General features: G+C 71.0%; 43 protein-coding genes and 2 tRNA genes (1 of these 45 running past the window's edge). 12 read left to right on the top strand and 33 right to left on the bottom strand.

All coding sequences use genetic code 11. The features are described 5' to 3' along the window. Positions 1–381: 381 nt before the first annotated feature. Both AC0VYD_RS19850 and AC0VYD_RS19855 read right to left on the bottom strand, forming a co-directional pair. Complete coding sequence (locus tag AC0VYD_RS19850) at positions 382–1,218, bottom strand: helix-turn-helix domain-containing protein (protein ID WP_191274983.1); 837 nt, start codon at positions 1,216–1,218, stop codon at positions 382–384. 269 nt (positions 1,219–1,487) lie between these two features. Beyond that, on the bottom strand, positions 1,488–1,985 hold the full coding sequence (locus AC0VYD_RS19855) for an ATP-binding protein (RefSeq protein ID WP_191275230.1): 498 nt from the start codon (positions 1,983–1,985) through the stop codon (positions 1,488–1,490). A 319-nt stretch (positions 1,986–2,304) separates the two neighbouring features. On the opposite strand from AC0VYD_RS19855, the gene fabG reads away from it, so the two are divergent. Beyond that, on the top strand, positions 2,305–3,063 hold the full coding sequence (gene fabG / locus AC0VYD_RS19860) for a 3-oxoacyl-ACP reductase FabG (protein ID WP_475476968.1): 759 nt from the start codon (positions 2,305–2,307) through the stop codon (positions 3,061–3,063). Between the two features lie 206 nt (positions 3,064–3,269). On the opposite strand, the gene AC0VYD_RS19865 is transcribed toward fabG, so the two are convergent. From AC0VYD_RS19865 to AC0VYD_RS19890, 6 genes are all read right to left on the bottom strand, one after another. Next, positions 3,270–4,253 (bottom strand): serine hydrolase, encoded by a 984-nt coding sequence (locus AC0VYD_RS19865; protein WP_475476969.1) that lies wholly within the window; start codon positions 4,251–4,253, stop codon positions 3,270–3,272. Positions 4,254–4,365: 112 nt separating this feature from the next. Beyond that, on the bottom strand, positions 4,366–4,983 hold the full coding sequence (locus AC0VYD_RS19870; protein ID WP_475476970.1) for an energy-coupling factor transporter transmembrane component T family protein: 618 nt from the start codon (positions 4,981–4,983) through the stop codon (positions 4,366–4,368). Continuing rightward, the gene (locus AC0VYD_RS19875) at positions 4,980–5,738 is read right to left on the bottom strand and encodes an energy-coupling factor ABC transporter ATP-binding protein (RefSeq protein WP_475476971.1); all 759 of its coding nucleotides are present in this window, start codon (positions 5,736–5,738) and stop codon (positions 4,980–4,982) included. The genes AC0VYD_RS19870 and AC0VYD_RS19875 overlap by 4 nt, the downstream gene beginning before the upstream one ends. Further along, complete coding sequence (locus AC0VYD_RS19880; protein WP_191274973.1) at positions 5,738–6,379, bottom strand: biotin transporter BioY; 642 nt, start codon at positions 6,377–6,379, stop codon at positions 5,738–5,740. Before AC0VYD_RS19880 ends, AC0VYD_RS19875 begins: the two co-directional genes overlap by 1 nt. A gap of 313 nt (positions 6,380–6,692) precedes the next feature. Then, the gene (locus AC0VYD_RS19885) at positions 6,693–6,896 is read right to left on the bottom strand and encodes a DUF397 domain-containing protein (protein ID WP_475476972.1); all 204 of its coding nucleotides are present in this window, start codon (positions 6,894–6,896) and stop codon (positions 6,693–6,695) included. Further along, the gene (locus tag AC0VYD_RS19890; protein ID WP_475476973.1) at positions 6,877–7,713 is read right to left on the bottom strand and encodes a helix-turn-helix domain-containing protein; all 837 of its coding nucleotides are present in this window, start codon (positions 7,711–7,713) and stop codon (positions 6,877–6,879) included. Before AC0VYD_RS19890 ends, AC0VYD_RS19885 begins: the two co-directional genes overlap by 20 nt. Positions 7,714–7,924: 211 nt before the next feature. On the opposite strand from AC0VYD_RS19890, the gene AC0VYD_RS19895 reads away from it, so the two are divergent. From AC0VYD_RS19895 to AC0VYD_RS19915, 5 genes are all read left to right on the top strand, one after another. Next, on the top strand, positions 7,925–8,422 hold the full coding sequence (locus AC0VYD_RS19895) for an ATP-binding protein (RefSeq protein WP_475476974.1): 498 nt from the start codon (positions 7,925–7,927) through the stop codon (positions 8,420–8,422). Further along, on the top strand, positions 8,419–8,646 hold the full coding sequence (locus AC0VYD_RS19900; protein ID WP_475476975.1) for a hypothetical protein: 228 nt from the start codon (positions 8,419–8,421) through the stop codon (positions 8,644–8,646). Before AC0VYD_RS19895 ends, AC0VYD_RS19900 begins: the two co-directional genes overlap by 4 nt. Beyond that, entirely contained in the window at positions 8,643–8,981 is a 339-nt protein-coding gene (locus AC0VYD_RS19905) for a hypothetical protein (protein ID WP_475476976.1), read from the top strand. Before AC0VYD_RS19900 ends, AC0VYD_RS19905 begins: the two co-directional genes overlap by 4 nt. Before the next feature lie 289 nt (positions 8,982–9,270). Next, positions 9,271–9,552, top strand: a complete 282-nt coding sequence (locus AC0VYD_RS19910; protein ID WP_475476977.1) for a type II toxin -antitoxin system TacA 1-like antitoxin — start codon at positions 9,271–9,273, stop codon at positions 9,550–9,552. A 7-nt stretch (positions 9,553–9,559) separates the two neighbouring features. Further along, entirely contained in the window at positions 9,560–10,051 is a 492-nt protein-coding gene (locus AC0VYD_RS19915; RefSeq protein ID WP_475476978.1) for a GNAT family N-acetyltransferase, read from the top strand. Between the two features lie 56 nt (positions 10,052–10,107). On the opposite strand, the gene AC0VYD_RS19920 is transcribed toward AC0VYD_RS19915, so the two are convergent. Next, complete coding sequence (locus AC0VYD_RS19920; RefSeq protein ID WP_475476979.1) at positions 10,108–11,313, bottom strand: lactonase family protein; 1,206 nt, start codon at positions 11,311–11,313, stop codon at positions 10,108–10,110. Between the two features lie 445 nt (positions 11,314–11,758). Here AC0VYD_RS19920 and AC0VYD_RS19925 point away from each other — a divergent pair, with 445 nt between their 5' ends. Further along, entirely contained in the window at positions 11,759–12,235 is a 477-nt protein-coding gene (locus AC0VYD_RS19925) for a globin domain-containing protein (protein WP_475476980.1), read from the top strand. 53 nt (positions 12,236–12,288) lie between these two features. Next, positions 12,289–12,939, top strand: a complete 651-nt coding sequence (locus AC0VYD_RS19930; protein ID WP_475476981.1) for a pyridoxamine 5'-phosphate oxidase family protein — start codon at positions 12,289–12,291, stop codon at positions 12,937–12,939. A gap of 36 nt (positions 12,940–12,975) precedes the next feature. Here the strand turns inward: AC0VYD_RS19930 and hrpA are convergent, their stop codons facing one another. The 21 genes from hrpA to AC0VYD_RS20035 all read right to left on the bottom strand — a co-directional run bounded on the left by hrpA (position 12,976) and on the right by AC0VYD_RS20035 (position 50,158). Beyond that, positions 12,976–16,977, bottom strand: a complete 4,002-nt coding sequence (gene hrpA / locus AC0VYD_RS19935; RefSeq protein WP_475476982.1) for an ATP-dependent RNA helicase HrpA — start codon at positions 16,975–16,977, stop codon at positions 12,976–12,978. Positions 16,978–17,204: 227 nt separating this feature from the next. Beyond that, positions 17,205–23,381, bottom strand: a complete 6,177-nt coding sequence (locus tag AC0VYD_RS19940) for a type I polyketide synthase (RefSeq protein ID WP_475476983.1) — start codon at positions 23,379–23,381, stop codon at positions 17,205–17,207. Between the two features lie 35 nt (positions 23,382–23,416). Then, on the bottom strand, positions 23,417–26,770 hold the full coding sequence (locus AC0VYD_RS19945) for a type I polyketide synthase (protein WP_475476984.1): 3,354 nt from the start codon (positions 26,768–26,770) through the stop codon (positions 23,417–23,419). Then, the gene (locus AC0VYD_RS19950; protein WP_475476985.1) at positions 26,757–33,224 is read right to left on the bottom strand and encodes a type I polyketide synthase; all 6,468 of its coding nucleotides are present in this window, start codon (positions 33,222–33,224) and stop codon (positions 26,757–26,759) included. The genes AC0VYD_RS19945 and AC0VYD_RS19950 overlap by 14 nt, the downstream gene beginning before the upstream one ends. Before the next feature lie 392 nt (positions 33,225–33,616). Continuing rightward, positions 33,617–34,873: a styrene monooxygenase/indole monooxygenase family protein gene (locus tag AC0VYD_RS19955; protein WP_475476986.1), complete on the bottom strand. Its 1,257-nt coding sequence runs from the start codon at positions 34,871–34,873 to the stop codon at positions 33,617–33,619. Between the two features lie 71 nt (positions 34,874–34,944). Further along, positions 34,945–35,502, bottom strand: a complete 558-nt coding sequence (locus tag AC0VYD_RS19960; protein ID WP_475476987.1) for a GTP-binding protein — start codon at positions 35,500–35,502, stop codon at positions 34,945–34,947. A gap of 22 nt (positions 35,503–35,524) precedes the next feature. After that, positions 35,525–35,884 carry a DUF742 domain-containing protein gene (locus tag AC0VYD_RS19965; RefSeq protein WP_191274940.1) on the bottom strand — a complete coding sequence of 120 codons (360 nt, stop codon included), beginning with the start codon at positions 35,882–35,884 and terminating at the stop codon, positions 35,525–35,527. Positions 35,885–35,930: 46 nt separating this feature from the next. Continuing rightward, the gene (locus tag AC0VYD_RS19970) at positions 35,931–36,356 is read right to left on the bottom strand and encodes a roadblock/LC7 domain-containing protein (protein ID WP_191274938.1); all 426 of its coding nucleotides are present in this window, start codon (positions 36,354–36,356) and stop codon (positions 35,931–35,933) included. Between the two features lie 96 nt (positions 36,357–36,452). Further along, positions 36,453–38,933, bottom strand: coding sequence for a sensor histidine kinase (locus AC0VYD_RS19975; RefSeq protein WP_475476988.1), 2,481 nt, complete (start codon positions 38,931–38,933; stop codon positions 36,453–36,455). 650 nt (positions 38,934–39,583) lie between these two features. Next, positions 39,584–40,828: a crotonyl-CoA carboxylase/reductase gene (gene ccrA / locus AC0VYD_RS19980; RefSeq protein ID WP_475476989.1), complete on the bottom strand. Its 1,245-nt coding sequence runs from the start codon at positions 40,826–40,828 to the stop codon at positions 39,584–39,586. 442 nt (positions 40,829–41,270) lie between these two features. Beyond that, positions 41,271–43,082, bottom strand: coding sequence for an ABC transporter substrate-binding protein (locus AC0VYD_RS19985; protein WP_475476990.1), 1,812 nt, complete (start codon positions 43,080–43,082; stop codon positions 41,271–41,273). Beyond that, positions 43,079–43,270 carry a hypothetical protein gene (locus AC0VYD_RS19990; protein WP_475480320.1) on the bottom strand — a complete coding sequence of 64 codons (192 nt, stop codon included), beginning with the start codon at positions 43,268–43,270 and terminating at the stop codon, positions 43,079–43,081. The genes AC0VYD_RS19985 and AC0VYD_RS19990 overlap by 4 nt, the downstream gene beginning before the upstream one ends. 6 nt (positions 43,271–43,276) lie before the next feature. Then, the gene (locus AC0VYD_RS19995; RefSeq protein WP_475476991.1) at positions 43,277–44,299 is read right to left on the bottom strand and encodes an ABC transporter ATP-binding protein; all 1,023 of its coding nucleotides are present in this window, start codon (positions 44,297–44,299) and stop codon (positions 43,277–43,279) included. Beyond that, complete coding sequence (locus AC0VYD_RS20000; protein WP_475476992.1) at positions 44,292–45,365, bottom strand: ABC transporter ATP-binding protein; 1,074 nt, start codon at positions 45,363–45,365, stop codon at positions 44,292–44,294. The genes AC0VYD_RS19995 and AC0VYD_RS20000 overlap by 8 nt, the downstream gene beginning before the upstream one ends. 5 nt (positions 45,366–45,370) lie before the next feature. Next, positions 45,371–46,252, bottom strand: a complete 882-nt coding sequence (locus AC0VYD_RS20005; RefSeq protein ID WP_475476993.1) for an ABC transporter permease — start codon at positions 46,250–46,252, stop codon at positions 45,371–45,373. Between the two features lie 12 nt (positions 46,253–46,264). Beyond that, a complete protein-coding gene (locus tag AC0VYD_RS20010) occupies positions 46,265–47,353 on the bottom strand; it encodes an ABC transporter permease (protein WP_475476994.1) in 1,089 nt (362 codons plus the stop codon). Positions 47,354–47,689: 336 nt separating this feature from the next. Then, positions 47,690–48,292, bottom strand: a complete 603-nt coding sequence (locus AC0VYD_RS20015) for a septum formation family protein (RefSeq protein WP_475476995.1) — start codon at positions 48,290–48,292, stop codon at positions 47,690–47,692. A 183-nt stretch (positions 48,293–48,475) separates the two neighbouring features. Next, positions 48,476–48,958, bottom strand: a complete 483-nt coding sequence (locus AC0VYD_RS20020) for a septum formation family protein (RefSeq protein ID WP_475476996.1) — start codon at positions 48,956–48,958, stop codon at positions 48,476–48,478. Between the two features lie 469 nt (positions 48,959–49,427). After that, a tRNA-Lys gene (locus tag AC0VYD_RS20025) sits at positions 49,428–49,501 on the bottom strand. A gap of 241 nt (positions 49,502–49,742) precedes the next feature. Further along, positions 49,743–49,816: transfer RNA gene (locus AC0VYD_RS20030), tRNA-Lys, on the bottom strand. 156 nt (positions 49,817–49,972) lie between these two features. Then, positions 49,973–50,158: a hypothetical protein gene (locus AC0VYD_RS20035; protein WP_475476997.1), complete on the bottom strand. Its 186-nt coding sequence runs from the start codon at positions 50,156–50,158 to the stop codon at positions 49,973–49,975. Positions 50,159–50,601: 443 nt separating this feature from the next. On the opposite strand from AC0VYD_RS20035, the gene AC0VYD_RS20040 reads away from it, so the two are divergent. Together AC0VYD_RS20040 and AC0VYD_RS20045 are read left to right on the top strand one after the other, a co-directional pair. After that, entirely contained in the window at positions 50,602–51,630 is a 1,029-nt protein-coding gene (locus AC0VYD_RS20040; protein ID WP_475476998.1) for a MurR/RpiR family transcriptional regulator, read from the top strand. Positions 51,631–51,706: 76 nt separating this feature from the next. After that, positions 51,707–52,720, top strand: a complete 1,014-nt coding sequence (locus AC0VYD_RS20045) for an N-acetylmuramic acid 6-phosphate etherase (protein ID WP_475476999.1) — start codon at positions 51,707–51,709, stop codon at positions 52,718–52,720. A gap of 25 nt (positions 52,721–52,745) precedes the next feature. On the opposite strand, the gene AC0VYD_RS20050 is transcribed toward AC0VYD_RS20045, so the two are convergent. Then, the gene (locus tag AC0VYD_RS20050) at positions 52,746–54,308 is read right to left on the bottom strand and encodes a DUF885 family protein (protein WP_475477000.1); all 1,563 of its coding nucleotides are present in this window, start codon (positions 54,306–54,308) and stop codon (positions 52,746–52,748) included. Positions 54,309–54,462: 154 nt separating this feature from the next. Here AC0VYD_RS20050 and AC0VYD_RS20055 point away from each other — a divergent pair, with 154 nt between their 5' ends. Then, the gene (locus AC0VYD_RS20055) at positions 54,463–55,257 is read left to right on the top strand and encodes a SanA/YdcF family protein (protein ID WP_475477001.1); all 795 of its coding nucleotides are present in this window, start codon (positions 54,463–54,465) and stop codon (positions 55,255–55,257) included. A gap of 48 nt (positions 55,258–55,305) precedes the next feature. Here the strand turns inward: AC0VYD_RS20055 and AC0VYD_RS20060 are convergent, their stop codons facing one another. After that, on the bottom strand, positions 55,306–56,748 hold the full coding sequence (locus AC0VYD_RS20060) for a hypothetical protein (protein ID WP_475477002.1): 1,443 nt from the start codon (positions 56,746–56,748) through the stop codon (positions 55,306–55,308). Positions 56,749–56,902: 154 nt separating this feature from the next. On the opposite strand from AC0VYD_RS20060, the gene AC0VYD_RS20065 reads away from it, so the two are divergent. After that, on the top strand, positions 56,903–57,406 hold the full coding sequence (locus AC0VYD_RS20065) for a macro domain-containing protein (protein WP_475477003.1): 504 nt from the start codon (positions 56,903–56,905) through the stop codon (positions 57,404–57,406). Between the two features lie 63 nt (positions 57,407–57,469). On the opposite strand, the gene AC0VYD_RS20070 is transcribed toward AC0VYD_RS20065, so the two are convergent. After that, positions 57,470–57,671, bottom strand: the final stretch of a protein-coding gene (locus tag AC0VYD_RS20070) for a SanA/YdcF family protein (protein ID WP_475477004.1). It continues 419 nt past the right edge of the window; the window shows 202 of its 621 coding nt (coding positions 420–621); its start codon lies off the right edge, out of view; its stop codon occupies positions 57,470–57,472.

Consider the following 57,671-nt stretch of genomic DNA (forward strand, 5'->3'; position numbering starts at 1 on the left):
GGGAGCCGCTCTCCGGAAAGCGGACCGTCCACGGCCTGGCAAGCCTTGTCCGTGCCCTCTCCCAGGCCGCGGGGGGGATCAGAACCGGAGGGCTCCGTCCACCGCCGACGGAGCCCTCCACGCCTACCCGGGCGGCCTCGACCCGGACCGGGTCGACCACGCGACCGACCACACGCGGCCGGGTCGACCACACGCGAAAACGGCGTCGGTCGGAACACACGACGCCGCCTCCGAGGTACCGCCACGACCTCGGGTCCTTCTACCGCTCCCGGAGCGCTGGGCACGCCCCCGCCGGGCCGGGGGGCGTTCGGCGGCCGCATACCCTGCCACGCGCGGCCCCAGCGGAACCGCACCGCGTTCCGGGCCGTCACCGACCGCCGCTCAGGACTCCTCGAGGTCCTTCAGCATGTCCTTGAGCATGGAGACGGTTTCGTCAGGGGTGGCAGCCGAAACGCTGAGCCTGGTCATGGCCTTGGTGTAAGCCTCGACGGTGGCGGGCTTGTCCACGATCTCGCCGTCGGTGAGCTGTTCGAGGTAGAGGATGTCGGACAGCTCGAAGTCGGAGTAGCGCAGCAGCGTGAAGGAACCGGCCTCCGCCGCGTGCGCGCCCACCTCGAAGGGGACGATCTGGAGGGTGATGTTCTCGTAGTTCTCGCAGAGGTTGATCAGGTGGCTCAGCTGACCGCGCATGATCTCCGCCCCGCGCTCCCTGCCTCCGATGGGGCGGCGCACGGCGGCCTCGTCGAGGATGATCCACATCCTCTTGCCGAGTTCGATGTGCTTCTGTCTCTGCAGTCTGGCCTTGATCCGCTGTTCGGTCACCAGGTCCGTCTCGACGCCGCCGCTGATGATCTCGCGGGCGTACTCCTCGGTCTGCAGCAGCCCGGGGACGAACTGGGACTCGTAGATGCGGATGTGGTCGGCGGCCTCCTCGAAGCCCACGTAGCGGATGAACCACTTGTGGAGGGCGTCGCCGTACTCCTTCCACCAACCGGGCTGGTTGGATTCGGCCGCGAGTTCCCGGAATTGCTTGAGGAGCTTGCGGTCCGTGACGCCGTACATCTTCAGCAGGTCCTCGATATCCCGGGTCTTGAAACCGACCCGGCCGAGTTCCATGCGGCTGATCTTGGAGGCGGAAGCGCGAATCTTCTCGCCCGCGGCCTCGCGCGTGATGCCGCAGCGCTCTCGGTGCTTCCTCAGCTGGTGTCCGAGGAGCATGCGACGCACGGTGGGGCCACTCCCCTGACGCAATTGAGCGATATCCACGTTCGCCGCCTCTCTGTCATTCTCCGGGCTAGGGTATCGGGTCGCCCGGTCCCCTTTGCCGTGCGCTCAGGACACTACACGTACACGATATAGCCAGTACACCGTTCCGATCACGGGCAGTCCCCCCACCCCCCCTGAGGCGCCCGGCCCCCTCTGGCACGTGCCGCTCCCCCGAGGTCCGACCGCGGTCGGCGCCCGGGAACGGGCCCGGTGTCATCGACTCACACGAATTGCGCCCAAACGAACTTTCCGCCGGACGGTGTGGGAATCACACCCCACTCTCGCGCGAAAGCACTCACCAGGGCAAGCCCTCGACCGCCCTCCATGGCGGGGTCGGCTTCCCTTCTCCTCGGCAAGTGATCTCCTCCGTCACGAACGGCACAGATGAATTCACTACCGCTACGCATCAGGGAGAGCTGAATACCGGCATCGCCCTGCCTGGTCAAGGCCAGTGGTCCGCCATGGCGCACGGCATTGGTGACCAATTCGGAAACAACCACCGCGACATCACCGGACAAGTACTCCATCTGCCATTCGAGGAGCAGAGCCGCGGAAATCTCACGGGCAGCGCCCACCGCCCCGGGGCGGGACCGGAAGGTCCACGTGACGGCGTCGTGCCGGTCACCGCAGACAGGGGTGTTCCAACGGCGTGACCCGTGCGTCAGGACCCTGAGCCACCAAGCACCGGCTGACTCCGCCACCGCCTCCGCACACTCCATGCCCTTCAACTCCTCACTGACGCGCCGCACCGGGCCGCCGACGAATGGCGGAAGGCTCGTGCTTGTGCACGGCCCGAATGCACGTGCATCTCGGTCTTGGTGGTAATCGTAGGCCACGGTCCGTCAAAGTGCAGGCAAACGCGGACACGGGTCCGGCGGGTTTGCCACGGCGCAGGTGAGGGAGTGCGAACCGGGCCGAGGAAGTTTTACCCGGGGGTTCGGGCGGGAACCGGCAACCGCACCCCGGATACGTACCGACCAGTAGGCATGCGGATAGGATTCGCACGCGCCCACCACGTGAATTGATGGAGGTAACACCATGTCCCCAACGCCTCGTGTGGCGATCGTGACCGGCGCGGCCCGCGGTATCGGTGCCGCCACGGCCGAACGGCTGGCCAGTGAGGGTCACGCCGTAGCCGTCGTGGACCTGAAGGAGGCCGACGCCCAGGAGGTCGTGGACCGCATCACGGCCGCCGGCGGCAAGGCCGTCGCGGTGGGCTGCGACGTCTCCGACGCCGACCAGGTGACCGCCGCGGTCGACACCGTCGCCGAGCGGCTCGGCCCGCCCGCGATCCTCGTCAACAACGCGGGTGTGCTCCGCGACAACCTGCTGTTCAAGATGTCCCCGGACGACTGGGACACCGTCATGAACGTCCACCTGCGCGGCTCCTTCCTGATGAGCAAGGCCGCCCAGGCGCACATGACCGCCAACAAGTGGGGCCGGATCGTGAACCTGTCCAGCTCCTCCGCGCTGGGCAACCGCGGCCAGGCCAACTACTCGGCCGCCAAGGCCGGCCTGCAGGGCTTCACCAAGACCCTCGCGATCGAACTGGGCAAGTTCGGCGTCACCTGCAACGCGATCGCCCCCGGTTTCATCGAGACCGCGATGACCCGCGCCACCGCCGAGCGGGTGGGCGTCGACTACGACGACATGAAGGCCTTCAAGGCCAAGGAGATCCCGGTGCAGCGGGTCGGCGGGCCCGAGGACATCGCCAACGCCGTGGCCTTCTTCACCGGTGAGGACGCGGGCTTCGTGTCCGGCCAGGTCCTCTACGTCGCCGGAGGTCCGCTGGACTAGCCGGATCCGCGCCTCGAGCAGTACCGGGCGCCCCGCCGGAACCGCGGTTCCGGCGGGGCGCCCCCGTGTGTGCCGGGTGGGTCCTGCGTGTATCGGACGGGCAGCGTGTGTCGGACGGGCCGCGGGCGACGGGTCCGGTGCCGACCGGGGTCACCAGCGGCCCTGGCCGGAACCGGCCACGGCGCACCTGTCGCAGCCCCCGGGACCTAGCGGGTGCGGGGACCGGCGCCCCCGGGTTCGGGCCGGTCCTCGATGGCCCCGGTGACCTGGGCGACCGCCTCCTCCACCAGGGCGACCCCGGTGAAGTAGTCGGGGTGGTCGTCGGTGAGGACCGCGATCAGGTACTCGCGGTCGGGGCCGGTCACGTAGCCGACGCTGTTGACGTTCCACAGACCTCCGTTGGACGCGCGGGGGGTCCAGCCGTTCTTGAGGCCCACGGTGTCCCCGGGACCAGCCGCGGCGGAGACACCCCAGGACTGTTCGGGGGCGACCCCCTCCATGAGCCCGCGGGCGTAGGCGCACCCGTCCGCCGAGAGCGGGCCCTGCCCGGTGTACAGGGCGCTGAGTAAGCGGACCTGGTCGGCGGGGGTGGTCAGCGTGGCCCCCCAGGTCCCGTACCGGTTCGGGTCGGTGTTGGTGAACCCGAGTCTCTCGGCGTGGCGGAGGAACCCGTCGGTGAAGCCCATCCGGGCGTAGAGGCCGTCGGTGACCGAGTTGTCGCTGTACCGGATCATCCGCTCGGTCTGGAACCGCTCGTCCCGGGTGAGTTCACGGCCCTCCTCCTCGGCGTGCATCAGGAACATGGTCAGAACGGTCAGCTTGGCGACGCTCGCCGTGGGGAACTGCTGCTCCGGGTTGTGGCTGAAGGTCGTCCCGGTACGCAGGTCCTGGACCGCGATCCCGAGCCGGACCCCGTGCTCGGCCTCCAGGCCCCCGATCCGCGCGGAGAGCTCGGCCCGCCGTTCCGGAAGCAGAGCCGTGCCGCCCGTCGGCGGGGCGGTGACGGGCTCGAAGGGCACCAGCGGCAGCGGGGAGGGGGCGGCCAGCCGGTTGAGGAGTGCCGCGTCGGGGGTCAGGACGACGACGTTCGCGGAGAGCGCCCCGGGCAGGGCGAAGGTCATGAACAGGGCGATGAGGATCGCGGTCAGGCTCGATCGGATCCGTCGTTCGGCGGGGAGGCGCCGGGGCACACGATCACCGGTTCGTCTACACCATGGGGGATGTTGCGCAGGTAATTATCCCGGGATATCCGCCGAAAAGCACCTGTCCGATACTGAATCGGTACCGAGTCCCGCCGGAGGGCTAGGTGCGGGTGTCCTCGTCGATCCCCCGAGCCACGAGGGCCTCGCCGGTGGCGTCGGCCATCCTCAGCAACTGGACGATCACCGGCACCACGAGCAGGTGCGGACGGCCGGAGAGCCCCCGCGCCCGGTAGCCCTCGCGGGCGGCGCGCCAGGCGGTGGCGACCATCGGGATGGAGCGGATGGTCAGGGCGAGGACGAGGGCGACCCGGTCCGGGTTGACGCCCACCCGGCGCAGGGGTCGGGCCAGTCGCTCGAACAGGTCGAGCATCTCCCGGACCCGGGTGGTGAGGGTGACGGCGTTGGCGAGCAGGACCAGTGCGGCGAGCTGGGCGCAGAGCCGGGCACCCTCCGCCCAGGCGCCGACGAACAGGGCCTGGAACACCCCGATGGCCAACAGGAACGGCCACAGGGCCCGCAGCACCCCGAGGACCCGGCGCGGGTGCAGGCCGACGAGCGGGTACAGCAGCAGGCTCGCGGCGAGTGCGCCCAGGGCCGCCCACAGGTTGGCGGCGACCAGCAGGGCGGCGCCGACGACCAGCAGGGCGAGGAGTTTGGGCCCGGCGGCGATCCGGTGCAGCGGCCCGGTGCCGGGGACGTACAGCCCGACCACGCTCACGGAGCCGCCCCGGTTCCGGGGTCCCCCGGGTCTTCGGCGCCGGCCCCCTCGGGCTCGGCCCCCTCGGGCTCCGGGGATTCGCTGTCCATGAGCTTGGTGTAGAAGGCGACCGCGTCGGCGGGGGTACCGTCGAAGGCCACCCGGCCGTCGCTCATCACCAGGACCCGGTCGAATCCGGTGAGCAGGTCGAGGTCGTGGGTGAAGAGGACGACCTGCTGGTCGAGCCCGGCCAGGGTGCGGTGGACCATGCGGGTGTTGCGCAGGTCGAGCAGGGTGGTGGGCTCGTCGCAGACCAGGATTTCGGGGCCGGTGACCAGGACCGACGCCAGGGCGAGGAGTTGTTTCTGGCCGCCGGAGAGCAGGTGCCCGGGGTGGTCGCGGTGGTCGGCCAGACCGTACCGGTCCAGGGCGGCGTCGACCCGGCAGGCGGTCTCGGCGCGGCCCAGGCGCAGGGCGCGCAGCCCGATCTCCACGTCCTCGGCGACCGTCGGCATGATGATCTGGTTGGCGGCGTCGGAGAAGACGAACCCGACACGGCGCCGGATGTGCTTGGCGTGCCGCCGGGTGTCCCACTCCCCCAGCGACACACGGCCCCGGTCCGGTAGGACGAGTCCGTTGAGGGTGCGGGCGAGCGTGGACTTGCCCGATCCGTTGGCCCCGATCACGCCGATGCGGTGTTCGGCGAGGTCGAGGTCGATGTCGCGCAGGACGGCGCGGCCTTCGTAGGAGTGGGAGACCCCCTCGAGACGGAGCATCAGGCGCTCTTTCCGCCCGTGTCCGCGGTGTCGCCGCCGTCGATGACCGGTCGCCCCGCGGGCGGGAGCGGGTAGGCGCGGAAGACGGCGCTGGCGATGGCCGCGGTGAGGACCGCCTTGACGAGGTCGCCGGGGAGGAAGACCACCATGGACATGGCCGCGGCGAGGACGCCGTCACCGAGGACCACGGCCATCCAGGGGACGCCGATGGCGTAGATGACGACGATGCCGCCGAGGACGTTGACGAGCAGGCCCTGCCAGAAGCGGTACCTGCCCCGGCGGACCATGAGGTCGGTGAGCAGGCCGATGACCAGGGCGGCGAAGATCCAGCTGACGATGAACCCGGCGGAGGGCCCGGCGAGGACCGCGAGTCCGCCGCGACCGCCCGCGAAGAGGGGGAGCCCGGCCAGGCCGAGGGCGAGGAAGGTGGCGACGGCGAGGCTGCCGCGCTTCCAGCCGAGGAGGCTGGGAGCGAGCATGATGCCCAGGGTCTGGAGGGTGATCGGCACGGGAAGGCCGGGGACGGGGATGGCGACGGTGACGCTGAGCGCGGCGATGAGCGCGGCGAACACGGCGACGAGGGCGAGGTCGCGCGAGGTAAGGCCCCGGTAGCGGACGTGGGCCGTCACTGTGGTGGGCATGCGTGGTTCCCCTCGGGGAGGTCTCGGGAGCAGGTCACCGTCCATTGTCCGTTATGCCGGTTCACCCGGGAGGGGGCGGGGCGCACAGAAGAGTGCGGTGCGGAGTTGTAGGGGTCCGACTGAGACCCAGGTCACAGGGGGTGGGGGTCACCGCACCGGCGGCGCGGGCCCCAAAGAGAGGTTCATCGAACGCTTGGCCTGCTTCGACCACGTTCCCCCTTCCGGGAGGGGGAACGGTCGAACACAACGCCTGTTCCGGAACCAGCCAGCGCGTGTGGGAACCCGCCGGGTCTCAGAGGCTCGGTGAAGCTCGTCAGACCTGGTCGGCCGGGTTGCCTTCGCGCAGGGTGGCCAGGAGCGCGCCCCAGCCTGAACTGGGGAAGGTGAGGTGCCCGAGGGGTCGGTTCTGGGTGTCACGAACGTGAACGTGGGCGGGGGTGTCCGCGACCTCGACGCAATGACCCCCCTGGTTACCGCTGTAGCTGGACTTACGCCAGTTAAAAAGGGTCGATTCCATGGCTGTGTGCCTCCTTGTAACGGGAGATGAAGTCAACGGACTCGTCCGGAGAGAGGGACATCGAACGCAGCACCCCGAAGCGCAACGTGCATTGTTCCACCTCGTCGGCGTCGGCGGTCACTCGACCGCTGCCCGGGATCTCGGCGTAGGCCAGACTCTCACCGCCCTCTATATCCAGAACGGTGAAGGCACCATCCAGCGCCGCATGAACCCCCTTGGCGAAGGGCAGGACCTGAAGGCGTATACGAGGTCTTGCGGCCAGCTCAATCAGGTATTCAAGCTGAGCGATCATCACCTCCCGGGGCCCCACAGGACGCCGCAGGACGCTCTCATCGAGCACCGACCACATCAGCGGTGGCCGTTCCCGTTCCAACATCTCCCGACGGGCGACACGGGTGTCGAGAAAACGCTCGACCTCTCCGTCTTCGCTGGGAGGCCAGCTCGCACTCAGCACCGCCCGTGCGTAGTCCCTGGTCTGAAAGAACCCAGGAACCACCTGGGCCTGGAAGTCATGGATGGCTCTGGCTTCGTGCTCCAGATCCACATATTCCTTGAAGCCGTGTGGGTAACCCTCCTGACCACCGGGCCAGAGACGAAGAAGAGCGCCACGTGCACTCAGCACCTCGTCCGCCTTCTCCGCGAAGCTCTTGCGCGGAGCACGCTCCGCTCGCTCGACCGCACCCAGCATCTGGTGGGAGATCAGCGTCGCCTTGGCCAGCTCACGCTGAGACAGGTCCGCTACTCGCCGCAGACGCTGAAGCTCGTTCCCAAATTGCACTAATGCCGCTTTTGTGACTGCCTTCCTGCCACTGACCATGACCACAGTTGACCACAAGAAGACACATCGTGCTTCAGTTTTCCACAAACAGCTACTTCTGATGGCGAGAGAGGACTTTCAGACACCTGTCGTGTCACTGTGGCCAAGTGAAGCCGGGGTGTAACCCAGCACTCACGTAAACGGCCCTGGACGGTGCGCAAACACCGAACCAGGGCCTTGACCCACGACCTGAGACACCAGGTGAGGATCCATGTCCAACCGTATCGTTCCCAACACCCCCGAACCACGACGGCGGCTGCCGCTGCGACGCTGCTCCTTCCGGTTCGCTGGACGCCCCGAAAGCGTGAAGGACGCCCGCAACTGGCTGGCTCGGAAGCTGGCCTTCGCAAACGCCCCGGAGGAGACCGCCGAGAACACCCTGCTCCTGCTCTCCGAGCTGGCGACGAACAACGTCCGGCATGCCCCCGTCGACAACGTGGGGCGCGGCGACTTCTACATCCGGGCGTTCTTCTTCCACGGGTGGCTGCGTGTGGAGGTCCTCGACGCCTACAAGCGAGCCCCCTCCCTCCGTGTCGTTACCCCCGACACCTACGACGAGGGCGGGCGCGGCCTGCTGCTGGTGAACGCACTCGCCTCCCGCTGGGGGCGCTTCCGGTCCCTGCGCGGACCCAGGATGTTCTTCGAGCTGCGGTGGCAGGCGCCCGAGCTGCTGGCCCCCGTGGTCCCCCTGCCTCGGAAGGGACAGTGAGCGCCGTGGAGGGCTACCACCTGAGGCCGAACGCGGCCGTGCTGACGCTGCGCGAGGAGTTCCCCGACTTCCTCATCTGCGAACTGCGCGGAGGGCAGGGGCGGCCCTGCCTCGTGGCGACGAGTACCCGAACCACCTCCAACGGGCAGCCCGAACTGGTCGTGTGCGCGGGCGCCGAGGAGCTCCGGAAGACGCTGAGGGTTCTGGAAAGCGGTGCGGCATGAGCACGGTCATGACTCCGGAGTCTGTGAGAACGTCCGTCACCCAGGAGGTGAATCGCCTGCGCGCCACCTACCGGCGCCGGGGGTGGACGGTGTGGCACGGCAACTCAACCGGCCAGTACTGGGCAGCGCACACCAGCAGCATGGTGATGCTGAGCGGCAACAGCGCTCGGGAACTGGTGGCGGAAATCGAGAAGGTGCAGCCGAGCAGGCCGGTACCGGTGGTGACGGTTGCGGCTCAGAGACAGCGGTGGCGCAATGAACTGAAGCTGCCGCCGAGGCCCAAACCGCGTGGTTCCCGGGATCGGCGCGTTGCGGTGGCCGGTAGCAGGCAATAGGCGGTGGCGTCCGTGGCCCGGGGGCAGACGTTCCCGGGCCACACGTGTGTCTGGGTTGCGGATCAGACGGGGAGGTCCTTGAGCTGACCCGCCCAGGGCCTCTCACACCACACGGTGGCCCGGTTCGACGAGTAGCACCATCAGCGAGATGCACGAAAACCGCACACACTCAACCAAGAACAGTTCACAACCCCAGTTACATCCGTACAAGTGCCGTACAATGACTTGGAATTCTCGACTGTGCACCGGCACCCCTGGTCGAGAGGCCGCCCACACGGAGGAACCGCCCATGAGCACCGGAACCGCAACCGAACGGATCGAAGTCAGAGTGACGCCGGAGGACAAGGCGCTGTTCCTCGAAGCGGCACGGGTCAACCACGAGTCCGCGTCCAGGTTCGTCGTCCGGGCAGCCCGGGAGGCGGCCGAGGAGGTCGTGGAACGCGAGCAGACCACCCGGGTCCCCGCCGCGTTCTTCGACGCCATGGTCGAGTCCCTGGAAGAGCCCGCTGAGCCGATCGGGGAGCTGGCCCCGGCCGTGCACAAGCACCGCTCCATCGTGAAGAAGAGGTAGCCCGACCGTGTTCGTCTGCCAGCCACTCAACCGGGAACACCGGATCGACTCCTTCTCCTGCGGGAAGGAGGAGCTGGACACCTGGCTGCGCAGAAGCGCGCTCCACGCACGCGCGAACAACACCGCCGCCACGTTCGTCTGGTGCGAGGAGGGGAGCAGAGAGGTCGCCGCCTGCTACTCCTTCACCTCCATGGCCCTGGAGCGGGAGGAACTGCCCAGGGCTCTGGCCCGGGGCAGCATGCACAGGGTCCCGGCGGTGCTCCTGTCACGATTGGCCCTGGACACCCGCCACCAGGGGCGTGGGCTCGGCCCGGTGCTCCTGGTGGACTCCTTCGAACGGGCCCTGGTGGGAAACGAGACCTTCGCCGTCAGGTTCCTCGTGGTGGACGCGCTGGACGAGGACGCGTACACCTTCTACGAGAAGCACGGTTTCCGCGGAATCCCCGGCAGCATGCGGCTCTACCGCAAGATGAGCGACATCGCCAGGACCATGGCGTGAGAAGCCGGGGCCCACCGGGCGGCTGCCGAGCGAGTCGGCTACCGCCCGGCGCCTGATCAGGCCCGGTCGGCCTCCTCAGCCCTGCGGATGCGCTTGATGGGGACCGGGAGCACGCACACCGGTACCGGGACCCCCAGTCGGTGGCCGGTGTCGGCGGGGATGCCGGTGTCCGGGTCGATGCGCAGCGACATCAGCTCGTCCCCGTTCTGGGCGGCGGCGACCAGGTGGTCCGGCTCGTCCCGGTGGCCGCGCACCACGGTGAAGTGGCGGGGCCAGGCGCCCACGGGGGTGTCGGCGAGGTGTTCCAGGCGGGCGCCGCCGTCACGGACCGCGAAGGTGGAGACGACGTCGGCCCCCCGGTTGGACACGTACAGACGGCCCTCGTAGGTGCTGGTCAGCGGTAGCGCGTCGCCCTCGGCGATCTCGCGCCCCTCGACCTTGAGCCGGTGCAGGGCGATCTCGGCGGGGAAGTTCTTCCCGGCGGCCTCGTCCGCGGTCGCGGTGACCGAACCCAGGTGTTCCCCGGTGCCGGAGACCCCGTCCCAGCGGACGACGTGCACCCGGGAGTCGAGCTCCCCCGCGACGTACACGTGGTCGCCGTTGACGACCGCGTGGCGGGGCCCGGTGCCCGGCGGCAGCGGGACCCCGGGGAAGGAGTCCTCCCGGGGCTCGGGGGCTTCCCCGGCGAGCTGTTCGGGGACCGGGCTGTAGTGGTAGGCGCGCAGTTCGTCGGTGCCCAGGTCCGCGGCGAGCAGATAGCGGTTGCCGGGTTCGAAGGAGTCGAGGGCGACGGCGGTGCTGTGCGCGTGCGGCCCCTCCTGGCGGTCGGCGACCGGTCCGGTGCCCTGGTGGGCGAGTTCGAGGGTGTCCCCGGTGGGCGCGCCGTCCTCACCGGTGGACACGAGGGTCACCACGCCGTTGGCGTAGTTGGTGACGGCCGCCTGGCGGGGGCCGAGGTAGCGGACGTGGCAGGGGGAGCCGCCGCCGGTCGGCACCGAGCCGAGCTCGGTGAGGCGCGCGTCGCCGTGGACCCGGAACGAGGTGAGGCTGCCCTCGGCGCGCTCGTTGACCGCGTACACCGTGGGAGGTTCGGGGCGGTAGGCGAGGAAGGACGGGCCCGGGGTGCTGGCCGCCACCCCGCCGTCGGTCATCGCGCCGGTGCGCGGGTCGAACCAGACCCGGTGGATGCCCCGTCCCTCCCCCTGCGGGTCGGAGTCGGGGGTGTAGGTCCCCACGAGCAGGAGTCGTCGTGGTGTGTCCACCGGATGCCTCGTTTCCTTCGCCTGGGGCGGAGATTTGGTCTATACCACCGGCGGCATGGTACCGCCCTGACCTCCATCGGGAAAGGACGCGTTCGCCCCCTCCCGGGTCCCACACCCATGAGTCACAGAACTACTCATGAGTCACAAAACAGAAACCTCTGCACTCAGTAGTGCATCTGTTACAGTTCCTCCACAACAGCCCGGTACAGGGAGTTCAGGGCCGCCTCCGCCACACCTGCCCCGTTCACAGTGCCCAGGTTCTGCCCCAGAAGGGCGGCGAGGCCGCGAACGGACGGGCTGATCACAGGAGCCCCGCGCGCAAGCGCGTGCGACCCGTAGAAGAACCTCCCGGTGAGGGCCCCGTCGTCCACGGTGCCGGAGGGCGCGCGCCGCGGCGCGTGCTCACCGCCCGTGGTTCCCCGCTCACCTGAAAACTGGACCCGCCTTGACCCTCCGTTCCATATCCGAAGTGCCGCTCCCCGGCCAGGAGACCATCGACCTGGTCCGACAGTCGTGCGTCGACATCCCCGAGGGATCGACACGCCTGGCCAGATCCTTCTACGACAACCTCTTCGCCATGGTTCCCGAGGTGCGGGGCATGTTCTCCGCCGACATCAAACCGCAGCAGCAGCGCATGGCCGACGCCCTCCTGTCCGTGGTCCGCCACCTCGACTCCCCCGACGAGGTCGCGCGCTACCTCCGGCAGTTGGGCCTGCAGCACCGCCGGGAACTGGGCGTGCTCCCCGAGCACTACCCCCACGTCGGGCGCGCCCTGGTCCGCGCCGTCAGCGAGATCTCCCCCACCTGGTCGTCCTCGATGAGTTCGGCATGGGTGCTGGTCTACCAGTGGGTCACCGCCAACATGCTCGCCGGCGCCGAACTCGCCGAGGCCTCCCCCTCCGCCTCCCGGAGAGCGCGCTGACGGCCGCCGGAACTCCGCCCCCGCACACCGCACACCGTCGAAAGCCTTCGTTCATGACACAGACCGACCCGAACCGCATGCCCGGAACCGAGGGAGAGCGCCACGTACAGGCGGTCATGGGCACGACCGACCGCGCCGACCGCTTCTACCGTGACCAGATGCTGGACCACCTCAACCCGGTCATGAAGGAGTTCATCGCACGCCAGGAGATGCTGTTCATCGCCACGGCGGACAGCCGGGGCGAGTGCGACTCCAGCTTCAGGGCCGGGCCGCCCGGTTTCGTCCACGTCATCGACGACCACACCCTCGCCTACCCGGAGTACCGCGGCAACGGTGTGTTCGCCAGCGCGGGCAACGTCGTCCAGAACCCGCACATCGGGCTGATGTTCCTCGACTTCCAGCGGGAGCGGATCGGCCTGCACGTCAACGGCCGGGTGAAGATCATGGAGGACGAGCGCCTGCGCCCCCACGTTCCGGGGCTCCCCCTGCCCCAGACACCGGGCCAGCGGGCCCAGATGTGGATGATGGTGCAGGTCGAGGAGGCCTACATCCACTGCCGCAAGCACATCCCCCACCTGCGCCGGGTCGGCTCCGACGAGTCCTGGGGCACGGACGACGCCCTGAGCAAGGGCGGTGACTTCTTCGCCGCCAAACAGGAGAACGAAGCCCGCAGAGGGGCGGCCTCCGGCGCCGGGTACCGCTAAAGCGGTCCGCGGGCGGGGACGGTACCGGGGCCGCCGCTACCTCCCCGCCTGCTTGACGGCTTCGAGTGCCTTCATGATGCGCTTGTCCGAGACCGGGTAGGCCGTGCGCAGCTCCTGGGCGAACAGGCTCACCCGGTACTCCTCCAGCATCCAGCGCAGCTCGACCACGTCCGGGTCCTGGGCGCGGCCCGCGGGGAGCGCGCCCCGGACCTTCGCGACGGCCTGGCGCATCTGTTCGACCTTGGACATGTTGACCTGGTCGCGGCGCGGGTTCTCCGGAAGCTTGTTCAGCCGGTACTCGACACCGCGCAGGTAGCGGTGCACGTCGTCCAGGCGGGACAGGCCCGCGCGGGTGACGAAACCGTCGCCCACCAGGTCGCCGAGCTGGCCCTGGACGTCGTTGAGGGACGGCAGGACCGCCAGGGAGGTGGTGCCCTTGACCTTCTTGGACACCTTGCGCCACAGCACCAGGATGCGTGCCGTCCTGTCCAGGATCTCGGCGAGGGTCTCCCCCAGGTCGGCGCGGACCCGGTCGGCGAGCCCGGCGAAGTCCTCGGCGTTCCACACCGGGCCGCCCTCGCGGGTGAGCAGGTGGTCGACGGCCGCGGACTCGGCGTCCTCCAGCATCTTCCTGATCGACCCGTGCGGGTTGTCGGCCAGGGCGAGCTTGTCCGGGTTGTTCAGGCCCTTGCTGACCGCGGTCGCCGGGGACGGGACCGTGAGCAGGAGCAGGCGCCGGGTACCCGCCCGCATGGCGGCGCGCTGTTCGGGCCGGGTGTCGAAGATGCGGATGGCGACGCTCTCGCCCTCGTCCACCAGGGCCGGGTAGCCCTTGACCTTCGGGCCCAGGGCCTTGCGTTCCAGGGTCTGCTCCAGCGGACCGAAGTCCCAGGAGGTGATGCCCTTCCTCTCCACGCCCTTGGCCTCGGTGGCGATGGCCTCGCGCAGCCGCGGTTTGAGTTTGGCGCGCAGCTGTTCGAGGTCCTTGGACTCGGCGAGGGTGCGTTTGCGGTCGTCCACCGCCCGGAAGGTGATGCGCAGGTGGTCGGGGACCCGGTCGAGCTGGAAGTCCTCCGGGCGGATGCGTTCGCCGTGCGCCATCACGCTGAGTTCGGCGGCCAGGGCCCCGGCGAGGGAGCCCTCGTAGGGCGTCAGGCCGCCCCGGGCGCGGGCCGCGTTGTCGGGGACCGGTACGAAGTTGCGGCGCAGCGGTTTGGGCAGCGACCGGATCATCGCGGTGATGAGCTCGTCGCGCAGGCCGGGGATCTGCCAGTCGAAACCGGTGTTCTCGATCTGGTTGAGGAACTTCACCGGGATGTGCGCGGTGACGCCGTCGGAGTCGCTGCCCGGCTCGAACTGGTAGGTGAGCGGGAGGACGAACGCGTCCTGGCGCCACACGTCGGGGTAGTCGTCCTCGCTGACCGCGTCCACGCCGTCGTTGATGAGTTCGGCGCGGGTGAAGTCGAGGAGCCCGGGCTCGGTGCGGCGGGCCTTCTTCCACCAGGAGTCGAAGTGGGCGGCGGAGACGGCCGAGTCCGCGACACGTCGGTCGTAGAAGTCGAACAGCGTGTTGTCGTCCACGACGATGTCGCGGCGGCGGGCCCGGTGCTCCAGGTCCTCCACCTCGTCGAGGAGCCTGCGGTTGTCGTGGAAGAACTGGTGCCGGGTCTCCCAGTCGCCCTCGACCAGCGCGCGGCGGATGAACAGCTCGCGGGAGAGCTCCGGGTCGATCCGGCCGTAGGAGACCTTGCGCTGCACGACGATCGGCACCCCGTACAGGGTGACCCTCTCGAAGGCCATGACGGCGCCGCGTTTGCGCTCCCAGTGCGGTTCGCTGTAGCTGCGCTTGACGATGTCGGCGCCGAGTTCCTCGGCCCACTCCGGTTCGATCCGGGCGACCATGCGGCCCCAGAGCTTGGAGGTCTCGACGAGCTCGCCGACCATGACGAAGCGGGGCTGCTTCTTGAACAGCGCGGACCCGGGGAAGATCGCGAACCGCGCGCCGCGGCCGCCCAGGTACTCGTGCTTGTCCGGGTCCTTGAGGCCGACGTGCGAGAGCAGCCCGGCCAGCAGCGACATGTGCACGTCACGCGGGTTGGCGGCCTCCTCGCGCAGCGGCGGGACCTCGATGTCCATGGTGCGCAGGACCTGCTTGAGCTGGCCGTGGATGTCCTGCCACTCGCGCACGCGCAGGTAGTTGAGGAACTCCTCGCGGCACATCCGGCGGAACTGGTTGCCGGACAGCTCCTTCTGTTTGTCGCGCAGATGGTTCCACAGGTTGAGGAACGCCAGGAAGTCCGACTCCTTGTCGGTGAACCGGGCGTGCGCCTGCTGGGCCTGCTGCTGCTTCTCGGCGGGGCGTTCGCGCGGGTCCTGGATGGACAGGGCGGAGGTGATGACCATGACCTCGGCCAGGCAGTCGCGTTTCTCCGCCTCCAGGACCATCCGGCCCAGGCGCGGGTTGACGGGCAGCTGGGCGAGGCGGCGGCCCAGGGGGGTGAGGCGGCGCTGCCCGGAGCCCTTCCCGCCGTCGGCGGTGCGGTCCGCGGGCCTGGTGGTCCTGGTCTGCGCCGTTTCGGGCTGGAGGGCGCCGAGTTCGGCGAGGAGGTTGACGCCGTCCTTGATCTGGCGGTGGTCGGGGCCGTCCACGAACGGGAAGGCGGCGACGTCGCCCAGGCCCAGTGCGGCCATCTGCAGGATGACCGAGGCGAGGTTGGTGCGCAGGATCTCGGGATCGGTGTACTCGGGGCGGGAGAGGAAGTCCTCCTCGGAGTACAGGCGGATACAGATGCCCTCGGACACGCGGCCGCAGCGCCCCTTGCGCTGGTTCGCGGAGGCCTGGGAGACCGCCTCGATGGGCAGGCGCTGCACCTTCGTCCGGTGGGAGTACCGGGAGATGCGGGCGGTGCCGGGGTCGATCACGTACTTGATGCCGGGGACCGTGAGCGAGGTCTCGGCGACGTTGGTGGCCAGGACGACGCGGCGGCCGCCGTGCCGGGACCAGACGCGTTTCTGCTCGGCCACGGACAGGCGGGCGTACAGGGGCAGGATCTCGGTGCCGCGGAGCTTCTTCTTCTCCAGGGCCTCGGCGGTGTCCCTGATCTCGCGTTCGCCGCTGAGGAAGACGAGGATGTCGCCGGGCTCCTCGTGGGAGAGCTCGTCGACGGCGTCCAGGATGGCCTGGGTCTGGTCCTTGTCGGTGCCCGGCCCCGGGTTCTTCTCCTCTGGGTCGAGGATGTCGTCCGAGATGGGCCGGTAGCGGACCTCCACCGGGTAGGTGCGCCCGGAGACCTCGACGATGGGGGCGTCGTCGAAGTGGCGGGAGAACCGCTCGGGGTCGATGGTCGCGGAGGTGATGATGATCTTCAGGTCCGGCCGCTTGGGCAGGAGCTGTTTCAGGTAGCCGAGCAGGAAGTCGATGTTGAGGCTGCGCTCGTGCGCCTCGTCGATGATGAGCGTGTCGTACTGGCGCAGCATGCGGTCGTGCTGGATCTCGGCGAGCAGGATGCCGTCGGTCATCAGCTTGACGAGCGTGCTCTCGTTGGAGGAGTCGGTGAAGCGGACCTTGTAGCCGACCGTCTCGCCCAGGGGGGTGCCGATCTCGTCGGCGATGCGCTCGGCGACGGTGCGGGCGGCCAGCCGTCGGGGCTGGGTGTGGCCGACCGTGCCCATGACGCCGCGCCCCAGCTCCAGGCAGATCTTGGGGAGCTGGGTGGTCTTTCCGGAACCGGTCTCACCGGCGACGATGACGACCTGGTTGTCGCGGATCGCCTCGGCGATGTCCTCGCGCCGGGCGCTCACCGGGAGCTCTTCGGGGTAGCTGAGCTCGGGTACGGCTTCGCGGCGCAGGCCCACGCGGAGTTCGGCGCGGTCGATGTCCCCGGCGATCTGCGCGGTCACCGAGGCGCGGCGGCGCTCGTCACGGATCCTGGCGAGGCCGTCGATACGGCGGCGGAGCCGGTGCCGGTCGGCGGGCATGAGGTCGCGCAACCGGGAACGGAGTTGGTCCGCGGCGGGCGCGGGCGTGGTGGTGCTCATCAGTACTCAAGGTTAGGAGGGCTGGCAACCGGTTTTCCCGGCGGGCACGGTTTCGGGTGCTGTTTGGGGCACGGACGGCCGCGGCCCGGGGCCGCGGGTCCCGGTCGCACCGTCGTAGGAACGTCCCGGGTGCGGGGTTTGTTCCGGTTCGGCGGTGTCCCGGCCGCACGGGGCGGTGTCCCCCGCGGTGGGATCCGCCACGGGGGACACCGGGTGTCCGCCGGGCGTCACAGGCCCCGCTCGGCGAGCCAGTCGTGCAGGGCGCGGCCCACCACGTCGACGTGCCCCTCCAACATGGTGAAGTGGTCGCCGGGCACCCGCAGAACGTCGTGCGGCAGTTCCCAGGTGAACGGTGGCACCGCCACGCCGTCGCGGTCGTAGGTGGGTTCCTCGGGGCGCAGGACGACGGTGGGGGTGCCGATGGCCCCGGGACGCCAGTCACGGAACAGCCGCAGGTAGGCGCCCATCGCGGTGAGCCGGACCCCGTCCATGATCCCCAGCATCTCCCCGCGTTCCACGACGTTGGTCTCCAACGTGGGCATGGTCGCCAGGTCGGTGGGGTGGGGCGTGTCCATCAGGGCGGTCGCGCGGGGCGCGTGGCCGCGCTGTTCGAGGCGTTCGACCACGGCGTGGGAGACCCAGCCGCCGGACGAGCGCCCGACGAGGACGAAGGGGCGTCCCGCGGCGCACTCGACGACCGCGTCGGCGAGGACCCCGGTGACCGCGTCGACGCTCTCGGGGAGGGGCTCCCCGTCGGCGAAGCCCGGCTGCGGAATCACGTCGACCTCGCGCAGGCCCCGGACCCCGTTGGCGAACCGCGCGTATTCCTGGACCCCGGAGATCATGAGGACCGAGGGCAGGCAGATGAGTTTGGCACCGTCGCCCTCCTTGGACAGGTGGACCGGCACCCGGGGCGCGTGGATGTCGTGCGGTCCGGAGAAGGTGGGCCGGATCCGGGACGCCGCCCAGATCAGGTCCAGTCCTTGGACGATCCTGCCCTGTTCGCAGGTGTCGACGAACAGTTCCACGAGGCCGTCCTCGGATGAGGTGCGCCGACGGGGGCGCTTCTGCGGGCCGGTCTCCGTTCCGATGAGTTCGTCGGCCAGGTGAGCGGCCAGTGCGCTGGGGGTGGGGTGGGCGAACGCCAGACCTGCGGGCAGCCGCAGGCCGGTGGCGGACCCCAGATGGTTGCGCAGCTCGATGGCGGTGAGGGAGTCAAAACCCATCTCCAGGAAGGGCGTGTCCGCGGTGACCGTGTCGGCGCCGCTCTGGCCCAGGACCTCGGCGGTGCGCGCCGTGATGAGGGAGAGCAGAACGTCCTGGCGCTGGTCCGCGGGGGTTCCGGCCAGGGTTCGGCGCAGGTCGTCGGTGGACGGCCCCCCGGTGCCGGCGCGGCGCCGGGGCGGGCGGACCAGTCCGCGCAGCATCGTGGCCACCTCCCCGGTCCGGGACGCCCTGGCCCGGGAGCCCGCGAGGTCCATGGGCACCGGCAGCAGGTGGGGGAGGCCGCTCTCCAGTGCGGCGTCGAACAGGGCCAGTCCGCGGCCGGTGGCGACCGGCCCCGCCATACCGAGCCGGGCGTAGCGGCTGATGTCGGCCCCGCCGAGTTTGGCGGTGTTCTCACCCCGCTGCTGCCACATGCCCCAGGACAGGGAGGTGGCGGGCAGGCCGTGCGCCCGGCGGTGGTGGGCGAGCATGTCCACGAAGACGTTGGCGGCGCTGTAGTCGGTCTGTCCGGGGCTGCCCAGGGTGCCCGCAGCCGAGGAGAACAGGACGAAGGCCTCCAGGTCGGAGGTGAGTTCGTGCAGGTGCCAGGCCGCGTCGACCTTGGGCCTCAGGACGTGGTCGACCCCCTCCGGGGTGAGCGAGGTCAGCAGACCGTCGTCCAGGGTCGCGGCCACGTGCACGACGGCCGTGACACGGTGCCGGGCCAGGAGCGCGGCCAACTGGTCGCGGTCGGCGGTGTCGCAGGCCGCCAGGGTGGCGGAGGCACCCCGGGCGGTGAGGGAGGACTCGAGTTCGGCGGCGCCCTTGGCCTCCGGGCCGCTGCGGCTGACCAGGAGCAGGTCCCGGACGCCGTACCGGTCCACGAGGTGGCGGGAGACCTCGCCGCCCAGGGTCCCGGTGGCTCCGGTGACCAGGACCGTCCCGTCCCCGAAGGAGACATGGGCGGGGGCGCGGTCGGTACGGGCCAGCCTGGGTTCCAGGGCGTCCCCCGCGCGGATGGCGGTCTGATGCCCGTCACCGGTCAGGACGGTGACGAGGAGGGGTGTGGTGCGCCCGGGGTCGTCGGTGTCGACTATCGCGAACCTTCCCGGGTGTTCGCGTTCGGCGGCACGCACGAAGCCCCACAGGGGGGCGTGCACGAGGTCGGGCACGTCCTCCTCAGGCCCGGTGGCCACCGCTCCGTGGGTGAGCACGACCAGGCGTGCGGTGCCGACGCGTTCGTCGGCGAGCAGTTGTTGGGTCTGCGCCACCACGTGTCTGAGGACGGTGTGGACGTGCCCGGGCGCGGGTTCGGCGGGGCGGGCCAGGTAGGGCAGCAGGATCCGGTCGGGCACGGGGGCTCCCGCGTCCAGGGCCCGGCTCAGGGCACCGGCGTCGGCGTAGGCGCGCACGGTGTGGCCGGGTGCGGTGAGTGCGGCCCCGGTGTCGAGGATGTCCTCGCCGAGCACCGCCCAGACCTGCTGTTCCTCCGTGGGGGCCGCCGCGGCTGCCACCCACTCCACGTGGAACAGGTCGTCGCTCTCGCCGCGTGCGGCGGGTGCGCTCGCGGGGGCGCGCAGGACCAGGGAGTCGACGGTGGCCACGGCGGCGCCGGCGGTGTCGGCGAGGAGCATCTGGACCTCGTCCGTTCCGGTGGGGCGCACGCGGACCCGGAGCCGGGTGGCTCCGACGGTGTGCAGGGTGACACCGGTCCAGGAGAAGGGCATGCGGACGCCGTCCCCCGGCATCCAGGGCGCGCAACCGACGGCGTGCTGCGCGGCGTCGGCCAGGGCCGGATGCAGGCCGAAGCGGGCGGCGTCGGCCCGTTGGGGTTCGGGGAGGTCGATCTCCGCGTAGACGTCCTCCCCCGCCAGCCAGGCCGCCGTGAGCCCCCGGAAGGCGGGCCCGTAGGTGTAACCGATGTCCCCCATGCGTTCGTAGAGGTCGGCGGTGGGCACCGGGACGGCCCCGGGCGGAGGCCAGGCCGTCAGCTCCTCGGCGGGCCGGGCGGGTTCGGAGGACAGGGTCCCTCCCGCGTGCTGGGTCCAGGGGCGTTCGCCCAGGTCGGGTGCGCCTGGAGCGCTCGCCATCCGGGCGTGGACGCCGAAGGTCCGGCGTCCCTCCGCGTCGGGGGCGTCAACCGTCACCTGGAGTTGCACCGCGCCCTGTTCGGGCAGGGTCAGGGGTGCCCGGAGCACGAGTTCCTCGACGTGGGGGCTGCCCAGCCGGTCGCCGACGTTCAGGGCAAGTTCGAGGAACGCGGTCCCGGGCAGGAGGACGGTCTCACCCGCGGCGTGGTCGGCCAGCCAGGGGTGGGTGTCCCTGGAAACCCTGCCGGTGAACAGGGTGGCTCCGGTGCCGGCCAGGGGCAGGGCGGCGCCGAGCAGCGGGTGCTCCTCGGTCTCCAGCCCGGCGGAGGCCACGTCCGCCGCACCGGGCGTTCCGGAGATCCAGAACCTCTGGTGGCGGAACGGGTAGGTGGGCAGGTCCACCGTCCGGCGGGGCCGGTCGAACACGGTGTCCCAGTCGGGCCTGGCCCCGCCCGCGTGGGCCTCGGCCAGCGAGGTGACGAAGCGGCCGAGGCCGCCCTCGTCCCTGCGCAGGGTGGGCACGGCGACCGCGCGCACCGGGGCCTCGGCGCTGGTCTCCTGGACCGGCACGGCGAGGACCGGGTGTGCGCTGGCCTCGACGAACACCGTGTGGCCGTTGGCCAGGAGGGATTCGGTGGCCTTCTGGAACAGTACGGGGCGGCTCAGTCCGGCGTACCAGTAGTCGGCGTCCATCGGCCGGTCCAGCACCGTACCGGTGACGGGTGAGTAGACGGGGATCCTCGGCTTGGTCGGCGTGATGTCGGCCAGCGCTTCGAGCAGGCTCTCCCGGACCGGTTCGGTACGCGGGACGTGCGAGACGACGTTCGCGGAGAACACCCGCGCCCGCACGCCCTCGGCTTCGTAGGCCGCCACGATCCGGTCGATCGCCCCGTGGTCACCGCCGACCACGGTGGTCCCCGGGCTGTTGACCACCGCCACGTGCAGGTCGCCGAACTCTGCCAGGCGGGCGCGGACGGCGTCCTCGCCCTGGGAGAGCACGGCCATCGCACCGTTGCCGACGAGTTCGCCCACGGCTCGGCTGCGCAGGGCGATGACCTTGGCGGAGTCCTCCAGCGACAGCGCCCCGGCGACGTACGCGGCGGCCACCTCCCCCTGGGAGTGACCGACCACCGCGTCGGGGCGGATCCCGTACGAGCGCCACAGGGCCGTGAGCCCGATCATGACCGCCCACAGCGCCTGGGGGACGATGTCGACCCGGTCCAGGTCCGGTGCGCCCCCGCGACCGCGCAGAACGTCGGTCAGCGACCAGTCGGCGTACGGAGACAGGGCCTTCTCACAGGCGGCGATCCGTTCGGCGAAGACCGGTGAGGAGTCCATGAGGTCGCGGGCCATGGCGGGCCACTGTGAGCCTTGGCCCGGGTACACGAAGACGGTCCGGCCCTCGGTCGCGCGGCCACGGACGACGCCGGGCTCCCTGGTCCCCTCCGCCAGGGAGCGCAGTCGGCGCAGGAGGGTGTCGCGGTCGGCCCCGACCACGGCCGCCCGGTGCGCGAAGGCGCCGCGGGTAGTGGCCAGCGACCAGCCGACGTCCACGGGTTCGAGGCCGGGGTCGGCCCCGGCCGACTCCAGCAGGCGCTCGGCCTGGGCGGTGAGCGCGTCCGGCGTGTGCGCGGAGAGCACCCACGGGACCGGCCGCCGGTGCCGGGGCCCGGTGAGGGTGACCGCCGGCTCGCCGACGCCCTCGGCCGGTGCACCGGGTTCCTCGGGCGGGGCCTGCTCCACGATGAGGTGGGCGTTGGTGCCGCTGGCGCCGAACGAGGACACCCCGGCCCGTCTGGGGCGGCCGGTCTCCGGCCAGGGCCGTGCCTCGGTGAGCAGTTCCACTGAGCCGGAGGCCCAGTCCACGTGTGGAGTGGGCTCGTCCACGTGCAGTGTGCGGGGCAGGGTCCCGTTGCGGATGGCCTCGATCATCTTGATCACGCCGGAGACCCCGGCTGCTGCGGCGGTGTGCCCGATGTTGGACTTGAGCGAGCCCAGCCACAACGGCTCGCCTGCGCGGTCCCGCCCGTAGGTGGACAGCAGGGCGTGCGCCTCGATGGGGTCGCCCAGTCTGGTGCCGGTGCCGTGCGCCTCGACCGCGTCGACCTCGGCTGCGGTCAGCCGGGCGTCGGCCAGCGCCTGGCGGATCACCCGCTCCTGGGCCGGGCCGCTGGGCGCGGTGAGTCCGCTGCTGGCGCCGTCCTGGCCGATGGCGCCGCCGCGCAGGACAGCGAGGATCCGGTGGCCGTTGCGACAGGCGTCGGAGAGGCGTTCGAGGACGAGCATGCCCGCCGCCTCGCCCCAACCGGTGCCGTCGGCGTCCGCGGAGAACGCCTTGCACCGGCCGTCAGGTGCCAGCGCGCCGTGCCCGGAGAAGGACACCCAGGAGGAGGTGTCGGTGAAGACGGTGGCTCCCCCGGCCAGGGCGAGCTCGGTCTCTCCCGCCCGGAGGGAGCGCATGGCCAGGTTCAGCGCGACGAGGGAGGAGGAGCAGGCGGTGTCCACCGTCACCGCCGGGCCCTCCAGCCCCAGGGTGTAGGAGAGGCGTCCGGCGGCCACTGCGGGCATGGCGCCGAGCATCCGGTAGCCGATGAGATCGGCGGACGACTCCTGGACGGGCGGGCCGTAGGTCTGGCCGACCATGCCCACGAACACCCCGGTGGGGGTGGCGCGCAAGGAGGCCGGGGGGATCCCCGCGCGCTCGAGGCCCTCCCAGGCGGTTTCCAGCACCAACCGGTGCTGCGGGTCCATGGCCAGGGCCTCGCGAGGGCTGATGCCGAAGAACGCGGGGTCGAAGTCACCCGCGCCCTCCAGGAAGCTCGCGGAGCGGACGTAGGTGCTCCCCGGTGTGTCGGGGTCCGCAGCGAACAGGCCCGCCAGGTCCCAGTCCCGGTCAGTGGGGAAGCCTCCGAGGGTCTCGCGCCCCTCGGAGAGCAGGTCCCACAGTGCCCCGGGGCTGTCGGCCTCCCCGGGAAAGCGGCAGCCGACACCGACGACGGCGACGGGCTCGTGGGCGCGCTCCTCCAGTTCGTCGATCCGGGAGCGCGCCTGGCGCAGGTCGACGGCCATCTTCTTGACCAGATCGCGGAACTTGTTCTCGTTGGTCATACTCGTGCCACTTTCCGTGTGCGTTCCCGCTCCGGTCAGGAGATCCCGAACTCCTGGTCGATCAGTTCCAGCAACTGGTCGTCGGTCGCCCCCTCCAGGCCCTGGTCGCCCTCACCGGAGCTGGACGCGTTGCCGAGGCGACGCAGCAGCGCACGCAGGCGCTCGCCGACCTCGTCCCGGGTCCTGGCGTCCACCTCGGTGACGGTGAGTGCCCTCTCCAGCCGTTCCAGCTCCTCCAGGGCCGGGAGGGGGGCGGTCTCCGGAGCCGCGGACAGCTGCTCCAGCAGGTGTCCGGCGAGGCCCACGGGGGTGGGGTGGTCCAGGACGACGGTCACGGGCATCGCGAGCCCCGTGAGGGAGTTGAGGCGGTTGCGTAGCCGGACGGCGGCCAGCGAGGTGCCCCCGGCGTCGAGGAATCCGCGCCGCAGCTCCACCGACTCGGGCCCGGGATGGCCGAGTTCCGCGGCGGTCTCGCTCCGGACCAGGGAGAGCACGGCGTCCTCGCGCTCGGTGTCCGTGAGTCCTTCGGGCAGCTTCCAGAGCGCGGCCGGGGCGGCCTCCGGTTCGGGTACGGACGTCGCAGCGGCGGCGGGCAGGGCCGGGGACGCTGCGCGGGAACGCCAGTAGCGCTGACGCTGGAAGGGGTAGGTGGGCAGGTCCACCGCGCGGGCCTCGGGGCCGAAGACCTCGGACCAGTCGGGGTGCACACCGTGGGCGTGGGCCTCCGCCAGCGAGGTGAGGAAGCGGTCCATGCCCCCTTCGTCCCGGCGCAGGGTCCCCAGGACTGCGGTCTCCCCCGCCCCTGCGGCCTCCGCGGTCTCCTGGAGGGCGATGCTCAGGACCGGGTGCGGACCGGCCTCGACGAACAGGTCGTGTCCGCGGGCCAGGAGGGATTCGGTGACGTGTCGGAACCGTACCGGTTCGGCGAGGTTGCGGTACCAGTAGCGGGCGTCGAGCTCGCCGTCCCGCACGGGCTCGCCGGTGAGGGTGGAGTACATGGGTAGGGCGCAGGAACGGGAGGCGACCCCGGCCAGCGACGTCAGCAGCGTCTCCCGCAGGCGTTCGACGTGCGGCGTGTGCGAGGCGTAGTCGACCGCGATCCTGCGGGATCGCACACCCGCCGCCTCGTACTCCTCGGCCATGCGGTCCAGTGCCCCGGGCTCTCCGGCGACGACGGTGGCGTTGGGGCTGTTGACCACCGCGACGTGGAGCGGTTTGCCGTCGATGTCCCCGAGGACCAGCTCCTCGGGCCGGGCCACCGACAGCATCCCCCCGGTTCCGGACAGTTCCAGCACGGCCCGGCTGCGCAGCGCCACCACCTTCGCGCCGTCCTCCAGGGACAGTGCGCCCGCGACGCAGGCCGCGGCGACCTCTCCCTGGGAGTGTCCGACCACGGCCGCGGGGCGCAGGCCGTGGGCGATCCACAGGTCGGCCAGGGCGACCATGACCGCCCACAGCACGGGTTGGACGACGTCCACCCGGTCCAGGGAGGCCGCATCGGGCTCACGGCGCAGGACCGCGCCCAACGACCACTCGACGTGCGGTGACAGCGCCTCCTCGCAGGCGGCGATCCGCTCGGCGAAGAGCGGCGACGACCCCAGCAGGTCCACGGCCATGCCGGCCCACTGGCCGCCCTGCCCCGGGAAGACCAGGACGGGTCTGCGGTCGGCGGCCGCCCGGCCGAGGAGCACCGCGGGGTCGGGGCGGCCCGCGACCAACGCGTCCAACCCGTGGAGGAGGTCCGCGTGCCCCCGCCCCACGATCACGGCACGGTGTTCGAAGGCGCTGCGCGTGGTCGCCAGCGACCATCCGAGGTCCACCGGATCCGGCGCGGGCAGGGTCTGGACCCGTTCGCGCAGACGGGCGGCCTGGTCTGCCAGGGCCGCCCCGTTCCGTGCGGACAGCACCCAGGGCAGGAGACGGCCGGCGCGGCCGGTCCCCGGTACGGCCTCGGAGCGCTCCTCGCCCCCGGCTGGGGCGTGTGCCCGGCCCGCGTCGAGGAGCCGGGGCACCTCGGGGGCCTGTTCCAGGACCAGGTGCGCGTTGGTACCGCTCATCCCGAACGAGGAGATCCCGGCGCGGCGGGGGCGCTCCGTGTCCGGCCAGGGGCGCGGCCGGTCCAGGAGCCGGACGGTGCCCGGGGACCAGTCGACGTGGCACGTGGGTTCGTCGGCGTGCAGGGTCCGAGGCATCGTCCCGTGGTTCATCGCCAGCACGAGCTTGATGAGCCCGGCCACCCCCGCCGCGGCCTGGGTGTGACCGATGTTGGACTTGAGCGAGCCCAACCACAGCGGCTGGTCCTGGGCGCGACCGTGCCCGTAGGCGGCCATGAGCGCCTGCGCCTCGATCGGGTCGCCCAGTCTGGTTCCGGTGCCGTGGGCCTCCACCAGGTCCACGTCGGCCGGGGTGAGCCTGGCATCGGCCAGTGCCTGGCGGATCACCCGTTCCTGAGCCGGGCCGTTGGGTGCGGTCAGGCCGTTGGAGGCACCGTCCTGGTTGACCGCAGTACCGCGGATCACCGCGAGCACGGGGTGCCCGTTGCGGCGGGCGTCGGACAGGCGTTCCAGCAGTACGGCGCCCACGCCCTCGGAGAAGCCGGCACCGTCCGCGCCGGCGCCGAACGCCTTGCACCGGCCGTCGGCCGCCAGGCCGCGCAGGTGGGTGAACTCGGTCAGGGTCCCGGGGCCGGACATGACCGTCGTCCCGCCGGCCAGCGCCAGGGAGCACTCACCCGTGCGCAGCGCACGGACGGCGAGGTGCGTGGCCGTCAGGGAGGCCGAGCAGGCGGTGTCCACCGTCATCGCGGGGCCGGTGAGCCCCAGGGTGTAGGAAAGGCGCCCGGAGAGGACGCTCGTGGTGTTGCCGGCCATCGCGAACCCGTCTCCGGGGGCGTCCGGAAGCAGCGGCCCGTACTCCTGGGGGATGGCACCGGCGTAGACACCGGTGTCCGAGCCCGCCAACGAGGTCGGCGGGATACCGGCCCGTTCGAAGGTCTCCCAGGCCACCTCCATGAACAGGCGCTGCTGGGGGTCCATCGCCTCGGCCTCGCGAGGTGAGATACCGAAGAAGGCGGGGTCGAAGGCCGCGACGTCGTCGAGGAAGGATCCCTGGTCCGTCGCGGACCGCCTCTCCCCTCCGCCCCGGCCGAGGAGTGAGTCGACGTCCCATCCGCGGTCGTCGGGCAGGGGGCCGATGACCTCGGCGCCCTTGTCCAACAGGTCCCAGAGGTCCTCGGGGGTGTCGATGCCGCCGGGGAGCCGACAGCCCATCCCCACGATCGCGATGGGCTCGGCCGACCGGTCGACCTGGTGGCGGAGCTGCTCGTTCTTCTTGAGCGCGGACCGCAGGGCCTCGACCAACTGCGCGTTCTGATCGTTACCGGCAACCATCAACCGTCTCCTCCTCAGCCGCGGAATCCTGGCCCTCAGCGCCCAGAGCCAGTCTCAGGAGACCGGCCACGTCCATGTCGTCGATGCCGCTGGACCCGTGTCCGTCGTCCCCGGCCCCCGTGGATTCGGAGGCGGCGGGTGCCTGGGCGGCGGGGCCCGCGGAAGGCGACCGCTCCGCCAGGAACCGGGCGAGGGAGCGCGGGCTGGGGTGGTCGAACACCACGGTCGAGGGCAGCCCCACCCCCAGGGACCCGGTCAGGCGGTTGCGCAGTTCGACGCCGCCCAGGGAGTCCAGGCCCAGTTCCCGGAAGGGCCGGTCGGCCGGGATCCCCCTGCCGTCGCCTTGGCCCAGGACCTCGGCGGTGTGTGTACGCACCTCGGTGAGCAGCCGCCGCTCGCGTTCGGGGCCGGGCAGGGCGGCCAGTTCGTCCGCGAGGGCTCCGCCCGGCACCGGTTCGGCCGGAGCGGTGTGGCCGGCTGGGGTGGGCGCGGCACCCGCACCCTCCGGTGCCGTCGTCGGCGCGACCGCGCTCGGGGCCGCCGGTGCCGGATGCGTCCGGTATTCGGCGACCTCCCGCAGAACCGGCAGTTCGGGGCCTTCGGTCTCGAACAGCGCGGGGACGAAGGCGCCCCGTTCCAGGTACAGCGCGGCGTCCAGTTTGGCCAGGGCCCGGTCCGGCGGCATCGGCCGCAGGAGACCGCCCGCGGTGGCCGCGTCGCGGTCCCCGCCCGGGTCGGGGGCGTCGGGGGCGCCCCACAGCCCCCACGCCAGCGCGATCGCGGGCAGGCCCCGCTCCCGCCGGTGGTGGGCGAGGGCGTCGCAGAAGACGTTCGCGGCCGCGTGGTGCGCGTGACCCGGGTCACCCAGGACACCGCCTGCGGAGGTGAAGAGCACGAAGGAGCCCAGGGGCAGTTCAGCGGTGAGCTCGTGCAGGTTCCAGGCTGCGTCCACCTTGCTCCGCAGGACCTCCTCCAGCCGCACCGGGTCCGCATCGAGGATCCCGGCGCCGTCGACCACATCGACGGCGTGCACGACGGCGCCGAGCGGCCGGTCCAGACCCTGGATCAGACGTTGCAACGCGGCCCGGTCGGCGATGTCGCAGCGGTGCACCTCCACCCGGGCCCCGAGGTCGCGCAGTTCCCCGGTGCGCCCGTCCTGGCCGTCGGCGCCCCGGCGTCCGACCAGGGTCAGGTGGCGGACGCCGTAACCACTGACCAGATGCTTGGCCACCCGGTGGCCGAGCGCGTCGGTACCGCCGGTGACCAGAACCGTCGCACCCTGGGGAAAGGGCTCGGGAAGGGTCAGCACGGTCTTGCCGACGCTCCCGCCCCGGCGCAGCTCCCCGAACGCCTCCTGGGAGTCCCGGATGTCGTGTTCGTTCACCGGAAGCGACCGGACCGAGCCGGATTCGAACAGCTCCATGATCCGACCGAGCATCTGCCCGATCCGGTCCAGGTCAACGTTGAGCAGGTCGAGAACCGCATAGTTGCGGCCCGGGTACGAGGCAGCCACCTCGGCCTCCGAGCGCACGTCGGCGCCGCCCAGCTCCACGAACCGTCCTCCCGGTCCGGCGCCGTCGGACGGCGAGCGCAGCAACCGCAGGGAGGCGTCGACGAACTTGCCCGTGAGCGAGTTCAACACCACGTCCATGCCCCGGCCGTCGTTGGCCACGCGCAGGGCGTCCTCGAAGTCCAGCGTTCGGGAGGAGGCAACGTGCTCCTCGGCCAGGCCGAACTCCTCCAGAACCGCCATTTCGTGCGGGTTCGCCGTGCCGAACACCCGCGCGCCCATGTGCCGGGCGAGCTGCACGGCGGCCAGTCCCACACCTCCGGCGGCGGAGTGCACCAGAACGCTCTCCCCCGGACGTACCCCGGCCACGTCGACCAGGGCGTGGTAGGCGATCAGATGGGCCACGGGGGTCGCGGCCGCCTCCGTGAAACCCCACCCTTCGGGGATCGGCACCAGACCGCGCCCGTCGGCGACGGCGATCGGCCCCAACGCCCCGGGGAACACCCCGGTGACCCGGTCACCGACGTCGAAGGCGGAATCCGGCCCGGTCTCCAGGACCACCCCGGCGCCTTCGATGCCCATACCGGTGTCGGGAGCCCCGCTCGGGGCCGTGCCGCCGCCCAGCGTCCCGCTGTCGGGCGTTCCGTTCCCGGAACGCCCGGCGGCCAGGTCACGGCTGACCGTCCTGTCCCGGTGCTCCACCCCGGCGGCACGCACGGCGATCCGCACCTGCCCCGGGCCGAGTGGGGCGGCGGCTTCGGGGGCCTCCCGCAGGACCAGGTCGTGCAGGGACCCGGGTTCCTTGGTTCCCAGCCGCCAGACGGCGGCGGGCGGCACCGGCCTCTGGTCGTCGGCCGCCGGAACCAACCGCGGCACCAGGACGTTGCCGGACCGCAGCGCCAACTGGGGCTCGCCCGAGCGGACCGCGCCGGTCAGGGCCCGGTGGGAGCTCTCGGAACCGTCGGAGTCCACGAGTACCAGGCGGCCCGGGTACTCGCGCTGAACCGAGCGCAGCAGCCCCCACACTGGGGCGGCGGCCAGGCCGCTGAGCCGGTCGTCCGGACTGGTCGCCACCGAACGCCAGGTCACCATGGCCAGGCGGGCGTGGGCGAAGCGCTCGTCGTTCAGCCAACCGCGCACGGTCGCCACCGCCGAGTCCAGCCCCTCGCGCACCGCAGCGGGCACGGAGTCGTTGTCCGCGTAGACCGCGGGGGCGGGGAGTTCGGCGTAGACCACGTCCGGGACCGGGTCATCGGTGTCCAGCTCGTCCACGGAGGGCAGCTCCGAGGGCACGTCCCCCTCGGCCTCCGGTGCGGGGACGGGGTCCCAGCGCAGCCGGTAGAGCTCGGGCTCCTCCCCCGGCGCGGGCGGTAGTGTCCGCCCCTCCACCGGGTGCAGGAACAGTTCGTCGACCTCCAGCACGGGTGTGCCGGACCGGTCCAGGGCCGTGATCCGGTAGCGGTCCGCCCCCAGGGGCTCCAGGCTCACCAACAGCTCCGCGGGTACGGCGCCCCCGCGTACCCGGACCCCGTTCCAGACGGCGGGGACCAGAGGCGGCCCCTCAGAGCACGCGCCGAACAGCAGGGCGGCGTGCAGAGCCGAGTCGAGGAGGGCGGGGTGCACCCCGGTCGGAGTCAGTTCGTGGCGCTCCGGCAGCGCGACCCTGGCCAGCAGGGTGTCGCCCATCAGCCACACCTCGCGCAGGCCGCGGAAGAGGGAGCCGTGCGTGTATCCGCGCCGGACCAGGCGCGCGTAGGCCTCGTCCGGGTCGAAGCCCACCGCCACCGCCTCGGGCGGCGGCCAGTCCGCGGCGCCGGCCCGCCCCGCGGCGCCCGGGGCGGGCGTGGACCCGGGCTCCGGGGCCGGAGCGTCGTGCGCCTCGTCGGGCGCCAGGGTCCCCGAGGCGTGTTCGGTCCACGTCCCGGCCCCCGGCCCGCGCGCGTGCACACTCACCTCGCGGACGCCCTGCCCGTCGGCTCGGCCCACGGTCACCTGGACCTCGGTTCCCCGGCCCCCTCCCGGCAGCACCAGCGGCTCCCCGAGGGCCAACTCGGCTACGGCACCCGCACCGACCCGGGCCCCGGCATGCAGCGCCATCCCCACCAGTGCGGCCCCGGGCAGCACCGTGCGACCCAGCATCCGGTGGTCCAGTACCCACGGCTGGCGGGCGTCGTCGATCCGTCCGCTGAACACGGTACGGCCGTCGACCAGCTCAACACCCCGGTCCGGCAGGGGTTCGGGGTGGGCCCTCGTCGCGGGCGACGGACGCGCCCTCGGCGTGTCCGGCCAGAACCGCTCCCGCTGGAACCGGTAGGTGGGCAGGTCCGTACAGCGCGCACCGGTGCCCTCGAACAAGGACGCCCAGTCGACGTCCACCCCGGCGGTGAAAGCCCTGGCCGCCGCGGTGAGCAGGCGCGCCTGGTCGCCCTCGCCGCGCCGCAGGGTCTCCAGTACTCGCCCGGGGACCCCCTCCTCGGCCAGTGTTCGCCGGATACCGAAGGACAGCACCGGGTGCGGGCCGACCTCGATGAAGGTGTGCCGCCCGGAGGCCGCCAGCGCCCGGATCGCCGGGGCGAACAGCACCGGGTTGCGCAGACCCGTGTACCAGTACTCGGCGTCCAGGGCCGGGCCGTCCTGGCCCAGCTCAGCACCGGTCTGCGTGGAGAAGAAGGGGATCCGCGGCCTACGCCAGCGCACCCGCCCCAGGTAGGAGGCGAGCCGGTCGCGTACGCGGTCCACGTGCGCCGAGTGGGAGGCGTAGTCCACGTCCACCAGGGACCCGTGCATCCCCTGGTCCACACACCTGCGCACCGCCTCTTCCACCGAACGCGGGCCACCGGAAACCACCACGGCTCGCGGCCCGTTGACCGCCGCCACGTACAGGTCCGGAATCGCCTCGGTCAGCTCCTCGGCTTCCTCCGGAGAGATCCCCAGCGAGGCCATGGCCCCGCTACCCGTCAGCGCCGTCAGCGCCCGGCTGCGCAGTGCGACGATTCGCGCCGCCTCCTCCAGAGTCAGCGCACCGGCCGCGCAGGCGGCGGCCAGCTCGCCCTGGGAGTGGCCCACCACCGCCGAAGGGCGCACCCCCAGCACCGACCACGCCCGTGCCAGCGACACCATGACCGCCCACAGCACCGGCTGGACGACGTCCACCCGCGCCCCCTCGCCCAGCAGGGGTGGTGCCTGCGGATCGCCGCGCAGCACAGCCGTCAGCGACCAGTCGACATGCGGCTCCAGTGCCCGTTCGCAGGCCCAGATCCGTTGCGCGAACGCCTTGGCCAGCACGCCTTCGCCCGCCAGCAGGTCACGACCCATACCCGCCCACTGGCCGCCCTGGCCCGGGAAGACCAGGACCGGCCCGGGGCCGCCGGTGTCGGGTTCGCCGCCCTGCCCGTCGAAACGGACCGACTCCAACTCCCGCATGTCGTCCCCGCCCGAGGCGAAGACCACCGCGCGGTGGTCGAAGAGGTCCCGGGTGGTGGCCAGGGACAGCCCCACGTCCTTGGCCCTGGTGCCCTTCCGCGAGGACATGTGGGCGTGCAGGGTCGACGCCTGGGCGCGCAGCGCCGCCTCCGAACGGGCCGACAGCACCCACGGGACCGGGTCGAGCACCCGGGTACCGCCGGAGGACGCGCCGTGCTCGGCCGAAGCCTGTTCGGTCAGCGGCGCCGGGCCGAGAACCAGATGGCAGTTGGTGCCGCCCATCGCGAATGCGGATACCCCGGCGAACGGGGTGTGACTCGGCCACGGTTCACGGCGGGTCTGTACGGCGAGTCCCCAGGCGTCCAGGTCGATGTCCGGGTGGGGTTCGGAGAAGTTGAGGGAGGGCGGGAGGGTCTGGTGGTCCAGGCTGAGCACCGTCTTGACCAGGCCGACGATGCCCGCGGCACCCTCCAGGTGACCGATGTTGGTCTTGACCGAACCCACCCTGAGCGGTTCGGTACGGCCCTGCGCGAACACCGAGCCGAGCGCCCGGGCCTCCACCGGATCGCCCGCCGGTGTACCGGTGCCGTGCAGTTCCACGTAACCGATCCGGTCCGGACGCTGGCCCGCGTTCTCGTGGGCGGCCCTGATGACCGCCTCCTGCCCCTCCGGAACGGGCCGGGTCAGGAACTCGCCCGTGCCTGAGTGGTTGACCGCACCGCCGTGGATCACCGCGAGGACCCGGTCCCCGTCGGCCAGGGCGCGTTTGAGCGGCTTGAGTACCACCACGGCTCCGCCCTCGCCGCGCACGTAACCGTTGGCCCGCGCGTCGAAAGTGTGGCAACGCGCGTCCGGTGAGAGCCCGCCGAACCGCGCGACGGCCTCGGTGCTCTCGGGGACGAGGATGAGGCTGACGCCGCCGGCGAGCGCCATCTCGGACTCGCCACGGCGCAGGCTCTCCACGGCCATCTGCACCCCGACCAGGGACGAGGCCTGCCCGGCGTCCACGGTCAGGCTGGGACCGCGCAACCCGAGGGCGTGCGAGACCCGGTTGGCGATCATGCTCCGGTGGGTGCCGGTGAGACTGTGCCGGGTGATGGCGTCGGGGCCACCGCGATCGTGGAGGAGGGCGTGGTCGGATCCGATGGTGCCGGTGAACACGCCCACCCGAGCACCGCGTAGGGAGCTCGGAGCGGTCCGCGCGTTCTCGACGGCCTCCCAGCTCAGTTCGAGCATCAGCCGCTGGTGGGGGTCCATCTCCAGTGCCTCGCGAGGGGAGATCCCGAAGAAGGCGGCGTCGAAACCGGCCACGTCGTCCAGGTAGCCGCCCCAGCCGGGGCCGCGTTCGGCGGAGGCTCCGCCCAGCCGCTCCGGCGGCGGCGCCACGGCCTCACGCCCTTCGGAGAGCAGGCGCCAGAAGACGTCGGGGCCCTCCGCTCCGGGCAGTCTGCACGAGACCCCGATGACGGCGACGGGTTCCCAGGTCTCTGGGACAGGGGGGCCTTCCGCTCCGCCACTCACGATCGCGCCTCTCACTCTCGACTGCCCTACCCGGCCTCTCCAGGTGGAGGGTCTCCCGCCCCCTGCCGGAGGGCGCCCCGGGTTCCCGTGCATCTGCACAGAACCGCACCGTTTCGGGGAGTGAAAACGGACTCCATATCACACTTGCCCGAAACCAGGCTCCAGGGGACGACAGGAACCATCACACCAAAGACCATTCAGGACTAACAGGCACCAACCCGAAAGAGCGTAACGCTTGCTCATAACCACTGACAATGGAGGGTTCTTTTTCGGACAGTAGATTCGGTCCACGCAACAACCGTTTCACGAAGGCAGCCCCCGAAGCAGCAACGGGCCCGGCACCCTCAGGAGGTACCGGGCCACACAGCCGTGAACATCAGGGGCAGGTCGGTTCAGCCGCCGTGGCGCGCCTTCACCTCGTCGATGTAGGCCTGCGAAACCTCCCTGTCGAACAGCCAGTTCTTGTAATCGGAGGGGCAGTCCCAGCCCTGAATCCAACGGTCGGCGATCTCCTGGTACTCCGCGGCCGCCATCATGACGTTGGTGACGTGTTCCGGCAGGTCCTGCTCCCACATACTTCCCGCGAACTCGGCCCACATCTGGTTGTCCTGGCCGAACTCCCAGAACCGGTCAAATGCCCTGACCAGGAAAGATTCATCGAACTTCTGGTCACCGTGCTCCAGAATGCTCTCCAGGTACGCCTCCGCGCAGCGTGTGGAGTTGTTCCAGCTCTGACCGACGAAGGGGTCCATGGTGACAACCACGTCGGCCATACCCAGGACCTTCCCTCCCGAGGGAAGGGTGCCCACCGGGTTACGGACCTGGGGGGAGAGATCCTCCACGAGGGTGCTGTGGCCGTCGATCAGCACCGCGTCCTTGGCGCGTTCGAAGAAACCCGGGGCGTGCTTGCGCATCAAATCCTTCATCCGGCGCAGCTGCTCCTCGGCACCCGGACGGTCCGGCCAGGCGTCCATCGGCCCGCCCTTCTTGTCCACCATGAGGATGTTGTGGGCCGGCCCCTCCTGGGTGAGGATCGGGATGAAGAGGATGTTGCCGGCCTCCTCGGTGATCGACGCCCACCCGATGTTCTCCGACTCGCCGGGATCCGGCCACAGGTCGTAGACGTAGGCCTGGGCGAGGGCGCGGGGCCGGGTCCCGCTGAACCGGCTGCTGTCGTAGTCGAAGAGCTGGCCGAGCTCCCCGTGGCCGACCGCGACGATGATCAGCTCGAACATCCTGGAGAAGTAGTCGAGGTCCGTCACGGTGACCCCGTGGATCACGACCTTGCCGCCGCGGTCCTCGAAGAACTCCAGCCAGTCCGCCATCTTGACCCGGCGGTCGACCGAGACCGTGTACCCGTTGCCCGGGTGGGAACTGCCCTGCAACGCGGTGATGGGATCACCTTGCCGGTACATGAACAGCTTCTGTTCACGGATCTGGGGTGAGAGCGCGCTCCAGAAGTCGAGGTCGAACTTGCGCTCGTACTCCAGGGCCGTGGGGAAAGTGAACTGGGAGATCGACGGTTTGGCGGTCCTGATCTCCGGCGAGGACTGCCCCGTGATCACCGTGACGTCGTAGCCATGGGTCAGGAGCCCGTGGGCCAGGTGCAGGCCGGCGTGGCCCGCGCCGACGATAAGGATCTTGCGCATTGTGTCGCTAACTTTCCTGGGGAATCTACGGGGCCGTGGGGAGACCAGGGGGTCCAAGGGCTCCCCGCCCGTCAGGCGACGGGCTCGCTCGCTCGATTGTGCTCGAGCGCGTACCGCAGCAGCGTCTTGAGCACGTCGCCGCCGGACGTCCTGTGCCTGGCGTCGAAATCGATGATCGGGACCTCGGGGCTGACCTCCAGGGCCTCGCGGACCTGTTCGGAGGTGTAGTCCAGACGTCCCTCGAACTTGTTGAGCGCCACGATGTAGGGGATGCGCTTGTTCGTCTCGAAGTAGTCGACGGCGTCGAAGGAGTCCGCGAGCCTCCTGCAGTCGACCACGACGACGGCGCCCACGGCGCCCCGGACGAGATCGTCCCACATGAACCAGAACCGCGCCTGGCCCGGTGTGCCGAACATGTACATGACCAGTTCGTCGTTGATGGTGATGCGACCGAAGTCCATCGCGACGGTGGTCGTCGTCTTGTCGGGTGTGACCGAGGTGTCGTCGTGCCCGACACTGGCCTCGGTCATGATCGCTTCAGTCGTGACCGGTGGAATCTCCGACACCGAGCTCACCAAGGTCGTCTTGCCGGCACCGAAGCCGCCGGCGATGACGATCTTGCTCGACATCTTCTTGCGATTCGACCTGCTGTCACTGGAAAAGTCGTTCGAGACCACGAAGAGCCCTCTCCAGAACCTGGTTTTCGGACGGACTGCTGCCGGTGATGGTCGGGTGGATGTACACCAGGTCCTGCTCAGCCAGGTCACTGATCAGAACCTGGGTGACACCCAGGGGGATGTTCAGCTCAGCCGACACCTCGGCGAGAGACCGCGTCTCCCGGCACAGTTTGTAAATACTGATCGACTCCGGCATGAGGGTGCCAGGAGGGTCCTGCCCGGGCTCGGACGTCGAGACCAGGGTCTGCACCATCAGCGGATGCCGTGACCGCGTCCGCCCACCTGTGAAGGTGAACGGGCGAACACGGTTACTCCTTCGCCTGCGGAAGCTCATAGCCGCGGCAACCTCATTCCTGCCGAACCGTTACGGGTCACCGTCGTCAGTTCTGGATGACCTCGCGCAGCTGCGAGCGCAGCTGCGGCGTGAGCACGTGGGCGACGTTGTCCACGAGCTTGGCCATCTGGAAACCGACGATCTTCAGCTCCGTACCGGGTGCGGTGAGCACCGCCATACAGGAACCGTCACTGATGGCCATGATGAAGAGGTGGCCGTGGTTGAAGCGGACGAGCAACTGCTCGCACTCGCCCCGCTGGAACAGGCCGGCCCCGCCGACCGCCAGGCTGTGGAGACCGCTGGCGATCGCCGCGAGCTGCTCGGCGTGCTCCTCCGGGAAGTCACTCGAGTGGGTCAGGACCAGGCCGTCGGAGGAGACCACCACGGCGTGCTCGACACCGCGCACGTCCCGGACGAACCGGTCGATGAGCCACGAGAAGTTCTCAACGCTGTCGTTCGTGGATTCAGTCATGCTTGTGCTCTACCTGCCTCGGCCGAGTGTCGTTTTCGCTGGGGGTTCTGGGGTGTGTGGGGCCCGCGCCGGGTGCGTGGGCCGCCGTGTCGGAGGTCATTCCCTGTCGCCTTCGAGGTCCTCGCCGTCGAGGGCGGCGCGTTCCCCGTCGAGGAAGTCGCCGAGCTCGTCGCGAATCTGCTCCGCCCGGGCCTCGCCGGTGAGCTTGGGCGGGGTGTCCTCCCGGCCCTTCGGCGGGGGCGGCGGGTTCTCCGAGAGCGCACCGGGGTGCGGCATCATCCGCAGCGGCGACCCGTGCGGGGTGGCGCTGCGCCGGGGGAGCCCGGCGGAGGTCACCGACGAGTTCCCGCTGGCGGACGAGGCGGGCTTGGCACCGTTGGAGCCGTTGCCCCCCTTGCCGTTGACGGGCTGCTGCGGGATCGGTCCGGTCGGTGTCACGGGAGCGCTCACGCTGGGAATCGTGGAGGTTCGGGTCTGTCCGGGCTGCCGGGGCGTGGCCACCCGCAGGAGCCCCTTGGGAACGATCGTGTAGGCGCTGACCCCGCGGAAGGAGCGGGACTCCAGGCGGGTCTCCAGACCGTGCTTCTGCGCGATCCGGCTGGCCACGTACAGGCCCATGTGCCGGGGCACCTCGTCGTCCAGGACCGGCTCCCCGTCCAGGCGGCTGTTGAGCTCCGCCAGCTGGGTCTCGGGGATGCCCACGCCCTCGTCCTCGACGACGACCATCAGGCGGCCGTCCTCCAGCTCCTGCGCGCTGATCACCACCTGTGAGTGCTCGGGCGAGTTCGCGGTGGCGTTGTCCAGCAGCTCGGCCAGGAGGTGGCTGATGTCGTCGGCGGCCAGACCGGTGATGGAGGTCTGCGGGAGCTTGCCCAGGCTGACCCTGGGGTAGTCCTTGATCTCCGAGGTCGCGGCGCGGGCGACGTCCAGCAGGGGGACGATCTCGTCGTGTGCGTCGGACTCGCCGCCGTCGTGCCCGGTCAGCACCAGGAAGTTCTCCCCGTTGCGCCGCATACGGGTCGCGAAGTTGTCGATCTGGAAGAGCTTGTCGAGGAGGTCTGGGTCCTGGGCGTCGGTCTCCAGTGCCTCAACCATCTCCAGCAGTGCGTTGACCAGGGACAGGTCGCGCATGGCCAGACCGGCGAGTGCCTCGTTGAGGAGGTCGCCCGAGGGGTCCTTCGGAGACTCGGCGGCCGTTCCGGCAGCGGCGTCCGCGGTCGGGGCGGTCCGGGACCCGGCCGCGCCGCCCTCGGCGGACGGCTCCGCGGTCCCGGTCCGGGAGGCGCTCTCCGGCTTCGCCCCGGCCCCGTTCCGGTCCGACCCGTCCGCCTGCTCCGCCGTGTCCTCCTCCCGGGTCCGGCCCTGGTCCTCGGCGGCCTCGGGCTCGGCCTCGGACCTGGGGAGCGCCTTGTCCTGGCCCACCTCCCGGGAAGAGGACGGTTCGGTGCGTTCGGCGAACAGCGTGGCGGCCGACTCGGCGCTGACGACCTGCGGCTGCTGCCCGGCGGTGAGCACGATGACGTGCTGCACGGGCTGCCCGTAGGGGTTGAACTGGCCGTAGGGGGCGAACTGGCCCGGGTAGACCACCGGCTGGCCCGGGTAGACGTAGCCGGGCGGCTGGTAGGGCGGCGGGTAGGCGCTCTGGTACGGCAGCGGCTGGGGGTGCGGGTAGGGCGCCGGGTAGTGCGGCGCGGGCTGCGGCGGCGCCGGGTGGTCGGCCCGCGGGTACCCCGGGTGGGGCGCGGGCGGGGCGTGGCCCTCCTGGTAGGGCCACTGGTAGCCGTGCGGCGGCTGCGGGGCCGGGGGCTGGCCCTGGTGGCCGTACTGTCCCTGGTAACCCTGGTAGCCCTGTTGACCCTGCGGTTCGGGGTAGCCGGGGTGCCCCTGGTAGCCGTACTGGTCCGGGTGCCCCTGGTAGCCGTTGTGGGGCTGGGGGGCCTGCGGGGCGTGGCCGTATCCGGTGGGCCCGGTGCTGCGAGCCTGCTCCGCCCCCTGGCGGGTGTCGGGCGCGGTGCGCGGCGGCTCGTACGGTGCCTGCGGCCGGTCCTCGTACCCCTGGGCGCGGTCCCCCCGGGGAGGCGTCCACTGCCGCTGGGGCGCCGCGGGCTCGGCCGCGGGCCACTGGGGTTCGGGCTGCTGGCGGGCGGGCTGCCGGGTCTCGGTCCGCTGGGGTTCGCGGGCCGCGTCCTGCCCCGGGGCGGACCGTTGGCGGGGAGCGGGGTCGGGGGCCGTGGAGGCCGTCGGGGACACAGGGGCCTCGGGCCGCTCTGTGTGCTCTTCAGGTGTGGGGGTGTCGGTCATGGTGTCCGTGGTGGCGAGGATGTGCGGGCTGCGCGGTTCGGGCTCGTGGAGTCCGACGCCGCGCCACTGGCCGACCGGGTTGGCGCCGGTGTCGACATCGTCGACGTCGACGCTCCGGGTCGTGTAGGGGTTGGGAACGCTCACCCGGGGTGTGGGACGGTAACCGTTCTCGGCGGACGCGGAGAAGGGTCCGGTGGGGGGCTCCGTCGCGGATGTCTCCTCGCCGTCCGACGTCCGGTCGGGGTCCTGCGAGTGCGGATGCACGGGCTGATGCACGGGATGTCCTTGCTCGGTCTCCGGTGACGGGGGTTCCTGGGACTTGACCATCCGGGAGATGGCCCGGCGGAACCTTCCTTCACGCCTGGCTCCACGCCCATCCTCCGTCGACATCATCTTGGCCAGGGGGTTGTCATCGCGCTCGTGCGGTGACTGCGCCTGTGCCACAATCTCGTCTCCTCGAATCAGGTGGGCGGATTGGCGGTGGCCCCGCACCACCGCCCTGACCAGGGAGGAAGCCACTCCGGGGCCCCGTCGGGGCACTGGTGCGACCAGGCGTCCCGAACGCCGGGGGAACGCCTCGACCGTTTTCGGGGCAGCGGGAACAGGTGTGGCGGACCTTCACCGCGATCGTCGGAGAGCGCCCGATCCGACGGACATGTGTCCGTGCTCCACACAATTCCTGTTCTTCCACCGAGAACCGTCGTTCGGTTCGTCAGACTAACAAAGGACGCCCAGCTTGACAGAAGAATCGAAGAAGGACCGGAAAAGCATCGGACGGCACCCTTGCGACGTGCGCAAACAGCGAAAAATAAGCCCTTCACCCAGAAGGCGAACCGGGTATTTTGTGGTATTTTGTCTGATTCTTGCCGGGTGTCACCAGAATCACTTCTACGGCCGATCCGGCGACACCCGGCGCCCGGAGCCGCCTAGAGGTCGATTCCGACCTGGCCCGGGGCGGCGTTGACCAGGGCCGCCATGTTGCCCGGGGGCTGCTTGTTCTCGTGCAGCAGCTGGTGGGCCTCACCGATCTCGTCGAAGGACACCGTCCTCGTCACACACGGGTCGAGCTGGCCGCCCTCGACCAGGTCGATGACCATGCGGCACTGCGCGGGCGAGGCGAAGTGCGAACCCTGGAGGCGCTTGAGCCGCATCCACAGGAAACGAAGGTCCACGTCGGCCTGGAAACCCGAGGTGGCCCCGCAGATCACCACCATCCCGGAGTTGTCGCACAGGTAGAGCGAGGTCGGCAGGGTGTCGGCCCCGGTGTGCTCGAAGACGATCCTGGGCGAGCGCCGCTCCCCCAACGCCTCCCAGAACTTCTTCCCGAACGCCCGGGCCCCGCGCATCCAGGCGGCGAAGGCCCGGGCGTCGCTCTCGTCGGGCACCCGGCCCCAGTGGTCGAACTCGGTGCGCAGGATCGTGCCGACCGCGCCGAGCTCACGGCACAGTTCGGCCTTCTCCGGGGTGGAGACCACGGCGACCGGCCTGCCGCCCACCTGACGGGCCAGCTGGATCGCCGAGGTGCCCAGCCCGCCCGCACCGCCCCAGATCAGCACCGGGTCGCCGGGACGCACGACGTTGGGCTCCCAGCCGAAGAGCTGCCGGTAGGAGGTGGCGGCGCTGACCAGGAAACCGCCCGCCACGTCCCAGGGCAGCCGCTCCGGCTTGCGGTGGCACTGGACGTCCTGCACCAGGGTGAACTGGCCGAAGGAGCCGTAGTTGTGCTCGTAGCCCCACACCCGCATGCTCTTCGAGGCGATGGGGTCGCCGCCCATACGGATGTCGTCCGCGCCCTCGTCCCACTGCCCCGAGGCGAGGATGACGTGGTCGCCGACCTCGACACCGCGCACGCCCTCGCCCACGGCCCAGACCACCCCGGAGCCGTCGGAGCCGCCGATGTGGTAGTCCTCGGTCGCCCCCGCCTTCTCCCGGGCGGCGATCACGTCGGCCGGGTGCCCCTTGGCCGCCCAGACGTTGTTGTAGTTGATACCCGCGGCCATCGTGTACACGAGGACGTGGCCGGGCCTGAGCTCGGGCACCGGGACGACCTCGCGGGCGAAGGCCTCGCGGGGCGTGCCGTAGCGCTCCCTCCGGATGGTGAAGGCGTGCATCCGCGCGGGCACGTGGCCCAGGGGCGGAACCTCTCCGAGTTCGTACAGGTCCTTGGGCATGGCGCACCAGTCCTTTCGAGGGCCGGGAGCAGGGGGGCGAGGGGGTCGGGGCGGACGGGGGTACGAGCGGATGCGTGTGCCGGTGCACGCGCCGACACCGGTGCCGACGGGCAGGCGGATGCACGTGCGGTCCGGAGGCCGGGGGAACGGACCCGGAAAGCACACGGGCTCCGGCCGGATCCCCCCGGGAACGACGAACAGCACTGTTGCGTCGCGGGGGACGGACGATCGGGAGACTACATTCCCCGGCCCCGAACGCGCACAAACGGACCGCAGACGGACGAAGCCGAGCATGCCCGTAATGTCCCGAGCACAGGTGCGGGGCGGGGCCCGAAGGCACCCGCCCCGCCTCCACCGCCCCTCCCCCGGGTCTCCCCGGCCGTCCGACGGGAGGGACCGCGGCGCCCTTCAGGGCGGCCGGTCAGGTGGACGCTCCCGGAGGTCAGCCCTCGACCGGGGACAGCTCGCCCTGGATCAGCGCGAGGATGATGTGGTTGTCCTGGTACTGCTCGTTCTGCGAGGTGGGGGTGTCGGTGGGGAACTCCTCGACCCGCACCCCCTCGACCGCCGGAGCGAGGTACTTGTAGGTCCAGATCGGGATCCGCGGCAGCAGTTCGTTGAAGACGATCGACATCGTCTTCAACGCCTCCAACTGCTCCTCCTCGGTCTCGGCCCGCCGGGCGACGTCCACCAGCTCCGCCAGGTCCACCTCGCCCTGGGAGGGGCTCTCCACCCGGAGGTCGAACCCCTGGCCCGGAGAGTCCTCGGTGCCCGCGTTCTCCGTCATGAAGTTCATCTCGAAGGCACCCCAGTAGTCGGGCTGCTCCGGGTTCCCCCAGTGGCGGACGGCGACCTCGAAGTCACCGGCGCCCCAGATACCCCACGGGTTGTCCTGGGGCACGTTGCGCGCCACGGTCCTGATGCCGAAGTCGTTCCATGCCTCCTCGACCTGGGTGGCGGTCAGCTCGAAGTCACCCCATCCGGCGACGCCGATGACCTCGAAGCTGGCCTCGTCACCGTTGGGGAGGTACCACTTCCCGTCCTCCTTGGTCCAGCCGGCCTCCTCCAGCAGCTCCGCGGCCCTGTCCTGGTCCTGGTCGAAGGTCTCGAAACCCTCGAGCTCCTGCGCGGTGAAGATCTCCTCGGCCTGGCGGTCGGCCAGCCCCGCGTAGTGCGTGACCCGGGTGTAGGCCTCGCCGCGGGCCACCTGGCCGATCTGGTCCCCGTCGAGGACGTAGGCGAGCGCCTTGCGCACCCGCACGTCCTGGACCTCCGGCTTGGCCCTGTGGTTGAACATGATGCCGCAGCCGTCGTAACCGGCGTGCTCGATCCAGCGGAAGCCCTCCACGCTCTGGAAGGCCTGCTGGTCGGCGGCGGAGGGCGCCAGGGTGGAGTAGTCGATCTCGCCCTGCTGCACCAGCAGCGCCGACTGGCGGTTGTCGCCCTTGTGGATGACGACCTCGTCGAACTTGACCTCGGTGCCCTGGTAGCCCTCCTCGTTGCGCACCAGCGTGATCCGCGCGTCCGACATCTGCGCCTCGTCGAACTGGTACGGACCGCTGCAGACGATCGAGTCCGGGTTGAACTCGATGAACTCGGCGTTCCACTCGAGGTGCTCGTCGTCGCCCTGGCGGACCCCGTCGTTGACCATCTCCAGCGCGCGCTCACCGAAGCCGTCGTAGGTGGTCTTGGAGACGATGCGGTGCTTGAGGATGCTGCGCTCGATGTTGGGGAACGGGTCCTCGAAGCCCAGCCGGACGCTCAGATCGTCGATTTTCTCCAGGTCCTGGACCTGGGGGAAGCCGGTACCCCACGAGGGGGCCTCCAGGACGCGCATCGCGTAGCTGCGGACCATGTCGTCGGCGTCGAGGCTGCTGCCGTCGCTCCACATCAGGTCCGGACGCAGGGACACCACGAGGTTGTCACCGTCCCACTCGTGCCCTTCGAGCAGGAGGTAGTCCCACTCGTGGGTACTCCAGTTGAAGACGGCGCCCGTGCACAGGAACAGGTCCTTGTAGACGGAGTTGAGCAGGAGCGCGCCGTCCTCGACGTGCACGTTGCGGGTCTGGGAGTCCAGGTCGAAGTCGAAGACGCCGGTGAACCGCGTGGTCCCGGAGTTCGCGCTGTCGCCGCCGGAGCAGGCGGACAGGGCGCCGGCGCCCGCCGCGCCGACGGTACCGAAGCCGACCGCCCTGAGCAGGCGCCGCCTGCTCAGGTCCTGCAGGAGGGTGTGGTGCTGGGGGGTGGGGGTCATTCTTGACGCTTCCTTTCCAGGAGGAGGGCGAGCAGGCCGAGGGCGAGCACGAGCAGGCCGACACCGACGGTGAGGACGCTGATCGTGAACTCGGCCGTCCCGGGGGACGTGAACACGGCCGTGAGGGTGCAGGCGAGGGTGAGGAAGGCTCCGGTGAACAGGCCGAAGCGTCCGATGAGGGGCAGCAGGTCACCTCACCCCCGGGTGAGGACGTGGCAGGCCAGCAGCCGGTCGTGACTGCGGACCAGCGGGGGGCGCTCGGCGTCACAGCTGCCCTGGACGTAGCTCGGGCAGCGCGGGTGGAAGTCGCAGCCCGGCGGCAGGGCGGTGAGGTCGGGGATGTCGTCGCTGCGCAACCGCACCCGCTCCCTGGTCCCGGCCAGGTCGGGGTCCGGTTCGCAGACCGCGGAGACGAGTGCCCTGGTGTAGGGGTGCTGGGGGTCGTTGACCACCTGCGGGGTGGGCCCGTGCTCCACGACCCTGCCGAGGTACATGACCGCGATCTCGCCCCGCCAGGCGAAGTACTTGGCCACGGCGAGGTCGTGGGTGATGAACAGGAAGCTCACGCCGAGTTCGTCGCGGAGCCTGCCGAGGGTGTTCAGGAGGCTGACCCGGATGGACACGTCCAGCATCGACGTGGACTCGTCGGCGATGATCACTTCGGGGTTCATCGCCAGGGCCCGGGCCACGGCGACGCGCTGGCGCTGGCCGCCGGACATCTGGTGGGGGTACTTGTCCAGGTAGTCCTCGGCCGGGGTGAGGTCGACGCGCTCCAGCAGTTCGGTGACCGCGCGACGGGCCTCGCGGCGGCCCCTGACCACCCCGTGGCGGCGCAGGCCGGCGGAGACCGTGGACAGGACCGTGCGCACCGGGTTCAGGGAGGCGTAGGGGTCCTGGTGGATGTACTGGACCGCGTGCCGGAAGGCGGCCCGTTCCTTGCGGTCCATCTCCGCCACGTCCCTGCCGCGGAACAGCACGGACCCCGACGTGGGGTCGGCCAGCGCGGCCGCCATGCGGGCGGTGGTGGTCTTGCCGCAGCCGGACTCCCCGACCAGGCAGAGCACCTGGCCGTGGCGTACCTCCAGGTCGACCCCGGCGACGGCGGGGACGTCGCCGCGGGGAGTGTCGAAGACCTGTCGGACGCCTCTGAGGGCCAGCACCGGGGGTTCGTCGGGGCGGGGTTCGGTGCGGGCGGGGTTGGCGGTCCGGTCAGTCACGGAAGACCCCCTCGGCGTGGAGTTCGGTGTCGGTGGAGCGCAGGCAGGCCACCGCGTGGCTCAGTCCCGCGTCGCGGGGTTCGAGTACTTCGAGCTCGGGGCGGGTGACGGTGCAGGCGTCGGCGGCGTGGGCGCAGCGCGGGGCGAAGGAGCAGCCGGGCGGTAGGGCGTTGAGGCCGGGAGGGCCGCCGGGGAGGGACTCGGGTACGTGGAGGTCGCCCGCGACCGGCGGCACGGAGTTGATCAGCGCCGACGTGTAGGGGTGCCGGGAGCGGTGGAAGATGTCCCGGGTCGTGCCGGTCTCGATGAGCCGCCCCGCGTACATGGTGCCGACCCGGTCGGCGAGTTCGGCGGCGAGGCCGAGGTCGTGGGTGATGAAGACCATCGAGAAACCCAGCTCCTCGCGGAGTTCGGTGAGGCGTTCCACGATGGAGCGCTGGGTGAGGATGTCCAGGGCCGTGGTGGGCTCGTCGAGGATGAGCAGTTGGGGTTCGAGCGCCAGGGCCAGGGCGATGAGGCTGCGCTGGCGCATGCCGCCGGACAACTCGTGCGGGAAGCTGCCGAGCACCCGGGCCGGGTCGAGCCGGACGGTCTCCAGCAGTCGGGCGGAGCGTTCGAGGATCTCCCTGCGCGGGCGCCGTCCGCCGATCCGCTCGTGGGCCCGGAAGGTGTCGAGGAAGTGGTCCTCGATCCTGAGTACCGGGTTGAAGGCGTTCATGGCGCCCTGGAAGACCATGGCCGCCTCGTTCCAGCGGAAGCGGCGCAGTCCCTCCCTCTCCAGGGTGCGCACGTCGACGCGGGTGCCGTCCTTGCGGCGGAAGAGGATCTGGCCCCCGGAGACCACCCCGGTGCGCGGAAGCAGCCGGAGGAGTGCGAGGCCGAGGGTGGTCTTGCCGCATCCGGACTCGCCGACCAGGGCCATGGACTGGCCGGGGTACAGGTCGAAGGAGACGTCGTGGACGGCGGTGACCCGGCTCCTGCGTCCGGTGCGGTAGCCGACGTCGACTCCGCGGACGGACAGCAGGGCGCCGTCGGGAGCGTCCGGGGCGGTGGGGAGGTCGTTCACGGGGCTCACCTGTCCCGGAGTCGTGGGTTGAGGGCCTGTTCCAGGGAGCGGGTCATGGTGACCAGCCCGATCTGGAAGAGCATGATCATCACCATCGGGGCGACGAGGAAGGGGGCGGCCTGCGGTAGGAGGAAGGCGTTGTTGTCCCAGGCCTGCTGGATCATCAGCCCCCAGTTGTCGGCGGTGCTGGGCAGGAGGCCGAGCAGGTACATGCCGACGACCGCGTAGATGGCGTTGGTGATGGCGATGATGAAGTTGATGAAGATGTAGCCCGCCATGTTGGGCAGCACCTCGACGAAGAGGATGCGCGCGGTGCCCAGGTCCTGGAGACGCGCGGCCTCGATGAACTCGCGTTCCTTCAGGGTGAGCACCTGCGCCCGGATCGACCGCATCAGGTAGGGCCAGGTGACCAGGCCGATGATGAAGGAGACGACCAGCGGGGAGGAGGTGCGGTAGAGGGAGGCGATGACCAGCATCAGGACGATGAAGGGGATGGTCATCGTGATGTCGGTCAGTTGGAGCAGGAAGTGGTCGACCCGGCCCCGGACGTAACCGGCGACCGCGCCGAGGACTACGGCGATGGCGACGGTGATGAGGGCGGCCGTGACGCCGACCCAGATGGGTTCGCGGCCGCCCAGGACGAGCTGGGTGAGGGTGTCCTTGCCCTCGTGGTTGGTTCCGAGCCAGTGCTCGGAGCTCATCGGGCCCCAGATCCTGGTGACGTCCGTGGGGTTGTGGGGGTCGACGAACAGGGGGCCCACGAAGGAGAACAGCAGGACGCCGAGGACCAGGCAGAGTCCGACGAACCCGCTCGTGCTGCGGGTGATCCCCTGCCAGATGGAGCCCCAGACGCCCGCGGCGGGCGCGCTTGCTGCGGTGACGGCCATGCGTGCGTCCCCCTACTTCCGGATGCGCGGGTCGAGCCTGCTGTAGAGCAGGTCCGCGGCGAGGTTGGCGACCACCACGCACGAGGTGATGATGATGAGCAGCCCCTGCAGGAGGGGGTAGTCGCGGTAGTTGACCGCGTCTAGCAGCAGACCGCCGACCCCCTTGTAGACCAGGACCTGTTCGACGAAGATCGCGCCGCCGACGAGGGTTCCGAAGGAGATCGCGATCTGGGCGACCAGCGGCAGGACGGCGTTGCGGCCGACGTAGGCGGTGGCGATGCGGCCGTCCCGGAGTCCGCGGGCCCGGGCGACGGTCACGTAGTCCTCGCTGAGCACCTCGGTGGTGGAGGCCTTCATGATGAGCATCCAGGTGCCGATGATGGCGAGCACGTAGGTGAGGATCGGCAGGGCCGCGTGGAAGAACGCGTCGCCGACGAACTCGGCGGTGAAGCCGGGTTGGACGCCGGGGCTGAGGGTGCCTCGGAGCTCGATCGGGTTGAACCAGCCCAGGTACATGCCGCCGACGACGACGAGCACCATCGCGATGAGGTAGTTCGGGACGGCGCCCAGGACCGAGGCGAGGACGCTGAGGACGTGGTCGAGCAGCCTGTTGCGGCGGTAGGCCATGACCATGCCGAGGGCGAGGCCCAGGGCGATGGCGGCGAGGGTCCCGACACCGATGCTGAAGAGGGTCCAGGGGAGGTAGGCGCCGATGGCGTCGGTGACGCTGTAACCGGGGCGGTTGATGGTGTCGCCGAGGTCGAGGGTGAGGAGCCCGCGGATGAACTCCCACCACTGCCGGAGGAGGGAGGCGTCGGGGTCGTAGGCCAACGAGTTCATCGCGATGGCCCGGGCCTCGTCCATCGACATGCCGCCCTGGGTGAGGCGCCCCGCCATCACGTCGATGGGGTCGCCCGGCATCGCGCGGCCCAGGAAGAACGTGGCGTTGGCGACCACGAAGACCACGACGAGGGCCTTGCGGACCTTCACGAAGACGTAGTTGCGCCAGAGCCGGTCCAGGACGGTTCTCGGCTTCCGGGGGGCTGCGGGCCCGGTTTCACCGGTGTCCGGTGGCGGGGCGGCCGCGGTTTCGGTGGCCACGGAGCTCCTTCGAGCAGGGGGGGCGGCGGTGCTGTGGGGACCATCTTTTTTTATTAGGAAACTTTCCTAATAAAACATCACGGTAGCCCCACCCCTGTGGCGCACACCACCCCCGTGACCAAACGGCGTCTTCTACGCGACCCGATCGGCATCACGAAAAGAATAAAAAATGACAAACACCCCATACGGCCAAGCGATTCGTGACCGCATCCGGCCAGGCGCCCTTTGCCGGTCCCGCCACCGGAGGCGGTACACGCCGCCAAGGCACGACGACGGCCCGCGCCATCGGATGGCGCGGGCCGCTCACGTTCCGCGGGTTGCCGGAGGTTACGGGTCCTAGAGGCTGGAGCCCTCCAGGGAGCCGGTGGTCCGCTCGCCGAACTGACCGACGAGGCAGAGGTACTCGCGGTCGCCCGCCGCCCAGCCCTCCTCCATCGGGAAGAGCGTCTGGAGGTTCAGCGCCGACTCCTCGACGGGAATCCCGACGAAGGCCGTGAAGGCCTCGTGGCAGCCCTCGTTGACCAGTGCGACGACCTCGTCCTCGCCCGGGTAGTCGAGCCCGCTGTCCAACGAACCCCCGTGGTAGACCTCGAGGTCGTGCGGCTCCGAGCAGTCGATGATCGGCACGGTGCTGACGGAGTCGTCGTAGCCGACCTCCATCTCGTTCAGGCAGTCCCCCACGACCAGCACGTTGACGTCCTGGTCCTCGGGATCGACGGTCGGCTCCGGTGTCTCGGTCGGCTCGGGCTCCGGCGCCTGGGTGGGTTCCCCGGTCTCCGTCGGCTCCGGCTCCGCCACCGGGGAGGGTTCGACGCCGTCGTTGCTGAAGGCCGGCGGCAGCAGGGGCAGACCGCACGCCGAGAGGGACAGGGCGGCACCGGTGGCCGCGGCCGCCAGGGCGATACGGCCGGGCAGGGGGTGGCGCGCTTCGGACAACATGACTGCTCCACTGGATCGTTGGTCGCACACCGACGAGGAAGAGGGGATCGGCGTCACCTGTCCAGATGCGCCCGGGAGGGAGAAGGTTTCGTCCCGTCCGCGAACCGGCTACGGCAGGGGGTCCGGTTCGCGGACGGGGGGCGGGCCGGGCCGTCGGCCACGGACCCGCTGCCGCCGACCGGGTCAGCGGTTGGAGCCCGCCAGGCTTTCGCTGAGGGTCTCTCCGGGAGCGTGGAGGTAGCAGAGGATCTCGCGGTCGTCGAACTCCGACCACCCCTGCTGAGTGGGCGTGAGAGCCCACGCCTCGAGCTCGGACTCCTCGAAGCCGACACCGACGTAGTCCGTGAAGGTCTCGCGGTAGCAGGCCTCGTCCATGGCCTCCTCCATCTCCTCGTTGCTCGGGAAGTCGCCGTCGGGCATGTCCACGGTGTGGAAGACCTCGGAGTCGTGCGGCTCCGAGCAGTCGACCACGGGAACGTTGCTGACCTCGCCCTCGGAGAAGGCGGCGTCCATCTCGCTCTCGGTGAAGCAGTCTCCGACCACGAGTTCATGGATGTTGCCGGACCCGAGGAGTGCGTTGATCGGGGCACAGGCGGAGAGGCTGACGACCGCGCCGACGGCGAGGGCCGTACGGGAGGCGGCGCGGACAGCGGGGGATGTGGGCATGAGGGTGCTCCGGATTTTCTTCATGAAGGGAATCTCGCCGAGAGGATCGGCGGACGTGAAAAGATTTCACCAGAAGATGGGCGATGTCAATCTGGTTTTGAACCATCACTAATAACTCACGAGTGAATACACATTGTGATTGAACGAAGTCATAACAACGTGCCTGACCTGGGAAACGCCATCGTTACAGGACCGGACCCCGAACGGGTTCACGACCTCCGGGACTGACCGGGAAAGCAGCGGGAAAAGGTCCGGGCGAACCGGTTCCGTGATTTTCCGGCAGTGGAAAGCGGGGGTCACCCGAGATCATCCCGCGCCGCCACGACATTCCCCGGCGCGCGCTGCCGCGTCGGGGGCGAGCGGACCGAGCACCGGCGCCGCCGGGGACGTCCGGCCGGAGGGCGGGGTGGTGGGACGCGAAAAACCCCGGCCGGTGGACGTGGTGTCCTCCGACCGGGGTCTCGTACTGTGCGCCATCAGGGACTCGAACCCCGGACCCGCTGATTAAGAGTCAGCTGCTCTGACCAACTGAGCTAATGGCGCCCGTCTCCGCCCGGACCCTGCGGTCCTCGGCGGCAACGGAGTTAACTCTACCGGAACTTCGGAGTGCCGGGAGCCATCACGGGCACGGTGTGTGCCAGGACACGGGGCGGCCGGGTGGGCCCGGAGGGCCGGACCGGCGGACTGCCGCTCCGGAGCACCTACGCACCCCGGAGCGGGACCGCCGCACACACGAAAGACCCCGGCCGGGGACGTGGTGTCCTCCGACCGGGGTCGTGTTCTGTGCGTCATCAGGGACTCGAACCCCGGACCCGCTGATTAAGAGTCAGCTGCTCTGACCAACTGAGCTAATGACGCCCGCCTCCGCCCGGACCCTGCGGTCCTTCGCGGCAACGGAGTTAACTCTAGCAGGACCGAAGGGTGGCCGCGAACAGGTTTCGGGGTCGGCCGGGGTCGGACCCGTCACACCGCGGCTCTCGCCTGAACCCGCACGTCACGCGAGGACTCGGGCACCTAGAGGAAGGCGATGACCAGGGCGGCGATAATGGCGATGGCCAGAACGACACCGACGCCCGCCAGTGCCATCGGCAGGATCGGGCGGCGCGGGGCCTCCTCGGGCTCGGGGTTTTCGTCGACGAAACGGCGGAAGTGCTGCGTGGTACCCGCCGGGTCCATGTTGGGATCGTTGTTCTGCGTCATGGCCCTGACACTAGCGACTCATCCGACCACTGAGCACCCCCCGAAGCAGATCCGGTGGATCTCCGAACCCTCCGTTGGGGCGAACGGGACCCGGACTTTCCGAAAATCCCTCGCCGCCGTCCTCACCGCCGACCCCATGGGCAGGCGGAACTCCCCAGGATGAAAGCCGGCCGTAAGACCGGCCCCGAAGACTCGGCCCGGGGGCGGAGCCCGGTCGGTACTTCCCCGCGGCCGTGCCCGCCCCTGCCGCCGCCACCGCCCGGACCGGTCCGGGCGCGCCGCGCGGGTACGCTCCGCCCACCTGCCCGGAGACTTTCTGAGCTGGGAGCACGCCAGCGGGCCGGGACACTTGCCGTGCGGACCGTCCCTTGAAATCCTGGATTCTCCCGGTTTTTCCCGTCAGTGCGTTGACTCTGAACCACGACCGAAAGAAACTTTCCTCCATGGCGCAAACTCCGAAGCCTTCCGGCGACCGTCCGAGCCGGGGTGATGCCTCCCGGTCACAGGTCCCCACGACGGTCCTCCGGATCCGGTCGTTGCTTCCCTCCCTGGCCCCCGCCGAGCGACGGGTGGCGCAACGGGTCATCGACGACCCCGAACGGGCCGCGGCCTCCTCGATCACCCAGCTGGCCAAGGACTGCGCGACCTCCGAGGCCACGGTGATCCGGTTCTGCCGCACCATCGACTTCAGCGGCTACCGGGAACTGCGGCTGGCACTGGCCACCGAAGCCGGACAGGCCCGGGGCGCCCGTACCGACACCCCCGAGCTGGCCAGCGACATCAACCCCGACGACACCCTGGTGACCGTCGTCCAGAAGATCGCCTACACCGACGCGCGCGCCGTGGAGGAGACCGGCGCCGCCATGGACGTGGAGGTCCTGCGTGCGGCCATCGACGCCATGTCGAACGCGCGGCGGATCGACGTGTACGGGGTGGGGGCGAGCGCGTTCGTGGGCGCCGACCTCCAGCAGAAGCTGCACCGGATCGGCCTGACGTCGTTCGCCTGGTCGGACGCGCACGTGATGCTGACGAGCGCGGCCCTGTTGGGGGAGGGCGACGTCGCGATCGGTATCTCGCACAGCGGAACCACCATCGACACCGTCCAGGCGCTGACCGAGGCGGGCCGCCGGGGCGCACGGACGGTGGCGATCACCAACTTCCCCCGGTCCCCGATCGGGTTCGCCGACCACGTGCTCACCACCGCGGCCCGGGAGACCCTGTTCCGCTCGGGGGCCACGGCCTCCCGTCTGGCCCAGCTGACGGTGGTGGACTGCCTCTTCGTGGGGTTGGCGCAGATCCGCTACACGGACAGCCGGACAGCTCTGGAGACCACCTACGAGGCGGTGCGCGGGCTGCGGCTCAGCGACGACCGCAGACGTCGGCGGAGCGAGGCCCCCGCGGCCCGGGACGGCGGCGGGAACCCGGCAGCCCGTACCGACGGCAACGACGGCACCACCGGAAACGACGACTGACCCGCCACCCGCGTCGGTTCCGTGGTCCGCTCGTCCGGGCGCGGCCCGGTGCGGCCGAACGGAAGGACGAACACGGGTGCGGACCGGACAGGAGAGCGCAGTGCACGGCGGCAGGGAACAGACCCCACAGGACCGGGGACCGGGCGACCGGGACTCCGAGGGCGGCGAAGCCGTGATCGTGCGGGCGCCCACCGAGGCCCGCAACCCCGACACCTACGACATCGACCTGCTCCCGGCCCTGGACGTCCTCCGGAAGATCAACGCCGCGGACGCCACCGTCGCGGCAGCCGTGGGCGCGGTGCTGCCGGAGCTGGCCCGTGCCGTGGAGCTGGGGGTGGCCGCGTTGGAACGGGGGGCGTCCATCCACTACTTCGGAGCCGGCACCTCGGGGCGGATCGCGGCCCAGGACGCCGCGGAGCTCCCCCCGACCTACGGTGTGCCCGCGGAGTGGGTGGTGGCCCACCACGCCGGCGGCGGCGAAGCCCTGGTCCGCGCCGTGGAGGGGATCGAGGACGACTGGGAGTCGGGGCGGATCGACGCCGCGGGGGTGGCCCCCGGTTCGCTGGCGGTCGGCCTGGCCGCGAGCGGACGGACCCCCTACGTGGGCGGCGCCCTGGAGGCTGCCCGGGAGAAGTCGGCCGGCACGGTACTGATCAGCGCGAACCCCGACGCCCCGTTGGCCGCGGTCGCCGACGTGCACGTGGGTGTGTCCACGGGGGCCGAGGTGATCGCCGGTTCGACCCGGATGAAGGCGGGGACCGCGCAGAAGCTGCTGCTGAACGCGTTCTCGACCGCGGTGATGGTGCGCATGGGGCGGACGTACTCGAACCTGATGGTGGGCGTGGACGCCAGCAACGGCAAACTCCGCGGCCGGGTGGTCACCATCCTGGTCGAGGCCACCGGCTCGGAGGAGCAGGCGTGCGCCGAGGCGCTGACGGCGGCCGGGGGAGACACCAGGGCGGCGTTGGTTTCACTGTTGGCCGGGGTGGACGCCACAACCGCGGCGGGGGCTCTGGAGAAGGGCCGGGGCCGGGTGCGTGCGGCCCTGACCGAACTGGGGCTGCCCGGCCGACCGGCCCCGGAGTCCTGAGGCCCCGGAGCCGGTCGGCGGCCGGTCAGCCGTCCAGGGCCGCACCGATCAGTCCCAGGGGCGGCGAACCGAGCTCCAGCAGGGCGCGGTGGAAGCGCGGCAGCGAGAAGCCGCTCCCCCACTGCTGCCGTGCGCGTTCACGCAGCGCCAGGATCTCCAGCTTCCCCCAGGTGTAGCGGCCGTAGGTGGGGTCGAAGGTGGCCCGCTGCGCCTCGGCCACCGCCGCCGGGCCCTGGAGCGGGGTGTCCTCGGCGAAACGCGCCGCGCCCTCCTCCACCCTCATCCGTCCGGTGTGCATGCCGATGGCCACCGACAGCCGGGTGACGCGGATGAGGGCCTCGATCCACACCCCGATCTCGTAGTGGTCGGCGGTCCAGCCGGGGTCGCCGACCCGTGCGGCCGCGTACTCCCCGAACCCCTCCTCCAGGCACATCTCCTCGGCGTAGTGCGCCCAGCCCTCGGCGAAGGTCATGGACTGCAGGGCGCGCCGAACCGGGCTCGGCGCCCGGCGCAGGGCACGCCCGTGGGAGTAGTGGCCTGGGGCGACCTCGTGGACGCTCACCGCGGGGAGGGTGGTGTGGCTGAACTGCTCCAGCCACTCCGCGGCCTCCTCCTCCGACAGCTCGGGGGCGGGCGGGGTGATGTAGTAGAACGACGGGGTGTCCCGCTCCCAGGGACCGGACCACGCCATCATCGCGGTGGCCCAGCGCATGGCGGGCGGCGGCACGTCGACCCTGCACTCGCCGTCGCCGTAGGGCGCGAGTCGGCGCTCCTCGGTGAAGTCGACGGCGATCCCGGTCCACCGGCGGGCGGCGTCGAGGACCCCCTCGGTGTCGGGGTGCCCGCGGGTGAGTTCGCGGCTGAACTCCATCGGGTCGCGCCCCGGGGCGAGGCGCCCGGTGGCCTCGGCGAGCCTGGCCCGCAGCCGGTCGCGCTCGGCGTCGGCGCGCGCGGCGAGGTCGGTGAGGTCGACCTCCACGGCCTCCCCGGTCCCCATCAGGAGGCTGAGCGCCTCAGCGCCCAGGCTGGCGTCCTCCGAGCCGTTCTCGACGGCCTCCGCCACATGCGCGACCAGCCTGGCGTGGGCCGTCAGGGCGTCGCTGCGCACGTCGTCGGGGAGGTCGCCCGGGAGGCCCTCGGCGACTCCGCGCACAGCACCGAGCAGGGAACGCGCGACGGGCGCGGAGAGCCGGTCCAGCGCGGCGACGGCGTTGTCGGCCAGGGTCGGCCAGAGCTTCAGGTGAGCGATCCGCGCGGCGTCGCGCTCGGCCCTGGGCGCGTACTCGCGCTCGTAGGAGGAGACGTCCATCTCACCGATGTGGTGGAGCGGGTTCCTCCGGTGCCACTCCAGCTCGCCCAGTTCGAAGCGCAGCCCCGCCTCGGCGGCGCTCAGGTGTGCCTCGTCGTGCGGGTCGTCCAGGGGCGCGCCGCCCAGGGTCTCCAGGCCGGCGCGAACGCCCCGCGGGGACAGGTCGGCGGCCCTGCCGTCGTACTCGTGCATCCCCGCGCCCTCCCGCATGGCCCCGGGGGTCAGGTCGGCGATCGCCCGCAGTCGCGGCGGGAGTTCGTCATGGTGGTGTGCAGACATGCGGCGACCCTAACGTTCCTCGTGTCGGCGCACACCCGGGTTCTCCGGCGGTGCGCCCCCACCACGCGGACCGCGCCCCCGCTCCACCGCACGCGCGCCCGGGCTGGCGGAGCCCGACCGGAACCCGATCAGTTCCCGGGGCGTCTCCCCCCTTGTGACGACCTCCGAGAACCCCGCCGCCGAAGAGCCCCGATCCGCCGTTCCCGACCGGGCCCGGGAGCCCGCTCCCGCCCAGGGGCCCGGGCCCGTAGCCGCTCCCCCGGCCTGGCGCCGACGGCTCGCCCTGCTGACCGCGGCGTTCACGGTGCTGGCGTGCGTGCCGTTCGTGTGGGTGCTGGTCTCCACCGACGGCCAGCGCCACACCGCGGGTTCGGTGCCCGACCGGCCCGTGGCCATCGTCCTGGGAGCGGGTGTGCGTCCCGACGGTCTGCCCAGCCACCTGTTGGCCCAGCGCCTGGAACTGGCGGTGGAACTGTACGAGGCGGGCAGTGTCCAGGCGGTTCTGGTGACCGGCGACAACGGCGTCGAGCACTACAACGAGACCGACACCATGGCCGAGTACCTGATCGGCCGGGGCGTACCCGAGGGCCGGGTGGTCGGCGACTACGCGGGCTTCTCCACCTGGGACTCGTGTGTGCGGGCCAGGGAGGTGTTCGGGGTGGAGGAGGCCACGGTGCTCACCCAGGACTTCCACCTGCCGCGTGCGGTGCGGCTGTGTCGGGCCGCGGGGATCGACACCGTCGGAGTGGGCGACTCCAGCCTGCGGGAGCGGAGGACCGCCACGGTCTACGGGTGGGCCCGGGAGGTGCCCGCGGCGGTGGCGGCCCTGGGCACGGTCGTGTTCCGGCCCGACCCCGTGTTCCTCGGTGACTACGAGAGCGGTGTGGACGAGGCCCTGGCCGGAGCCGCCGAGGAGGCGGCCGGGGCCGAGGGCTCCGGAGACTCCTAGGGGCGTCCCCGACCGCCGTGTTCCTGCCCGGCGCGGGGCCGTCCGCCGTCAGCGGCCCCCGCCGAACAGGCGGCCGAGGAGGCCGGTGGGCGCCTGCTGCTGGGGCTGCTGCCGCTGCGGTGCCGCGGCCGCGGTCCCCTCCTCGGCCTCGGGTTCGGGCTCCACACCGACCAGGGCGCAGAACTCCTCCGCGTTGTCCGGCAGTGCCCAGGCGCTGAGGGTCGCGGTGAACTCCTCGTCCTGCCATGCCGAGGCGGGCAGTTCCGCGATGGCCCACAGGACCTTCAGCGTCTCCTCGTCGTAGTCGGCCTGGGCGTGCTCCTCGACCGTGTACCCCCTGGAGCGGGGGCCGAGGACGATCTCCAGGCCGACCCCGGTGACCAGGGCGCGCGACTCCTCCTCGCCCTTGATCAGGCCGGGCAGGATGTCCAGGCGCAGGCGGCGGGCGCGGTCTCCGGCGCGGCCCAGCGCCAGGAACCCCAGGACCTGGGGCGAACGGTTGCCGCAGTGCGGCCACGACTCGTTGAACAGACCCTCGTAGCCCATGGAGGTGCCGCCGCCGCGGCCGATCCTGCGCAGCCCTTCGCGCGGGGTGTTCTCCCCGTGGATGAGGACCAGGGCCACCGAGGCGGCGAAGGAGTTGTAGAGGTTGCCGCCTGCCATCTGGTGGACCAGGCCGACGGTGGTGTCGACGTCGGAGGGGTCGGCGACCAGGCCGAGGGCGAACAGTTCGGCGGGCAGCGGCTCGCCGCTGTCCAACCCCTGGGTCATCACCTCGCGCATCGAGGTGGGGGCCTTGGGCGCCGGGCGCAGGTCCTTGGCGAGCAGCACCTGGGAGGCGCCGGTGATCTCGGCGGAGATGCGCTCGGCGTCGGCGGGCAGGAAGCCCAGCAGGTAGCTGACCCACTCCCCCGCTCGGTCCAGTCCGCCGCGGTTGGCGCCGCCGTGGAGGAGGGCGACCAGGTCGGGGACCCGGGCGAGGACGGCCTCGTAGGTGTCCAGCTCGGCCCGCAGGAGTTCGGCGCCGTCGTCGGCCTCCATCACGGCGAGGCGGTTGCGCATCCGGTGGTACTGCTGCTCGTCGGGCGCCTCCTCCATCCAGGTGCGGTACTGCGCCCGCACCTTCTCGGCGTCGTTGGAGGTGGCCCAGGCCACCTCGTCACGCCACTGGTCGAGGTCCCGGTGCTGGGGAAAGCGGTCCTCGGCGTGCGCGCTGACCAGCTCCAGCAGGAGGCTGAGGGGACGCCAGCGGTCGACGGGCTGGGTGGCCTCGTCGGTCGCGATGTCGACCAGCCGGTCCACGGCCCTGGGGGCGGCCCGGTGTCCGGGGGCGGGGAAGTGGATGATGTCGTGGAGGTCGGACAGGGCGCTGTCGCTGGTCGCGACCTGTTCGAGCAACTCGGGGACGCGCTCGCCGCCCTCGGGCGCCAGGGCGGCCCAGTCCACGTTCTCCGTGTTGTCGTGTGCTTCGTTTCCCGTGGTCGCGTTCATGCGCCCGATTATCCCGGCTCAGGGGTTCTAAGCGAATCGGCTCCGGGGTCGTGCTTCTCACCGGGCCCCGGGGAATCCTCCGCCGTGTTCCGCCCCGACTGCCGGGCCCGTTCCGGGGCGGACGGGTGTCGGGGCCGTCCGTTATCGTGCCCGTATGCCCGTTCCCCCTCGTCTTCCGCCACCGGCCGGTCTGCGCATCGTGCGCGGGGACGCCACGAGTCCGCAGGCTCCGGGCCCCAAGATCATCGCCCACGTGTGCAACAACCGGGGCGGCTGGGGCAGGGGATTCGTCCTGGCCTTGTCCCGTCGCTGGCCCGAACCCGAACGCGACTACCGCGCCTGGCACCGCGAGCGCGCCCGCAACGACTTCGCGCTCGGGGCCGTGCGGCTGATCCGGGTCAGACCCGACACCTGGGTGGCGAACATGGTCGCCCAGCACGGCACGCGCCGCGGCAGCGGCGGCCCGCCCATCCGCTACGAAGCGGTGGGCTCCTGCCTGCGCGCGCTGGCGCCCCGGGCGCTCGAACTCGGTGCCACCGTGCACATGCCCCGGATCGGCTGCGGGCTGGCCGGCGGCAGGTGGGACCGCATCCAGCCCCTCGTGGAGCGGGAGCTCCTGGCCCGCGGCGTCGGGGTGACGGTCTACGACACCGACTGACCGGAGCGGGGGCGGCGTCGCAGACCGTGCCGTCCGCGCCTGCGAGCCGCCCCGTCCGCGCCGCTAGGCGTCCTTGTCGGTGAGCTCCCCGTTCGCGGGTTCGGGGCGCAGGACGGCGTCGCGCAGGGCCTTCGCGGCCGCTCCGAGTTCCCGTGCGTAGCCGATGAGGGTGGACCTGCGGCGGGAGCCGAGGCTGGGGTCGCCCACCCCGACGGCGTCGATCCCGGCGGCCCGGGCCAGGGAGACGGTGCGGGGCAGGTGGAAG

This window comes from Nocardiopsis sp. iso_40, assembly GCF_056173285.1.

What these genes read in the sequence shown, in the direction of transcription:
- ccrA (WP_475476989.1), bottom strand. Translation starts at nt 40,828, where the DNA reads ATGCCCAAGGACCTGTACGAACTCGGAGAGGTTCCGCCCCTGGGCCAC.
- AC0VYD_RS20065 (WP_475477003.1), top strand. Translation starts at nt 56,903, where the DNA reads ATGCCCGTTCCCCCTCGTCTTCCGCCACCGGCCGGTCTGCGCATCGTG.
- fabG (WP_475476968.1), top strand. Translation starts at nt 2,305, where the DNA reads ATGTCCCCAACGCCTCGTGTGGCGATCGTGACCGGCGCGGCCCGCGGT.
- AC0VYD_RS19930 (WP_475476981.1), top strand. Translation starts at nt 12,289, where the DNA reads ATGACACAGACCGACCCGAACCGCATGCCCGGAACCGAGGGAGAGCGC.
- AC0VYD_RS19970 (WP_191274938.1), bottom strand. Translation starts at nt 36,356, where the DNA reads ATGACTGAATCCACGAACGACAGCGTTGAGAACTTCTCGTGGCTCATC.
- AC0VYD_RS20035 (WP_475476997.1), bottom strand. Translation starts at nt 50,158, where the DNA reads ATGACGCAGAACAACGATCCCAACATGGACCCGGCGGGTACCACGCAG.
- hrpA (WP_475476982.1), bottom strand. Translation starts at nt 16,977, where the DNA reads ATGAGCACCACCACGCCCGCGCCCGCCGCGGACCAACTCCGTTCCCGG.
- AC0VYD_RS19985 (WP_475476990.1), bottom strand. Translation starts at nt 43,082, where the DNA reads ATGACCCCCACCCCCCAGCACCACACCCTCCTGCAGGACCTGAGCAGG.
- AC0VYD_RS19945 (WP_475476984.1), bottom strand. Translation starts at nt 26,770, where the DNA reads ATGGTTGCCGGTAACGATCAGAACGCGCAGTTGGTCGAGGCCCTGCGG.
- AC0VYD_RS19855 (WP_191275230.1), bottom strand. Translation starts at nt 1,985, where the DNA reads ATGGAGTGTGCGGAGGCGGTGGCGGAGTCAGCCGGTGCTTGGTGGCTC.
- AC0VYD_RS19880 (WP_191274973.1), bottom strand. Translation starts at nt 6,379, where the DNA reads ATGCCCACCACAGTGACGGCCCACGTCCGCTACCGGGGCCTTACCTCG.
- AC0VYD_RS19910 (WP_475476977.1), top strand. Translation starts at nt 9,271, where the DNA reads ATGAGCACCGGAACCGCAACCGAACGGATCGAAGTCAGAGTGACGCCG.
- AC0VYD_RS19955 (WP_475476986.1), bottom strand. Translation starts at nt 34,873, where the DNA reads ATGCGCAAGATCCTTATCGTCGGCGCGGGCCACGCCGGCCTGCACCTG.
- AC0VYD_RS20020 (WP_475476996.1), bottom strand. Translation starts at nt 48,958, where the DNA reads ATGCCCACATCCCCCGCTGTCCGCGCCGCCTCCCGTACGGCCCTCGCC.
- AC0VYD_RS20015 (WP_475476995.1), bottom strand. Translation starts at nt 48,292, where the DNA reads ATGTTGTCCGAAGCGCGCCACCCCCTGCCCGGCCGTATCGCCCTGGCG.
- AC0VYD_RS19890 (WP_475476973.1), bottom strand. Translation starts at nt 7,713, where the DNA reads ATGGTCAGTGGCAGGAAGGCAGTCACAAAAGCGGCATTAGTGCAATTT.
- AC0VYD_RS19895 (WP_475476974.1), top strand. Translation starts at nt 7,925, where the DNA reads ATGTCCAACCGTATCGTTCCCAACACCCCCGAACCACGACGGCGGCTG.
- AC0VYD_RS19905 (WP_475476976.1), top strand. Translation starts at nt 8,643, where the DNA reads ATGAGCACGGTCATGACTCCGGAGTCTGTGAGAACGTCCGTCACCCAG.
- AC0VYD_RS20060 (WP_475477002.1), bottom strand. Translation starts at nt 56,748, where the DNA reads ATGAACGCGACCACGGGAAACGAAGCACACGACAACACGGAGAACGTG.
- AC0VYD_RS19875 (WP_475476971.1), bottom strand. Translation starts at nt 5,738, where the DNA reads ATGCTCCGTCTCGAGGGGGTCTCCCACTCCTACGAAGGCCGCGCCGTC.
- AC0VYD_RS19850 (WP_191274983.1), bottom strand. Translation starts at nt 1,218, where the DNA reads ATGCTCCTCGGACACCAGCTGAGGAAGCACCGAGAGCGCTGCGGCATC.
- AC0VYD_RS20050 (WP_475477000.1), bottom strand. Translation starts at nt 54,308, where the DNA reads ATGTCTGCACACCACCATGACGAACTCCCGCCGCGACTGCGGGCGATC.
- AC0VYD_RS20040 (WP_475476998.1), top strand. Translation starts at nt 50,602, where the DNA reads ATGGCGCAAACTCCGAAGCCTTCCGGCGACCGTCCGAGCCGGGGTGAT.
- AC0VYD_RS19960 (WP_475476987.1), bottom strand. Translation starts at nt 35,502, where the DNA reads ATGTCGAGCAAGATCGTCATCGCCGGCGGCTTCGGTGCCGGCAAGACG.
- AC0VYD_RS20005 (WP_475476993.1), bottom strand. Translation starts at nt 46,252, where the DNA reads ATGGCCGTCACCGCAGCAAGCGCGCCCGCCGCGGGCGTCTGGGGCTCC.
- AC0VYD_RS19885 (WP_475476972.1), bottom strand. Translation starts at nt 6,896, where the DNA reads ATGGAATCGACCCTTTTTAACTGGCGTAAGTCCAGCTACAGCGGTAAC.
- AC0VYD_RS19940 (WP_475476983.1), bottom strand. Translation starts at nt 23,381, where the DNA reads ATGACCAACGAGAACAAGTTCCGCGATCTGGTCAAGAAGATGGCCGTC.
- AC0VYD_RS19965 (WP_191274940.1), bottom strand. Translation starts at nt 35,884, where the DNA reads ATGAGCTTCCGCAGGCGAAGGAGTAACCGTGTTCGCCCGTTCACCTTC.